54 protein-coding genes (2 of these 54 cut by a window edge) are annotated in these 57,671 nt (G+C 28.2%); 41 read left to right on the plus strand and 13 right to left on the minus strand.

Going from position 1 to position 57,671, the window contains the following annotated elements; all coding sequences use genetic code 11:
- Positions 1-1,626: the 3' portion of a bifunctional diguanylate cyclase/phosphodiesterase gene (locus ACYQ1U_RS08215; protein ID WP_459886640.1), read on the plus strand. It extends 729 nt beyond the left edge of the window; 1,626 of the gene's 2,355 nt are visible here — the last part of the coding sequence; its start codon lies off the left edge, out of view; it ends in the stop codon at positions 1,624-1,626.
- 28 nt (positions 1,627-1,654) lie between these two features.
- Here the strand turns inward: ACYQ1U_RS08215 and ACYQ1U_RS08220 are convergent, their stop codons facing one another.
- The 5 genes from ACYQ1U_RS08220 to ACYQ1U_RS08240 all read right to left on the minus strand — a co-directional run bounded on the left by ACYQ1U_RS08220 (position 1,655) and on the right by ACYQ1U_RS08240 (position 10,536).
- Positions 1,655-3,442 carry a motility associated factor glycosyltransferase family protein gene (locus ACYQ1U_RS08220; RefSeq protein WP_459886643.1) on the minus strand — a complete coding sequence of 596 codons (1,788 nt, stop codon included), beginning with the start codon at positions 3,440-3,442 and terminating at the stop codon, positions 1,655-1,657.
- A gap of 46 nt (positions 3,443-3,488) precedes the next feature.
- On the minus strand, positions 3,489-6,122 hold the full coding sequence (locus ACYQ1U_RS08225) for a flagellar hook-basal body complex protein (RefSeq protein ID WP_459886646.1): 2,634 nt from the start codon (positions 6,120-6,122) through the stop codon (positions 3,489-3,491).
- A gap of 198 nt (positions 6,123-6,320) precedes the next feature.
- Positions 6,321-8,228, minus strand: a complete 1,908-nt coding sequence (locus tag ACYQ1U_RS08230; protein ID WP_459886649.1) for a flagellar hook-basal body complex protein — start codon at positions 8,226-8,228, stop codon at positions 6,321-6,323.
- A 68-nt stretch (positions 8,229-8,296) separates the two neighbouring features.
- A complete protein-coding gene (locus ACYQ1U_RS08235; protein ID WP_459886652.1) occupies positions 8,297-8,968 on the minus strand; it encodes a flagellar hook capping FlgD N-terminal domain-containing protein in 672 nt (223 codons plus the stop codon).
- A gap of 224 nt (positions 8,969-9,192) precedes the next feature.
- Positions 9,193-10,536, minus strand: a complete 1,344-nt coding sequence (locus tag ACYQ1U_RS08240; protein WP_459886655.1) for a flagellar hook-length control protein FliK — start codon at positions 10,534-10,536, stop codon at positions 9,193-9,195.
- Between the two features lie 96 nt (positions 10,537-10,632).
- Here ACYQ1U_RS08240 and typA point away from each other — a divergent pair, with 96 nt between their 5' ends.
- From typA to ACYQ1U_RS08295, 11 genes are all read left to right on the plus strand, one after another.
- Positions 10,633-12,444, plus strand: coding sequence for a translational GTPase TypA (gene typA / locus ACYQ1U_RS08245; RefSeq protein WP_459886658.1), 1,812 nt, complete (start codon positions 10,633-10,635; stop codon positions 12,442-12,444).
- A gap of 677 nt (positions 12,445-13,121) precedes the next feature.
- On the plus strand, positions 13,122-14,504 hold the full coding sequence (locus tag ACYQ1U_RS08250) for a TolC family protein (protein ID WP_459886660.1): 1,383 nt from the start codon (positions 13,122-13,124) through the stop codon (positions 14,502-14,504).
- A complete protein-coding gene (locus ACYQ1U_RS08255; RefSeq protein WP_459886662.1) occupies positions 14,501-15,544 on the plus strand; it encodes an efflux RND transporter periplasmic adaptor subunit in 1,044 nt (347 codons plus the stop codon). Before ACYQ1U_RS08250 ends, ACYQ1U_RS08255 begins: the two co-directional genes overlap by 4 nt.
- 3 nt (positions 15,545-15,547) lie before the next feature.
- Entirely contained in the window at positions 15,548-19,039 is a 3,492-nt protein-coding gene (locus ACYQ1U_RS08260; RefSeq protein ID WP_459886665.1) for an efflux RND transporter permease subunit, read from the plus strand.
- A gap of 36 nt (positions 19,040-19,075) precedes the next feature.
- The gene (locus tag ACYQ1U_RS08265) at positions 19,076-20,986 is read left to right on the plus strand and encodes an EAL domain-containing protein (RefSeq protein ID WP_459886668.1); all 1,911 of its coding nucleotides are present in this window, start codon (positions 19,076-19,078) and stop codon (positions 20,984-20,986) included.
- Between the two features lie 9 nt (positions 20,987-20,995).
- Entirely contained in the window at positions 20,996-21,595 is a 600-nt protein-coding gene (gene rdgB, locus ACYQ1U_RS08270) for an RdgB/HAM1 family non-canonical purine NTP pyrophosphatase (protein WP_459886671.1), read from the plus strand.
- A gap of 437 nt (positions 21,596-22,032) precedes the next feature.
- A complete protein-coding gene (locus ACYQ1U_RS08275) occupies positions 22,033-22,428 on the plus strand; it encodes a c-type cytochrome (protein WP_459886674.1) in 396 nt (131 codons plus the stop codon).
- Between the two features lie 313 nt (positions 22,429-22,741).
- On the plus strand, positions 22,742-23,974 hold the full coding sequence (locus ACYQ1U_RS08280; protein ID WP_459886678.1) for an FAD-dependent oxidoreductase: 1,233 nt from the start codon (positions 22,742-22,744) through the stop codon (positions 23,972-23,974).
- A gap of 8 nt (positions 23,975-23,982) precedes the next feature.
- Positions 23,983-24,357, plus strand: coding sequence for a Spy/CpxP family protein refolding chaperone (locus tag ACYQ1U_RS08285; RefSeq protein ID WP_459886681.1), 375 nt, complete (start codon positions 23,983-23,985; stop codon positions 24,355-24,357).
- On the plus strand, positions 24,350-25,003 hold the full coding sequence (locus tag ACYQ1U_RS08290) for a response regulator transcription factor (RefSeq protein ID WP_459886684.1): 654 nt from the start codon (positions 24,350-24,352) through the stop codon (positions 25,001-25,003). Before ACYQ1U_RS08285 ends, ACYQ1U_RS08290 begins: the two co-directional genes overlap by 8 nt.
- Complete coding sequence (locus ACYQ1U_RS08295) at positions 25,000-26,154, plus strand: HAMP domain-containing protein (protein ID WP_459886687.1); 1,155 nt, start codon at positions 25,000-25,002, stop codon at positions 26,152-26,154. The genes ACYQ1U_RS08290 and ACYQ1U_RS08295 overlap by 4 nt, the downstream gene beginning before the upstream one ends.
- Before the next feature lie 19 nt (positions 26,155-26,173).
- Here ACYQ1U_RS08295 and ACYQ1U_RS08300 read toward each other — a convergent pair whose 3' ends face one another.
- Positions 26,174-26,839 carry a 16S rRNA (uracil(1498)-N(3))-methyltransferase gene (locus ACYQ1U_RS08300; RefSeq protein WP_459886690.1) on the minus strand — a complete coding sequence of 222 codons (666 nt, stop codon included), beginning with the start codon at positions 26,837-26,839 and terminating at the stop codon, positions 26,174-26,176.
- 56 nt (positions 26,840-26,895) lie between these two features.
- On the opposite strand from ACYQ1U_RS08300, the gene ACYQ1U_RS08305 reads away from it, so the two are divergent.
- From ACYQ1U_RS08305 to ACYQ1U_RS08360, 12 genes are all read left to right on the plus strand, one after another.
- Positions 26,896-28,614, plus strand: a complete 1,719-nt coding sequence (locus ACYQ1U_RS08305; protein WP_459886692.1) for an ATP-binding protein — start codon at positions 26,896-26,898, stop codon at positions 28,612-28,614.
- A 168-nt stretch (positions 28,615-28,782) separates the two neighbouring features.
- Positions 28,783-29,121, plus strand: coding sequence for an NADH-quinone oxidoreductase subunit A (locus ACYQ1U_RS08310; protein ID WP_459886695.1), 339 nt, complete (start codon positions 28,783-28,785; stop codon positions 29,119-29,121).
- Positions 29,105-29,578, plus strand: coding sequence for an NADH-quinone oxidoreductase subunit B (locus ACYQ1U_RS08315; RefSeq protein WP_459886698.1), 474 nt, complete (start codon positions 29,105-29,107; stop codon positions 29,576-29,578). The genes ACYQ1U_RS08310 and ACYQ1U_RS08315 overlap by 17 nt, the downstream gene beginning before the upstream one ends.
- 91 nt (positions 29,579-29,669) lie before the next feature.
- Complete coding sequence (locus tag ACYQ1U_RS08320; protein WP_459886700.1) at positions 29,670-31,319, plus strand: NADH-quinone oxidoreductase subunit D-related protein; 1,650 nt, start codon at positions 29,670-29,672, stop codon at positions 31,317-31,319.
- Between the two features lie 9 nt (positions 31,320-31,328).
- Positions 31,329-32,300 (plus strand): complex I subunit 1/NuoH family protein, encoded by a 972-nt coding sequence (locus tag ACYQ1U_RS08325; protein ID WP_459886703.1) that lies wholly within the window; start codon positions 31,329-31,331, stop codon positions 32,298-32,300.
- Position 32,301: 1 nt separating this feature from the next.
- The gene (locus tag ACYQ1U_RS08330; RefSeq protein WP_459886706.1) at positions 32,302-32,835 is read left to right on the plus strand and encodes a 4Fe-4S binding protein; all 534 of its coding nucleotides are present in this window, start codon (positions 32,302-32,304) and stop codon (positions 32,833-32,835) included.
- Positions 32,832-33,299 (plus strand): NADH-quinone oxidoreductase subunit J family protein, encoded by a 468-nt coding sequence (locus tag ACYQ1U_RS08335; protein ID WP_459886709.1) that lies wholly within the window; start codon positions 32,832-32,834, stop codon positions 33,297-33,299. Before ACYQ1U_RS08330 ends, ACYQ1U_RS08335 begins: the two co-directional genes overlap by 4 nt.
- 2 nt (positions 33,300-33,301) lie before the next feature.
- A complete protein-coding gene (locus ACYQ1U_RS08340; RefSeq protein WP_459886712.1) occupies positions 33,302-33,610 on the plus strand; it encodes an NADH-quinone oxidoreductase subunit NuoK in 309 nt (102 codons plus the stop codon).
- Positions 33,603-35,453 (plus strand): NADH-quinone oxidoreductase subunit 5 family protein, encoded by a 1,851-nt coding sequence (locus ACYQ1U_RS08345; protein WP_459886715.1) that lies wholly within the window; start codon positions 33,603-33,605, stop codon positions 35,451-35,453. The genes ACYQ1U_RS08340 and ACYQ1U_RS08345 overlap by 8 nt, the downstream gene beginning before the upstream one ends.
- A gap of 1 nt (position 35,454) precedes the next feature.
- A complete protein-coding gene (locus ACYQ1U_RS08350; RefSeq protein ID WP_459886718.1) occupies positions 35,455-36,885 on the plus strand; it encodes a complex I subunit 4 family protein in 1,431 nt (476 codons plus the stop codon).
- Positions 36,885-38,216 (plus strand): NADH-quinone oxidoreductase subunit N, encoded by a 1,332-nt coding sequence (locus ACYQ1U_RS08355; RefSeq protein WP_459886721.1) that lies wholly within the window; start codon positions 36,885-36,887, stop codon positions 38,214-38,216. Before ACYQ1U_RS08350 ends, ACYQ1U_RS08355 begins: the two co-directional genes overlap by 1 nt.
- Positions 38,217-38,248: 32 nt before the next feature.
- Positions 38,249-40,495 (plus strand): tetratricopeptide repeat protein, encoded by a 2,247-nt coding sequence (locus ACYQ1U_RS08360; RefSeq protein WP_459886723.1) that lies wholly within the window; start codon positions 38,249-38,251, stop codon positions 40,493-40,495.
- Between the two features lie 133 nt (positions 40,496-40,628).
- On the opposite strand, the gene miaA is transcribed toward ACYQ1U_RS08360, so the two are convergent.
- Positions 40,629-41,486 (minus strand): tRNA (adenosine(37)-N6)-dimethylallyltransferase MiaA, encoded by an 858-nt coding sequence (gene miaA, locus ACYQ1U_RS08365; protein ID WP_459886726.1) that lies wholly within the window; start codon positions 41,484-41,486, stop codon positions 40,629-40,631.
- 55 nt (positions 41,487-41,541) lie between these two features.
- Between miaA and mqnP the strand changes: the two genes are divergently transcribed.
- From mqnP to ACYQ1U_RS08410, 9 genes are all read left to right on the plus strand, one after another.
- Positions 41,542-42,381 (plus strand): menaquinone biosynthesis prenyltransferase MqnP, encoded by an 840-nt coding sequence (mqnP, locus tag ACYQ1U_RS08370; RefSeq protein ID WP_459886729.1) that lies wholly within the window; start codon positions 41,542-41,544, stop codon positions 42,379-42,381.
- Positions 42,378-42,884, plus strand: a complete 507-nt coding sequence (locus tag ACYQ1U_RS08375; protein ID WP_459886732.1) for a hypothetical protein — start codon at positions 42,378-42,380, stop codon at positions 42,882-42,884. Before mqnP ends, ACYQ1U_RS08375 begins: the two co-directional genes overlap by 4 nt.
- A complete protein-coding gene (locus ACYQ1U_RS08380; RefSeq protein WP_459886735.1) occupies positions 42,877-43,344 on the plus strand; it encodes a DUF6115 domain-containing protein in 468 nt (155 codons plus the stop codon). The genes ACYQ1U_RS08375 and ACYQ1U_RS08380 overlap by 8 nt, the downstream gene beginning before the upstream one ends.
- Positions 43,345-43,427: 83 nt before the next feature.
- Complete coding sequence (rplM, locus tag ACYQ1U_RS08385) at positions 43,428-43,850, plus strand: 50S ribosomal protein L13 (protein WP_459886738.1); 423 nt, start codon at positions 43,428-43,430, stop codon at positions 43,848-43,850.
- 5 nt (positions 43,851-43,855) lie between these two features.
- Entirely contained in the window at positions 43,856-44,248 is a 393-nt protein-coding gene (gene rpsI / locus ACYQ1U_RS08390) for a 30S ribosomal protein S9 (protein ID WP_459887184.1), read from the plus strand.
- Positions 44,249-45,193: 945 nt separating this feature from the next.
- The gene (locus ACYQ1U_RS08395; protein ID WP_459886741.1) at positions 45,194-45,679 is read left to right on the plus strand and encodes a hypothetical protein; all 486 of its coding nucleotides are present in this window, start codon (positions 45,194-45,196) and stop codon (positions 45,677-45,679) included.
- Entirely contained in the window at positions 45,666-46,811 is a 1,146-nt protein-coding gene (locus ACYQ1U_RS08400; protein ID WP_459886744.1) for an NAD(P)/FAD-dependent oxidoreductase, read from the plus strand. Before ACYQ1U_RS08395 ends, ACYQ1U_RS08400 begins: the two co-directional genes overlap by 14 nt.
- Positions 46,812-46,912: 101 nt before the next feature.
- Complete coding sequence (locus ACYQ1U_RS08405) at positions 46,913-47,680, plus strand: ABC transporter ATP-binding protein (RefSeq protein ID WP_459886747.1); 768 nt, start codon at positions 46,913-46,915, stop codon at positions 47,678-47,680.
- Positions 47,667-48,365, plus strand: coding sequence for an ABC transporter ATP-binding protein (locus ACYQ1U_RS08410; RefSeq protein WP_459886750.1), 699 nt, complete (start codon positions 47,667-47,669; stop codon positions 48,363-48,365). The genes ACYQ1U_RS08405 and ACYQ1U_RS08410 overlap by 14 nt, the downstream gene beginning before the upstream one ends.
- Here ACYQ1U_RS08410 and ACYQ1U_RS08415 read toward each other — a convergent pair.
- The 6 genes from ACYQ1U_RS08415 to ACYQ1U_RS08440 all read right to left on the minus strand — a co-directional run bounded on the left by ACYQ1U_RS08415 (position 48,362) and on the right by ACYQ1U_RS08440 (position 53,079).
- Positions 48,362-49,243, minus strand: coding sequence for an exonuclease domain-containing protein (locus ACYQ1U_RS08415; protein ID WP_459886753.1), 882 nt, complete (start codon positions 49,241-49,243; stop codon positions 48,362-48,364). The two genes, ACYQ1U_RS08410 and ACYQ1U_RS08415, sit on opposite strands and share 4 nt — an antisense overlap.
- Positions 49,224-49,886, minus strand: a complete 663-nt coding sequence (locus ACYQ1U_RS08420; RefSeq protein ID WP_459886756.1) for a hypothetical protein — start codon at positions 49,884-49,886, stop codon at positions 49,224-49,226. The genes ACYQ1U_RS08415 and ACYQ1U_RS08420 overlap by 20 nt, the downstream gene beginning before the upstream one ends.
- Positions 49,879-50,547 (minus strand): P-loop NTPase family protein, encoded by a 669-nt coding sequence (locus tag ACYQ1U_RS08425; protein WP_459886759.1) that lies wholly within the window; start codon positions 50,545-50,547, stop codon positions 49,879-49,881. Before ACYQ1U_RS08425 ends, ACYQ1U_RS08420 begins: the two co-directional genes overlap by 8 nt.
- A gap of 68 nt (positions 50,548-50,615) precedes the next feature.
- Positions 50,616-51,437 carry a PDC sensor domain-containing protein gene (locus ACYQ1U_RS08430; RefSeq protein ID WP_459886762.1) on the minus strand — a complete coding sequence of 274 codons (822 nt, stop codon included), beginning with the start codon at positions 51,435-51,437 and terminating at the stop codon, positions 50,616-50,618.
- 30 nt (positions 51,438-51,467) lie between these two features.
- The gene (locus ACYQ1U_RS08435; RefSeq protein ID WP_459886764.1) at positions 51,468-52,751 is read right to left on the minus strand and encodes an ammonium transporter; all 1,284 of its coding nucleotides are present in this window, start codon (positions 52,749-52,751) and stop codon (positions 51,468-51,470) included.
- Positions 52,741-53,079: a P-II family nitrogen regulator gene (locus ACYQ1U_RS08440; protein ID WP_459886767.1), complete on the minus strand. Its 339-nt coding sequence runs from the start codon at positions 53,077-53,079 to the stop codon at positions 52,741-52,743. The genes ACYQ1U_RS08435 and ACYQ1U_RS08440 overlap by 11 nt, the downstream gene beginning before the upstream one ends.
- Before the next feature lie 173 nt (positions 53,080-53,252).
- Here ACYQ1U_RS08440 and ACYQ1U_RS08445 point away from each other — a divergent pair, with 173 nt between their 5' ends.
- The 8 genes from ACYQ1U_RS08445 to ACYQ1U_RS08480 form a co-directional block, all read left to right on the plus strand.
- Positions 53,253-53,600, plus strand: a complete 348-nt coding sequence (locus ACYQ1U_RS08445) for a ferredoxin-thioredoxin reductase catalytic domain-containing protein (protein ID WP_459886770.1) — start codon at positions 53,253-53,255, stop codon at positions 53,598-53,600.
- Positions 53,587-54,315 carry a ferredoxin-thioredoxin reductase catalytic domain-containing protein gene (locus ACYQ1U_RS08450; RefSeq protein ID WP_459886773.1) on the plus strand — a complete coding sequence of 243 codons (729 nt, stop codon included), beginning with the start codon at positions 53,587-53,589 and terminating at the stop codon, positions 54,313-54,315. Before ACYQ1U_RS08445 ends, ACYQ1U_RS08450 begins: the two co-directional genes overlap by 14 nt.
- 55 nt (positions 54,316-54,370) lie before the next feature.
- A complete protein-coding gene (locus ACYQ1U_RS08455; protein ID WP_459886776.1) occupies positions 54,371-54,664 on the plus strand; it encodes a hypothetical protein in 294 nt (97 codons plus the stop codon).
- Positions 54,665-54,888: 224 nt separating this feature from the next.
- Positions 54,889-55,221: a hypothetical protein gene (locus ACYQ1U_RS08460; protein ID WP_459886779.1), complete on the plus strand. Its 333-nt coding sequence runs from the start codon at positions 54,889-54,891 to the stop codon at positions 55,219-55,221.
- Between the two features lie 31 nt (positions 55,222-55,252).
- Positions 55,253-57,013 (plus strand): invasion protein CiaB, encoded by a 1,761-nt coding sequence (gene ciaB / locus ACYQ1U_RS08465; protein WP_459886781.1) that lies wholly within the window; start codon positions 55,253-55,255, stop codon positions 57,011-57,013.
- Positions 57,014-57,015: 2 nt separating this feature from the next.
- Complete coding sequence (locus tag ACYQ1U_RS08470) at positions 57,016-57,417, plus strand: TdeIII family type II restriction endonuclease (protein WP_459886784.1); 402 nt, start codon at positions 57,016-57,018, stop codon at positions 57,415-57,417.
- Complete coding sequence (locus ACYQ1U_RS08475; RefSeq protein ID WP_459886787.1) at positions 57,386-57,535, plus strand: hypothetical protein; 150 nt, start codon at positions 57,386-57,388, stop codon at positions 57,533-57,535. The genes ACYQ1U_RS08470 and ACYQ1U_RS08475 overlap by 32 nt, the downstream gene beginning before the upstream one ends.
- A gap of 21 nt (positions 57,536-57,556) precedes the next feature.
- Positions 57,557-57,671, plus strand: the 5' end (the start) of a protein-coding gene (locus ACYQ1U_RS08480; protein ID WP_488193088.1) for a TdeIII family type II restriction endonuclease. 131 nt of this gene lie beyond the right edge of the window; only the first 115 of its 246 coding nucleotides appear in the window; it begins with the start codon at positions 57,557-57,559; its stop codon lies off the right edge, out of view.

Consider the following 57,671-nt stretch of genomic DNA (forward strand, 5'->3'; position numbering starts at 1 on the left):
TATGGCGTAAAATTAGCTAGAGCTGTTATAGATGTTCAATCTAATGCTTTAGTATTTGGAGGATGTTTTAAAGAGGGTGATAAAGTTCAATTTGGAATAATAGATAATGAGTTAGTTTTTAATGAAGCAAAATCTACATTTGAGAAGTTTTTGAAAAATAAAGTTGAAGTAATAATTGCTTTTTATTGTGTTGCTAGAAAATATTCAATTTTTAATATTGCAGAGAATGAAATAAAAATATTAAAAAATGTTCCAAATATAGGTTTTTTTGGATATGGAGAGATTTATAATGAGTATTTTTTTCATCATACGGGGTGTTATGTAGGGCTTAGTGAAGGTGGAGATGTTGAGAATAAAAATTTATATCTAAGGCATAAGAAATTTGATGATATTCATGGACTTATTCATTTAATAAACATGGCATTTAAAGAACTTGATAAAAAATTATATTTTGATAAGGTAACAGGTCTTGGAAGTAAGTTTTTGTTTGAGAGAGATTTGTCTCGAAAACCTTTTGGTGGAGTACTTTTTGATATAAGAAAATTTTCTTCAATAAATGATAGATATGGTGAAAAAATTGGAGATGAAATATTGGAATCATTTAGCAAAATCTTGTGTGAAAAAACGCCTAACAAAGCAAAAGTATATAGAATTAGTGGAGATAATTTTTTTATTTTATTTTTTGAGGAAGAAAATTTGGTTCAGTTTGCAAGTTCAATTATAAACTATTTTTATAGATATCCGTTGACAGTAAGAGTAGAAAACGAAGAAATAAAGATTGATATAGATATAGTAGCTGCAGTTGTTGAGAGAGAAAAAGATATAAAAATAAAAGCAGACTTAGCTCTTCATTACGCAAAACATCATAATATTCAATTAATTAAATATTCTAAAAGCTTAGAAATTGAAAAAAATATAGAAAATGAGCTAAAAACTATAAGTTTTGTTAAAGTGGCTTTAAAAGAGAAAAATATTGTACCAGTTTTTCAAAAGATAGAAAAGAAAATACCAACTTATGAGGCATTGGTTAGAATACAGGATAAAGATAGGTTAGTTTCTCCTTTTGAGTTTTTAGATTCAATTAGAGGTACTAGATATTATCATACTTTAACAAAACTTATGATAAATAAGACATTTGAGTATATGAAAGATAAATCATTTAATTTTTCAATAAATTTTTCTTATAAAGATATTAAAAACATATCAACAGTTGATTATTTGTTAAAAAATATAAAAGAGTATAATCTGAATGACAGGCTTATAATTGAGTTAATTGAAACTGATGCTATTTTAGATTTTGATAGTGTAAAAGAGTTTATTGATAAAATGAGAGAGAATGGAGTAAAAATTGCTATTGATGATTTTGGGAGTGGATATAGTAATTTTGTTTATCTTAGTGAACTTAGACCAGATATTATAAAAATTGATGGGTCTTTAATTAAAGATTTAGATGTAAATGAAAATTTAATAAATATAGTATTAGCAATTGTAAACTTTGCAAAATCTCTTGGGATAGAGACAGTAGCAGAATATGTAAAAAATAAAAAAGTTTATGATATTTGTAAAAGCTTAGGAATAGATGGATTTCAAGGTTTTTATATTCATAAGCCTTCAAAAGATATTTAAAATTAATTTTAAAAAATAGCGAAAGCTATTATAAAAATTTATTGAAAATTTTTTCAAAGTCTTTATGAAAATTGAATAATTCTTTTTGAATAATTTGTGTTAGGCTTGGTATATCAGATATATTAATCTTATGCGAAATAATATATAAATTATTTAAAATATGAGATAAAGAACCTCTTAAAATAGTGTATTCTTGAGGGTATTTACTCTCTAGAGTATCTATTGCATTATCTATAAAGTCTATAAGTCCTGTTAATTCTTTATAGTTTGAAACTTTTTTATTTAAAATAGATTTTATTGGTTTTAATATTTTTAGTAAGTTAAGTTTTTGCTGAGTTACTTTTGAATTACTAAAGTAATTTCTTATTTCGTGAATATATTTTTGTTTATCAATTTTTGGAAGAATTTTATTTTTTAACGGAATACTTCCTTCTATGAAAGCACCATCGCTTAGATTGTATACCTTTAGATTAAAGTTTTTAATCATTTTTTCTAGATTTTGTTTTGATGTTAAAAGCAAAGAGTCGGTATAAATATCGTCACTAAAATTTCCTTTAATTTTTATACCATTTGTTGCAATATCATCTTCTTTATCATAAAAGCTATTTTTTGAATGTTTTTTATCTCCAAGTCTAAATCCCAAATCCATTCCGCATAAATAAATTTCATTTGAAATTAAGCTTCCAAATGCAAATCCTGCATTACCTACAATTGGAGATGAGCCTTTTAGTACAAACTTATTTGACAAACAAAAAGCTTCTCTTAAGTACATTAAAGGCTTTTTAGCCATTTTAAAAACAGCTGGGTGTACTACATTTGCTCCAATAAAATATCCATTGAAATTTGGCAATATGTCTTTTAGAGCTTCTACTAGTACATCTATTCTTTCTTGTTCGATATGAAAATCACTTTCAATACCAGCATTTATTAATGGTTTTAGTGCAGTTCCAACTGAAACTATAATCATTGAATCTTTATTTTTTTTGATAAAGTCAATGTTTTTTTCTAAGCTTTTACCATTTGCTACTATACATACTGGAATATTTAATTTTTTTTGTTTTGTTAGGATAGGATATTTGTTTATATTTTGTAAGTGATTTTTAATACCTTTAATCTCATCTTCATATGTTCCCCAGCCCCTTAATTTTGTAACTCTTATTTCTTCAAATTTTGATTTAGCATCTTCAATAAATGGATGATTATAGGTTGTAAGAGTTAGTGTTAAGAAACTTGATGTTACTTTTCTCTCAAAAAAGAATTTTTCTATTGCAAAGTAATCTACCTTTCCATTTACCCATAAAAAGAACCTATCTTTTAGTTTATTGTAAATTTTTTCATAATCTACAAAATATAAACTTATTGCAAAAAACTCTGGATTTGGTTCATAAACAAATAGAGATTGAAACTCAAAATTATCTACTAGTTTTTCAAGATGTTTTCCTGATATTAGTCCAAAAATAGCAGTTGTGGGTAAAAAGTCGTTATCAAAATAAAAACCATTTGTATAACTATTTAAAGATTTTGCTTTTTTTTGTATTTTATTAATAATTTTTCCTGTTAAAAGAAATTTTTTTTCCCATTTTATTGGTGTGATATAAAAAAACTTTTTTTCCCATAATGGATTGTGGGTAGGATAAAAAGCAAAGGAGTTTGAATCTTCTTCGATTGAATTTGGATATAGTTTGTTTCCATTTCTGTCATAAATATTATCATTTTTAATTAAATAATTTCTAGTTTTTATATTTTTAATAAGTTCATAATAATGAGGTAAATTTTCATAAAAATATTTTATATTCTTTTCAAACAGTTTTTGCATATTCTTCTCCGCTAAAAATCAAAAAAGATTTTTAGCGTATTATAAATTATTGTTTTAGTTGAAGCAAGGTATTTAGCATTTGGTCTGATGTTGTAATTGTTTTTGAGTTTGCTTGGAAACCTCTTTGGATTACTATAAGTTCTGTTAAGCTTCTACTAAGATCAACATTACTCATTTCAAGTGAGCTAGGTTGAATAGTCCCTCTACCGCCAGTTCCAGCTGTTCCTATGATTGGTTCACCTGAGTTTGGAGAAGCTGCATAAAGTGTACCACCTTCACTCATAAGACCTTCATTGTTTACAAATTTAGCAAGTGCTACTTGAGCTAGAGAATAACTTCTTCCATTTGTAAATACCCCAATAATTGTACCAGTTTGATCTACTACTAGTTGTTCTAGATCTCCTCCAGGGTATCCATCTTGAGTTTGTCCACTTGTAGTACTTGGTGCTTCAAAAGAAGTTATCCCATCAAATCCACCCATAGAACCAAAATCTAACTGAATTGCTTGACCTGTATTTGCTCCATTATTTGGATTAAATATAATGCTTGGAGGATTATATGAATTTATACTTCCATCGCTATTGAATTTTACATATCCTGATGCTGGCTGGTCTAGTGTTGCTGGTTTTGGTACTTCTGCATACCAGTTCCAAACTGTTGGATCACTAGGACCAGAAGAAGTATGAGATTTTCTAAAATGTAGTGTAAGTGTATGTTTAGCTCCAAGAGAATCAAAAACATCTATACTAGTTACGTGTACTGCAGCATTAATTTCTTGTGTTGTTGCAACACCTCCTGCTGCAATAGTCCCATTAATAGGAGAAAAAGCATCAGTAAATAGTTTATTATCTTGTCCATTTGGATATCCGTTTACTGAAATATTAAATGATGAGTCAGATGTATTAGTAATTGTAAGTTTTCCATCACTATTTATAGTTACAGTTCCTTTTGAATTATTAATTGCTCTTTCATTATTCAATGGGTCGTTACTATCATCAATAGCTAATTGCCATAAATATACTAAATCTTCAATATCGTGAAAATAATATGTATCAGCTTTTTTTAATACTTTACTCTCAGTACCGCTATCGTCTAAACCATCTAAAATTTGTTTCATATAATCAAGAGGTGTTCCAGCATTAGGAAGAGTAGAGTTTGTATCTATGACTGCATCTGCATTTTTTATAAAAGCACCATTTTGGTCGTTTTCTACAATTTTTCCATCTTTAAAAGACACAGTAATTGTAATTGAATCATTTGTCAATTTATTATTCAGAATACATATTAAATCATCAATTGTATGGAAATCTTTTCCATATTTGAAATAATAAGTATGAGTATCATTATTTTGGTCTACTACAACAAATTTTGCTACTTCTCCAGTTATTTGACCATTTGAATCTCTGCGTATACTAAAAGCTGCTTTGTCTCCTGTTTCATTATAAGTCCAATGTAGCCCTTGTTTTGAATCAGCTACTACTTTTTCTCCTAGATAATTTCCACCAGTAATACTACAACCCTCTTCTCCATTTATTGGATTAGGAGTGTACAAAAATTTTCTAGTTTCATATAATCCATCTATGTTAACACTAATACCTTGCCCGTCTGTTAAATTAAAAGCATCTCCATTTGCATTAAAAAGCTCTCCTACATCATCGGCTCCTATAAAGCTATTTTGAATAGCTTTTATGTTACCTGTAGTTTTAGAAGTGCCGTTTATTGAAGCTAAAATATTTTTGAGATTTGAATCAGCATTAGATGTTGTATCAAATGTTACTCTAGTAACTCCTGGATCCACTATTTGACCATATCCATTTAGATATATCTTATACTCAGTTGAGTTTAGTGTTGTAGTTTTGTCTAAATAATTTCCATTTGTATCATGGGTTATAGCATAGTTTAATTCATCTATTAAATCTTTAATGGTAGTAAATTTGTTATCGTGGTCTGAAGTGCTAGTTCCATATGTAAGTTTTACACTTATTGTATCTCCTGCTAAATTTACTACTTTAAATTGTAATACATCTTTATCTGGTTGCAATGCAATCCTATTTCCTCCAGCATCAAATAATCCATTCATATCAGCAGTTTGCTCAACAGTTCCTCTTGTGCCTGATTTTTCTATAATATGATCCCCACTATTTAAATTAGCTTTTATTTGAATTTTACTAGTTTCTTTTGCTGGAGTAGTCAGACCTGGAGGAATAGAAATTGGTTGAAGGCCTTTTGCTGTATCTATGTTATGAGTTTCAGGATCTGCAATCCAACCTTGTACTATAAATCCATTTGGATCTACAAAATTACCATTTGCATCAAAAGTAAAATCACCAGCTCTTGTATATCTATATGTTTTTCCTCCATCACCACTTACAACAAAAAATCCATCACCATTAATCGCCATATCTGTATTTTTATCAGTGTTTTGAATACTTCCTTGTTTAAACATAGTTTCAACTGCACTAACACTTGTTCCAAGTCCTATTTGAAGCGAATTTTTACCTCCAAGAGTACCTTGTGGAGCAGTTGCACTTTTTACTGTTTGAGATAATAGATTTTGAAAATTTGTTCTACTATATTTAAACCCTACAGTATTTACATTTGCGATGTTATTAGCTTCTACATCCATTGCTACTTGATGAGCATTTAAACCACTAACACCGCTCCAAAGACTTCTCATCATAATTAAGTCCTTTTAGTTTTTTTAGTTATAAGCAAATATTGTTCCATTAAAGGAAGATGTTTTTAGAGGCATTAGAGGTTTTAGAGATTTTTAAAGGTATTAGAGGTTTTAGGAGTATTAGAAAATGACTTCTACCAACCTCTACTACTTCTACTACCTCTACTACTTCTACTACCTCTACTACTTCTACTACCTCTACTAGCGTTTCAGATTTATTGCTTTTTGAATCATTTCATCGCTTGTTGTAACTGTTTTAGCACTTGCTTGAAATGCTTTTTGAGTAACAATGAGTTCTGTCATTGCTTCACTAAAGTTTACATTCGAGCTTTCAAGCATAGAAGACTTTATTTTTGATGGAATATAATTTCCATTTTCATCTGTATAAAGAATTGCTTTTGACGAATTAGGAGTTTCCATAAACATTGAATCGCCAATACTTTCAAGTCCTTGGTCATTTTGAAAGTGAAAAACCGGAATTTGACCTAATATAATATCTTCAGCATTTGAAAAAATTCCTATAATTTTCCCATCATCTGTAATTTGATAATTATTTAGGAAACCTTCTTCTACCCCATCTTGAGTAAATGTATAATTGATTGCGTTATCAGTTTTTGAAAAATAAGTAAGTTTAAAATTGAATTTTATATTATTTAAATTTATTTCAGTTGGGTTAATTAACTTACCAAATGAATCAAATGTAAATTCTTGCGTATTAGTAATATTGCCACTTGGTGTGTTTATAGTAATTCTCCCTTGCCAAATAATAGTTTGATTATCTAGTACTTTTTGTTTTGTAAAATTAATTGATACAGGATTTTTATTCCCATTATTGTCTATTATATATCCTCCAAAGTCTTGAGAGTTTGCTAAAAATTCAAAGCTTTTACTAGCTGTGTTTGGATATATTTCGTTTCCTAGTCTTCCAAGGTTTTCTAAAAAATATTCATTTGAATTGTTTGCTGCTTCAATGTAAGAATTTAGTACTTTTTTAGAATTATTTTGTATAACTATTCTTCCATCATTATCTAGATATACATTTGTTATATCAGGGTAAACAATTGATGATAAGTTTTGAAGAATTGATGTAAAATCTTTCATATTTGCAAATTCAAATTCATTTTGTGGAGTGTCTGAATATGATAAAACAGCTGCAGCTGTGTTTGTTAGATAGTTATCGTTTGAAACTAAAATAAACTTATCTTGAGTATAAATTGTCAGATTTCCATTTGAAGCTATTGCATTAAAGCCATTTGCTTGCAATGCATTTGCAATAGAGTTTGCAATATCTTCTTTTGTGCTTCCATCAGGTATAGTTAATTTTATTTCTTTATCATTTAATGTAAAGTCTATATTAATATCATTTCCATCTTTTTCATCGTCATTGAAACAGTAAGTAGCGTTTAATGTTCCGTTATTGTAATTTACTTTTTCACCAAATCCAAATAATAAATTATCTCCATTTCTTATTTTTAAATCTTTTCCATCTTTATTATACATGGCACTAAAATCAATGTTTTCTGTAACAGGTTTTGTAGAGAATATTATTTCATCATCATTAAGATTTGTCTGAAGAGTTACATTTTGTGTGGCAACTGCTGGAAGTATAACATTATCAGGTAAAGAAATAGGTGATAAATTATCCGTTGGTAATAAATTGTCTGTAGCAATATTTTTATCAATAATGTATCCATTATTAGTTTTTATTAAATTATTTGCATTTGCTACTAAAAGATAAGCTCCACTATCGTTTGTTAAATAGCCTTGGGCATCTCTTGTAAAACTCCCATTTCTTGTATAAAAAGTACTATTGCCATATTTTACAGCTAGCCATCCTTTATCTGTTATAGCTAAATCAAATGGATTGTCAGTGTTTATTAAACTCCCAATTGACATATCTTTTGCACTTGAACTTAAATAACTGCCTAGTCCTATGTCAGATGTTGGAGAAGAGTTTGTATTAAGAGTAGATGCAAAAAGAGTTGAAAATTCTGGTAGTGACTCTTTATATCCAGGTGTATTTACATTAGCTATATTATCTCCCCATATATCAATTCCACTTTGAAAGCTCATAAGTCCAGATACACCATTATAAAAAGAAGTTGTCATTTTACCACCTTTGATTTTTCACTTTCTATTTGAACTTGGAACTAGGAACCTGGAACTTGGCTACTCCATCATCCCTGCCACTCATATATTTCTTGAATTTCGCTAAATGGTAAATAGTTGCTTCCAAGCTTTGCATAAGGTACTCCATTTTCAAATCTTATTGATTCAATAGGATAAGCACCAAGAGCAGTAGAATGAGAACTTCCATCTGGTGAAGTATACTCAGCTACTACTTCATAACTATCACTAGCAACTCTATTTCCATTATTATCTGTTAAATCCCAATCAAAACTTAGTACTCCTTTGTCGTGAGCTTCAAGAGGAAATTCTTTTACAACGTTTCCATTTTTATCTTTTATTATTACATTTCCACTTGTAATATTGTCTCCAAAATATAAATCAAAACTAACACTATTATCTTCATCTGTAACATTTACATATCTATATCCAGTATCACCTATTTTTCCAATTGCACTTATTGCTCCAAGTTCACTATTTGTATTTAAAGTTTTTGCTAAATTGTCAAGTGTAGTTTGCATATTTTGATTCATTTCCATTGTTGAAAGATATGCTGTTTGTTCAAGCATCTTATCAGTATCCATAGGGCTTGTTGGATCTTGCATTTGAAGCTCTGTTAAAAAGAGTTTCATAAAAGCATCTTTATCAAGTTCTGAGTTTGGATTATATGCGTAATCGCTTGAAGAAGTAGTAACATTATTGTTTACAGTGCTTATAGCCATTTTTTAGCCTTTTTTTATCATAAGCAAAAATTGTTCCATAAAAAATTTTTACTCGCCACTTTATTAAGAAGATGTAGATGTTGTAGAAGTTGTATAGGTATTATTAATATTACTAACCTATATAACCTCTACTAACCCTTACTAACCTCTATTAACCTTGGTATCATTTCTTCTACTAGAAACTAGGTTACTTGGTAACTTGGCTACTTTTTTATCGATTGGTATTATGCATAAGTATAAGGTATTTCTATAGTAAATCCTTCATCTTCGTCTTTTGTAAATTTATTTTGATTTTGTTTATATTGCTGTTTTTGTTGTTGATGATCGTTAGAATTAAAACTCATATTAACTTCATTGTATCCCATATTTACTAATATATTTTTGAGTTCGTTTTGGTTAGTATTAAAAAAACTTATAGTTGAAGTTTGATTAGAGTTTATTTGAATTTGAAGATTTTCTCCTCTATGAATCAAAGTAACTTCGACTTTTCCTAGTTCTTTTGGGTTAAGTTCTATTGAAAGTTTGTGTATAGGAGGCTTGTATTCTTTTATTGCTTCTTGTAAATTTGAGGCGAAATGTTTTAAAGTTTGTTTAGCTGATATTATATTATGTTTTATTTCTTTTGTTATTTGAGGTATATTTATGCTGATTTCAGGAGTTTTTGTATCTTTACTGTGTAAATCTAATTTTTCTTTAGAATTAGTTTCTAGAGTTAGATTTTCTTTTGTTTTTAGTTCTGTTTGAAAAATATTTTCTTTTTGAATAATATTTTGAATATTAATATTTTTTGTTTTATTAGGAGTATTATTAGATAGGTCTTTTTTTGGATGTTTTACTAATTTATTTATAATTGAAGGATTTTCTAATTTAAGTTGTTTAACATCAGTTTTTTTAGTTATTATTGTATTTGTAATTGTTATTTTAGGTTTAGGTAAATTATCTAAAGAGTTTTCTTCTTTTAGAACTTCATTAATTTTTGATACTACTTTTTGTGAATAAATAATTTTTTTTATATTTAGTTTTTTCTCATTTGCAAAGTTTATTAGTTCATTTAAAGTTTTTATTTTTTTAAATTTTTTATAATCATCTTGAGAGAGTGTTATTTTTTTTGTTTTTATTTTATATTCTATTTCTTCTTTTATAATGTTTAAAACTTTGCTGTTATCTTGGAAAAAGATTTGTGAAATATTGTTTGCAATTTTCTGAGTAAAATCTTTAGTTTCTTTTTCATCTGAATTTTTTTTATTTTTTGGAGTTAATTCTTTTGTATCTTCTATTAAATTTTTAGTTTCTTCTTTAATATTTTTTAAAGTTTTAATATTTTGTATAGTATTTTTTAAGTCAATACTCGTTTTTTTTTGAAATAGTTTGTTTAATACTTCTAAAAACTTTTTTTGTTTATCTTTTGGTAAGTTTTCTATAACTTTTAAAATATCTTTTTTATCAATATTTAATGTTTTTAAGACTTCTGGATTTTCTTGAAGTAGAGTTAAAATAAAATTTTCTTGTACTTTTGATGTTTTTAGTGTATTATTTAGGTTATTCTCAAATAATAGCTCTTTAATCATAAAAGGCCTTTTTAGATTTTAAGCAATTTTTATTCCATTTTTTATTTATTTTAAATTGGTATTATTTAGATATAATTGCGAAAAAAAAGGTAATTTATGAAAAATATTAGAAATATAGCAGTTATAGCTCACGTTGACCATGGTAAAACTACCTTAGTTGACGAGCTTCTAAAACAATCCGGTACACTTGATGAGAGAAAAGAAATTGGTGAGAGGGTAATGGATAGTAATGACCTTGAGAGAGAAAGAGGAATTACAATTTTAAGTAAAAATACAGCTATTAAATGGGGAGATTATAGAATTAATATTATTGATACTCCAGGACATAGCGACTTTGGTGGAGAAGTTGAGAGAGTTTTAAAAATGGTAGATGGTGTATTACTTTTAGTAGATGCACAAGAGGGGGTAATGCCTCAAACTAAGTTTGTTGTAAAAAAGGCATTATCACTTGGACTAAAACCAATTTTAGTAGTAAATAAGATAGACAAACCTGCAGCTGAGCCTGATAGAGTTGTAGATGAGGTATTTGACTTATTTGTTAGTATGGGAGCAAATGAAGACCAACTTGATTTTCCTATAATTTATGCAGCAGCAAAAAATGGACTTGCAAAATGGGAACTTGAAGATGATAATGCTGATATGACTCCTATTTTTGAAGCAATTACAAAATATATTCCAGCCCCAGCAGGAGAAGAAAGTAAGCCTCTTCAAATGCAAGTATTTACGCTTGATTATGATAATTATGTAGGAAGAATTGGAATTGCTAGGATTTTTAATGGTCGTGTTAAAAAAGGTGAAAATGTTACATTAGTTAAAGCTAATGGTGAAAAAATAAATGGAAGAGTAACTAAACTTCTAGGGTTTTTGGGGCTTGAGAGAATTGAAATAGAAGAAGCAAAGGCTGGTGATATTGTGGCAATTGCTGGATTTGATGCGCTTGATGTTGGGGATACTATTGCTGATAAAGACAATCCAGTAGGTCTTGATCCGCTTCATATAGAAGAGCCAACTATTAGCGTTATTATGAGTGTAAATGATTCACCTCTTGCAGGGACTGAAGGTAAAAACGTAACGGCTCCTAAACTTAGAGATAGACTATTTAAAGAGATGGAAACAAATATCGCTATGAAAATAGAAGAACTAGGAGAGGGGAAATTTAAAGTAAGTGGAAGAGGTGAACTTCAAATAGCAATTCTTGCTGAGAATTTAAGAAGAGAAGATTTTGAGTTTTCTTTATCAAGGCCTGAAGTTATTATTAAAGAAGAAAATGGCGTTAAATTAGAACCATATGAATATGTAGTAGTGGATGTGCCAGATGAGTATAGCGGTGCTGTAATTGAAAAGCTTGGAACTCGTGGCGGAGTTATGAAAAATATGATGCCTTTATCTGATGGTACTACAAGGATAGAATTTGAAATGCCAGCGCGAGGGCTTATTGGGTATAGAGGTGAATTTATGACTGATACTAAGGGAGAAGGGGTATTAAATAGTAGTTTCCTTGAATTTCGTCCAGCAACTACTAAACCTTATAAAAGAAAAAATGGTGCGCTTATTTCTATGGAAAATGGTACAGCCACAGGGTATGCTATTTTTAATCTTCAAGAGAGAGGTAAAATGTTTATAAAACCGGGTGATAAAGTTTATAACGGTATGATAGTAGGAGAACATTCTAGAAGCAATGACTTAGAAGTTAATCCAATTAGAGGTAAAAACTTAACAAATGTGAGAGCTGCTGGGAGCGATGAAGCTATTAAGCTTGTTCCACCAGTTGAAATGACGCTAGAACGTGCACTTGAATGGATAGAAGATGATGAACTTGTAGAAGTTACTCCAAATTCTATTCGTGTTAGAAAAAAATATCTAGACCCAACTGAGAGAAAAAGGATGAGCAGAAACAAAAATAGATAGTTTCTGCTTTTTATCTAATTATGTATGTTTGCCATAATTTTTTTGGGCAAGAAAGAAAACTTCAGCTACTTCACAAAATCTAAAAAGAGCAAATTGCTTGAGTATTAAGCGTATTTTTAATTATATACTGATTACGCAGTAAAAATTTTTAATAGGATAAAACCTAAATTCGTTCAACAAAACTAAGAATTTTTTAACGCTTTATAAAGACTAAAAAGCATTAACTCGCTTTCGCTCAAACAGAATGCTTTTTTTAACGTCTTTATTATGCTAAAATTCCTAATTGTTTCACTCATTTAGGTTTATCCTTTATAAATAATGCCTTCGTTTTGAAAGTGCGTAACATCAGTTATATGTTATACCAATTGACAATGGAAAATGGACAATGGAAAATGATGAAAAGTATTGAAATTAAGGAAATTTTAAACATTTATAAAGTAACTAACTAATTAAGAATTGGTATTATATATTGTATATATTGTTATATTAATATTAAAATACCAGTATAAGTAAATGTAGTAAAAAAGAGTCAAAGATCTATTGATTATTATTTTTAATAATGATATTGTTGGATATATCAATAAGAGAAATTTCGTCTTTTTTGTTATAAGTTTTTCTTATATCTTGCTTATAATAATTACTTATTTGATAAAATTATTTTTAAAAAAAGGGGCGGTATGAAAAAGATTTTGTTAATTTCAGCCGCTTTGTCGAGTATTGTTTTTTCAAAAACTATTGATTTTAATACAGCTTTGAGAGAAGCTTTACAAAATAATTTAGAATTAAAAGCAAAAAAATTAAATATCGACAAAGCAAAAGCACAACTTAAAGAAGCAAAAGGGTTTGACTGGGGTAAGCTTATTTTTTCTGAAGAAATAAGTAGGACAAATAACGCTTTATATGTATTTGGAATGAAGCTTGAAAGTAGAGAAGCTAGTTTTAGGGATTTTGGATTTAGTGATTTTTTAGCTAATATGAGTGGATTGCCAGGTAATGCAAATCAATTGTTAAATATACAGCCCGATGATTTGAATAATCCTGGAAGTAGAACAAACTTTAAAACAAAATTTGTATATGAAGTACCAATTTTTACAGGATTTAAATTAAAGTATGCAAAAGAAATGGCAAAATTACAAATTCTTGCTAATAAGTATAAATTTTCTGAGGATAGAAACGCTCTTGGTATAGAAGTGTTAAAAGCTTATAATGGAGCAGTAGCTGCAAAATATTTTATAAATGCTTTAAAAAAAGCAAAAGAGACTACAACTGCTTTTGTGAAAATGGTGGATGCTTTTTATAAAGAGGGTATGGCTACTCAGACAGACCTTTTAGAAGTTAAAAAAAGAGACCAAGAAGTAAACTCTATGCTAATTGAAGCTGAAAATAAATATGAATTAGCTTTAAGTTATCTTAGATTTTTAACAGATGATAATCAAATTACTGGAGTAGGTAATTTTAAAACATTAATTCCATCTAATATTTCTTTGAATGAACTTAAAAAAATTGCTCTTGCTAATAGAGGTGATTTAAAATGGATGCAAAAGAACAAAGAGACTATGCAAGCAAAAGTAAAATTTGAAGAGTCAGCTAAATATCCAATGGTTGGAGCTCATTTTGAATATGGATGGAGTGATAATACTTTGACACTTAGTAGCAAAAAAGATTATTATTTAGTAGCTGCAGGGATGAATTGGAATTTATTTGATAAAAGTATAGATGGGAAAATTCAAAGAAGCAAAATTGAAGTAATGCAGACAGGATATTACTATAGATATATGAAAAAAGGTATTTTACTTGAAATAGAGCAAAAATATCTTAATTACAAAGCAAAAAGAGCAATTGTAAAAGAAAAATTAACAAATAAAGAATTGGCTGAAGAAATTTTAAAGAAATATACATTTATGTATAAACAAGGAATGATCTCTATGCCAATTTTACTTATGAAAGAAGCGGAGGCTAGAAAAGCTAGAGCCGAACTTATAAAAGCAAAATTTGATGAAGCAATGGCAGCAGCTGAGCTAAAAAAAGCACTTGGAGACTTAGTAAAGGAGAGTAAATGAAAAAAATAATAGCGCTTGGACTTAGTATTGTCTCACTGTTTGCATTTGAGGTAGCAAAAGTGAAAAAAGAGGTTATTGATATAAAAAAATCTTATGTAGCAGAAATCTATTCATCAAAACAAATAATGGTAGCTACAAGACTTATGGGATATGTAAAATCTATTCCAGTAGAAGAGGGAGATGTTGTTAAAAAGGGAGATTTACTTTTTGAAGTAGACCCAGCAGATGTTTATTCAATGTTAAACCAGGCAAAAGGAGCACTGCTTCAAGCAAAAAGTGGTCTTTTAATGGCTGAAATGGCTTATGCTGATGCTAAAAAAGATTATATTAGGTTCAAAAATCTTTATGAAAATGGAGCAGTAAGTAAAAGAGATTTTGAAAAAATAAAACTTATGATGGATATTAGAAAAAAACAAGTTGATATGGCAAAAGGAATGTTAAAACAAGCTCAGGCAGGACTTGAGAGAGCTAGAGCTCAGCTTAAATATGCAAAAGTCACTTCTCCTATTGATGGTGTTGTAACAAACAAAATGAAAAAAGTAGCTGAAATGGCACTTCCAGGATATCCTGTAATAGTTTTGAGTGATATTAATTCTATAAAAGCTAAAAGTACAGTTAAAGAAAGCGATATTGAAAAATTTAAACTTGGTCAAGAAGTAACTATTTATGTACCATCTCTTAAAAAAGAATATAAAGCAAAAGTATCAACTATAATTCCAGCTGGAGATAATTTTACTCATTCATTTGTAGTAAAGTATACACTAAAAGAAAATAAAGGACTTCTTCCTGGTATGTATGCAAAAGCAGTAGTTAGTGTTGGAAAAGAAGAAGTTATTTTAGTTCCTTTTGCTGCTTTAACTACAAGAGCTGGAATTGTTGGAGTATTTACCGTTGATGATAAAAACATAGTTCATTTTGTACCTGTGAAACAGGTAGCTCAACTAAGAGATAATATTGCGGTAAAAGGTCTTAGAGACGATGCAAAAGTTATTCTTTATCCTCCTGCAAACTTAGCTGATGGACAAAGAGTAGAGGAGTAGTGAATGAGACTAGAAAATCTTAAAAAGCTTTTAGCTACAAAAAAAGCGGAGCTTGAATCAAAAAAAGCTTCTGCTTGTGATATTAATGAAATAAAAAAAGTTGAAGAAGAGATTGCTGCACTAGAAAAAGAGTTAAGTAAAATTGAAAAAGAGATTTCTGATAAAGTTGAAGAACTTGATAGAGTAGAAGAAGAATTAAAACTCAATATTGCAGGAAAGCTCGCTAGAATATTTTTAAAAAATCCATTAACTCCAGTTTTAGCTATTGTATTTTTCCTTATGGGTATTATTGCAGTATTTTTTACACCTCGTGAAGAAAACCCTCAAATTGATGTTCCAGCAGCAAATATAATGGTAGTATATCCAGGAGCTAGTAGTAAAGAGGTTCAAAATATTATTGTAGATCCGCTTGAGAGAACTCTTAAAGCTATGACCGGTGTAAAACATGTATACGGTATGGCAATGAATAGTGTAGGTATTGTAACAGTTAGATTTAAGATAGGAGAAGATAAAGTTAGAAGTATTTCAAAACTTTATGATCGTGTAATGCAAAATTTTGATAAAATGCCAAAAGGTGTAATGCCTCCTCTTTTTAAACCTATCGATATAGATGAAGTACCTATTGTAACACTTGCAATTTCAAGTAAAAAATATGATGATGCTGAGCTTTACAAAATTGCTAAGAGATTATTAAGTCCTCTTGCAGAAGTAGAAAATGTTAGTATTGTAGGAATCAAAGGAGGACATAAAAGACAATTTAATATAATAATTGATCCTCAAAAACTTGCAGCTTATCATATTTCACTCGGTCAAATCGCAATGGCGCTTAAAGGTGCTAATGTTAATTATCCATTAGGTGGGACGGAAAACAATAAGTACTCAATTCCTGTAGAGTTTGATGGATTTATAAAGACAATCAAAGATGTTGAAAATCTAGTAATAGCAAATTATATGGGAAGACCTATTTATATTAAAGATATTGCAAGAGTAGAAGATGGAGTTGATTTTCAAAACAAACATAAAACTTACTTTGAAGCAGCAAAAGCCTTTTATGAAGATTCTTTAATAAGTGAAAAAGAAGTAAAAAAATTTCCGGTAGGTGAGAGATTAAATCAAGTTACAATATTTATTGGTAAAAAAAGAGGTTCTAATGCAGTGTTTGTGGCAAATGATGTATTAAAAAAAGTAGAAGAGCTTAAAAAAGATTTACCAAAAGATGTTAATATATATGTAACTAGAAATGATGGTCAAAAAGCAAACCATGCTGTTAATACTTTGATTGAACACTTATTAATTTCTCTTGTAATTATTATAATTTTACTTATTGTTATGCTTGGTTGGAGAGAAGCATTAATAGTTGCATTTACGGTTCCATTAATTCTTTCAATTACATTATTTATTGGAATGATTGCAGGACAGACTATTAATAGAATTACACTGTTTGCACTTATTTTATCACTTGGGCTTCTTGTTGATAGTGCGATTATTGTTATTGAGAATATACATAGACATTTTGAGATTGGGGATAAGCCTCGTGAATATGCAGCAATTTATGCTACAAATGAAATAGGTAATCCTACAAATATAGCAACGCTTGCTATTATTTTGGCGTTTGTACCTATGTTTTTTGTTACTGGTATGATGGGACCTTATATGGGACCAATTCCGTTTAATGTTCCAGTGGCAATGATTGCATCACTTGTAGTAGCTTATATTTTTACTCCATGGGCGGCAGTTAAATTTTTACCTGAACATAAAAAAGAAAATCACGAAACATTTGATATTAAAAAAACAAAAACTTACAAAATTTTCTATAACATTTTAAACCCTCTATTAAATTCAACTTTTAAAAGAACAGTATTTTTTAGTGTACTAATATTGGCGTTAATTGGTTCAATGGCACTTCCTGTATTTAAAATAGTTCTATTTAAAATGCTTCCAAGTGCTAATAAAAATACTTTTAATATAACAATTGACCTTCCAAAAGGAAGTAGTATTGATGCTACTACTGAAGTTAGTAACTGTATTGCGAATATTTTAAGAAAAGAACCAGAAATAAAAGATTTTGAGCAATTTATTGGTATTAGTGGAGTAGTTGATTTTAATGGGCTACTTAGAGGTACTTCTATGAAGCAGGGTGAAAATTATGGTGAAATTAGAGTAAATCTTTTCCCTAAAGAAGAAGGAAGAAAAGAGTCTTCAATTGATATGGTAAGCAGACTTAGACCTGTTATTCAGAGTGAATGTAGTTTAAATAATGCAAATATTAAACTTGTAGAAGATCCTCCAGGACCACCTGTAATTGCAACACTTCTTATGCAAGTATTTGGTGGAAATGAAGAGGGGAGATTAAAGCTTGCAAACTATATTGAAGAAGTTTATAAGAAAACTCCAAAAGTTGTTGATATTGATATTATGAGAGATAGACAAATTATTAAGTATAAAATTGTTCCTGATAAAGAAAAAGCAGCACTTTTAGGAGTTAGTGTAGACCAAATTGCAAAAGTACTTGGTATGGGAATAAGAGGAGCGGTTGTAAGTGTTGCTCATATTCCAAGTGAAAAAGACCAAGTTGGTATTTTTGTAAGATTTGAAAAAAGTGCAAGGGATACTATTGAAGCTTTAGATAATATTAAACTAATGTCTATGACAACTCATAAGTTAGTACCTCTTAAAGAATTAGTAAAAGTTGAGGCAGTGCCGTTTGACGGAATGATTACAAGTAAAGATCTAGAGCCTATGGTAATGGTAACAGGCGAAATGGATAAAAGAGGAAGCCTTTATGCACTACTTGATGTGTTTAACTATTTAAGAGAAAATGGGATTCCGGGGTATAAAATTATTTATGATGGAAATCCTAGACTTAATTTAAAGGCTATTGATGAAAAAACCGGTGAAGAGTATAATTTAGTGTGGGGAGGTGAGTGGGAGCTTACTTTTGATGTATTTAGAGATCTTGGTAGTGCTTTTGGTGTAGCGGTGATACTCATTTATCTATTAATGGTTGCATATTATAAAAACTTTAGAGTTCCTAGAATTGTGCTTGCGGCAGTTCCTTTAACATTTATTGGGGTATTACCAGGTCATGCATTAATGAATTGGATAACATTAACATTTATGCATTCAAAAACATACTTTACTGCAACAAGTATGATAGGATTTATTGCGCTTGCTGGTATTGTTGTTAGAAACTCATTACTTTTAATTGATTTCACAAATGAGTTAATTAAACAAGGAAGAAGCATTAATGAAGCAGTAATAGAAGCTGCAGCTACAAGATTTAGACCGATTATTTTAACAGCTTTAGCAATTATTTTAGCGTCATTAGTTATCGTATTAGACCCTGTATGGCAAGGACTGGCAGTTGCATTGATTTTTGGAGTGTTAGCTTCAACGTTACTTTCTGTTATAGTTGTACCTATATTATATTGGAGATATTTGATTTCTAAACATAAAAAAGGAGAGCATATTAAATATGGATTAGAGGAGGTTTGATTCTCTTTTTTTATTTTTTTATAAAGGTAATTTAATATGCCAGATATTTATAATAGGTTTTTAAAAGTAACTATTGCCTCTTTATTAATTGCCAGTATTGCTCTTATATTTTTATTTATAAACTTTTATAATATTCTTATACAAAATCAAAAGTATACTGCAGAAATAATATATAAAGGCGCATTAGTTTCAAAAATTATGCAAATGAAACAAGAGTCAAATTTTCATAAATTAATTGATAATATAAAAGAAACTACAAATATAAATATAGAACTTTTTTCTTTTATTCACAATACAGATGATTTTTTTAAGTATTTAAAAAAAATCGATAATAAAGAAGATTTTTGGGAATTAAAAGATGATAAGTTTATATTGTATAAACCTATAAAGTTACAACAAAGTTGTATAAAATGCCATACTTCTTCATTTAAAAGCTCAATAGCTGGGAAAAGTGTAAATGAAACTTTGGGTATTATGAAAATAGAACTGCCTATTAAAGAAGTTAAAGAGAGATATTTTAAAAGTGTATTTATTGTTTTATTTGTTTTATTAATAGCATTAATTTTAACATTATATGGGTATTTAAAAAATATAAAATATGTTAGGGAGAATATTAAAACATTAATTAAATTTTTTGAAGAAAATATATCAAAAGGAAAATATAATATATTAGATTCTAAAATGTACTTTAAAGAATTTGAGAGCTTAAAAAATAAAATAAATTTTGCAGTAAATAAAATCCGGTTTTATAGACAAAAAATGTTAGATAGATTTTATAATAATCAATTAACGGATTTGCCAAATAGATTTAAACTTGAAGAAGATATTAAAAAAATTAAAAAACCACTAGTGATTATAAATATAAATGATTTTAAGATAATAAATGATACATTTGGATTTGAAATTGGAAATTTGCTTGTATATGAAATAGCAAAAGAGTTAGTAAAATATAAAAAAAATATTTATCATTTATTTGTAGATGAATTTGCGTTTTTTTTAGAGTCTTCTGATATAGAAGAAAATAAAATTTATATAAAAAATTTTTTAAATATGATAAAAAAAACTTACTCAATTAATAACCATGAAATAACAGTTTCTTTTAGATGTGGTATAAGCTGTATAGAAAATTATATTTTAACAGCTGATATGGCTGTAGATTTTGCAAAGCAAAAACGAAAAGAATTTATTTTTTATGAAGATATAAAAGAAGAGGTAATTAATATTAAACAAAATGCAAATATGCTTACTAAAATAGCAGAAGCTATAAAAAAAGATTTGTTTGTAGTTTTTTATCAACCTATTATTGATAATCAAACAGATGATATTTATAAGTATGAAGCTTTGATAAGAATGAAAGATGAAAAGGGAAATATTTATTCTCCTGATAAATTTTTAGATATTGCAAAAAAAGCTAATATTTATCCTAAAATAACAAAGATAGTTATTGATAAAGTTTTAGAAAAAATAACTCAAAAGCCTTTTAGTGTTTCTATTAATCTTGATGCTCTTGATTTTGAAAACGAGGAAATAAGAAAATATATTTTGGAAAAACTTGATAATCCATATTTTAAAAAATATATAAGTTTTGAATTGTTAGAAACAGAAGATTTAACTAAAAACAAAAAAGTAAAAGATTTTATTCTTTTATTGAAAGAAAAAGGAATAAAAATTTTAATAGATGATTTTGGAAGTGGATTTTCTAATTTTAGTTATATATTTAAGTTTAATATTGATGGAATTAAAATAGATGGAAGTCTAATAAAAAATATTTTAAATGACAAAGTTACACAAGATTTAGTTATTTCTATAGCTGAATTTGCAAAAAAAAGAAATATCATTATAATAGCTGAATATGTTTCCAATAAAGAAATTTATGAATTTGTTAAAAAAATCGGAATTCGCTACTCACAGGGATATTATTTTTCGCCACCAAAAGAAGATATATAAAGGAGCTTTATGAAAAGAATTATAATTGCTAGTGGTAATAAGGGAAAAATAAAAGAAATTAAAGAGTTTTTTAGAGATTATGAAGTTGTTGCATATACTGATTTGATTAGTCCCATTGAAATAGAAGAGAATGGGAGTACTTTTAAAGAAAATGCAATAATTAAAGCAAAAGCGATTTATGAAAAATTGCCAAACAATATTATTTTAGCTGATGACAGTGGAATAAGTGTTGAGGCTCTTAATGGAGAACCTGGTATATATTCTGCTAGATATGCAGGAATTAATGCAAGTGATAAAGACAATTTATATAAATTGATAAATGAATTAAAAAAAAGAAAACTAAAAATCTCTCCTGCTTTTTATACAGCAGCAATTGCTATAGCTACTCCTTTTGGAGTATTTACAACACATGGATTCTTAAGAGGTGATGTAATTGATGAAGCAAGGGGGAAAAAAGGTTTTGGGTATGATCCGATGTTTATTCCAAAAGGTTTTAACAAAACACTTGGCGAACTTGATGAAGAAATAAAGCAAAAAATTTCACATAGAAATAAAGCATTAAGCCTTGCTAAAATTATTATTGAAATTTTAAATACGAAAATTAATTAAAACTTTTTTTACCTTTTATAATACCATAATTATTTATACCATATCTACAATTAATTCTGGCACTGACTAAATAGGGACAAAAATTGCTTTTTTTTTAGAAAAAGGTTAATCTTATGAAAGTTGGATTTAATACCAATTCCAAGATGTCTAGACACTTCAGTATAATAAAATTTAGTTAATCAAATACAACCAATTAAAGCATATACTTCTATTTAAAAACTATGACTATATTAGAATTGGTATTATTAAATCGAACTCACGTTTTTTTAACACTTTTGCTTTATTCAATGCAATTGTTTCACTTTATTTAGTAAGTGCTTCAAATCTTACATTTTTATCTCTTACCACTTTTCCATTGTCAATAAATTGTCAATAAATTTTAATTTTTTTTGACACATATTAGATATTATAATAGTATCTCTAAAAAGGAGGAAAAAATGAAACGATTAATGTTAGCTTCTTTAATGATTTCATCACTTATAGCAAGTAGTTATAAATATACTCCTACTTTGCCAAAAAAATATACTCCTAATAATTCAAGAGTTTTAGCGGCTACTACTTGTTTTCAGTGTCATGGAAGTTTTGGTGTTTCAAAAACAAGATGGGATTCAATTATAGGTGAAGATGCTGAAGATTTTTATGAAAACAGACACCCTATAATGAAAGCACAAAGAGCAGGATTTGCTAAACAAGAAGTAAGAGGTATGTTTAATTATTTGCATAGTCTAAAATATAGTAAATATGAATATAAGAGCAAAAAATATTATTATAATGATTATTATAATGAGCATTACAAAAATAAGGAGTATGAACATGATGAAGACGACGATTAAAAAGACAATATTATTTTTATAGGTTGTGTTAATTCAGAAACAGATAATACTCAAACAGCAAAAACAATTATACCAGATAAATTTGTTCCTAATGACGGCAGATTATTAAGTGCTACAAATTGTTTTCAGTGTCATGGAACTAATGGGTATTCGGTAAATAGTTGGGATAGTATAGCAGGTGAAGATGTGGATGAATTTTATGAAAGCAACAACGCAATAATGCAGGCTCAAACAGATGGGTTTGATTCAACCGAGGTAAATGAGATGTTTAACTATCTAAAAATATTTCCAGAAAAAGATTAAGGAGAGAAAAATGAAAAGAAGAGATTTTTTAAAACTATCAGCTATTGCAACTGCAGCTATTACAGCACCTATAACTTTAAAAGCAGCAACAAATAAACAGGTTGTAATAATAGGAGGAGGATTTAGTGGTGCAACTTGTGCAAAATATTTAAAATTATGGGGTGGAAGTAGTATTGATGTTACATTAATAGATACAAATCCTATATACACTTCTCCAATTTTAAGTAATTTAGTATTAAATAACATAAAAAGCATTGATAATTTAAAATTTACATATGATAAATTAATAAGTTATGGGGTAAAAGTTATTAATAAAAAAGCTGTAAAATTTGATACAACTAATAAAGTTGTAACTTTAGAAGATGAGAGTTTAATAAATTATGATAAGCTTGTTTTAGCTCCAGGAATTGACTTTAAATATACAAATAACTATGATACAACAAAAGTTCCTCATGCTTGGATAGCAGGAGAGCAAACAACAATATTAAAAAATCAAATAGATACCTTAAAAAGTGGAGATACATTCATAATGAGTATTCCAAAATCGCCTTATAGATGTCCTCCAGGACCATATGAAAGAGCTTGTGTAGTTGCAGATTATTTAAAAGATAAAGGGCTTAATGTAAATGTAATATTACTTGATGAAAATCCTGATATTATAGTAGAAAAAGATTCATTTGGAGCAAAATTTAATGAATACGGTATTGATTATAGACCAAATTCTAAAGTAACTTATGTAGATGATACAAATATGAAAGTAACATATACTCAAAATAATAACTCTTATACAATAAGTGGAAATGTAATTAATATAATTCCAAATCAAAAAGCCGGTGAAGCAGCATTTTTAGCGGGTGTTGTGGATGAAGATTTTGCACCTGTTGATACTAAAAATTATGAATCTTTAATAAAAAAAGATGTTCATATTATAGGTGATTCACATAAATCAAGTCAACCAAAAGCAGGACATATAGGAAATGGAGAAGCAAAAATTTGTGCGGATGCAATTTTAAGAGAATTAAATGGATATGCTTTGTATCAAACACCAAAAACAAACTCAGCTTGTTATTCGCCTGTATCAAATACAGAAGCAACATGGCTTACTGCAATATATCAGTACGACCCTACAACAAAAGATATGAAAATTATGCCAGGTTATCCAAAGTCCGGGGCACCAAGTAGTAAAAATTTCTCAGATATGTTTAATTGGGCTGGAAATTTATTTAGTAATACTTTTGCTTAAGGAAAGATATGAAAAAACTAATTTTTTTATTTTTTCTTTTTCCTTTATTTGCTGAAAGTTATTATGAACATTCCCATATTCCTAAAGATCTTAGTTTTTTAAATTTGAATAAGTCTCAGCAATTACAAATAAAAGACCTTATAGAAAAATATAGAAAAAGACTTAAAAAAATTCATAATAAAGAGGAAATATGGGAAGAAAATTTAAAAATAGAGTTTTCAAAAAAAAATTTCAATTATAAAAAACTTTATCAGCAAAATTTAGAAATCAGAAAAAAAATTGCTAAAATAGAAATGGAGTTTTTTTATGAAGTTCATAAAATTTTAAATGCAAAACAGCGTAAAAAATTTGCTAAGTATATAGAGGAGTGGGAAGTTGAGTAAAGTTTTGTTAATTGAAGATGATATTGAAATGCAAAAAGAGATAAAAGAGTATTTAGAAAATTTTAATTTTGAGGTTGATTTTACAGATAATGGATTAGAAGCGGTAAAAAAAATTAAAAGTTACGATATTGTAATACTTGATTTGATGTTGCCAAAAATAGATGGTTTTGATGTTTTAAAAAAAATAAAAAAGATAACAGATATTCCTGTTATTATTTCAAGTGCAAGAGGAGATATAGGTAATAAAATTATGGGATTTGAGATAGGGGCTGATGATTATCTTGCAAAGCCTTATGAACCAAGAGAACTTGTTTTGAGATTAAATTCACTTTTAAAAAGATATAAAAAAGGCAACATATTAGAAATAGGAGATTTTTACATAAATGAAAACGATATGGTTGTTAAATTGGATGATTATGAAATAAATTTTACAAAAGTAGAATTTGAAATTTTTTTATATCTTGTTAAGAATGCAGGCAAAGTAATATCAAGAGAACAAATTTTAAATGCCACTTCTCTTCATCCAGATACAAGAAATAGGACCATAGATATGCATATAAGCAATATTAGAGCAAAAATTGGAGATGATTCTAAAAATCCGAAATATATCAAATCTGTATGGGGAATAGGGTATAAATTTGTATGATTAAAAAAATAAATATACTATTTTTAAGTGCTTTTATTTTTATTTTTTTGTTATTTTTTTGGATAGATTTTAAAATATCACAAAAAAACCAAAAACTTATATTTAATCAATATCTTTCGATTGCAAAGGAATTTTTACCTCTTATTGCTGATGAAAAAATAAGTATTTTGAAAAAAAAAGCAAAAGAATATAATATTCAGATTCTAAAAGAAATAAGTGCAAAACCTGTTTTTACAAAAAAAATAACTTTTGGAAAAATAGAAATACTAAAATCTAATTCATACTACTATTTAAAAATAAGATATTTAAATGATAAATTTATTCTATTTCTAAAAAACCAAAACATTCACGAAAAAACTGTACTTTATATGTTTTTATTAGGAGTTATATTTATTTTAATTTTAATTTATCTGTTAATATTAAAACTGCTAAAACCGTTAAAAGAACTTTCAAATAATTTTCAAGAAATTTCAAAAGGAAATTATCAAATTAATATGAAATTAAAAGGAGAAAAAGAGTTAAGGCAATTAGCCGAAAGTTTTAATCTTATGGCAAAAGAGGTAAATTTATCAATAAAAGAGAGAGAAGACTTTATTAAATATATAGGTCATGAGCTTAAAACTCCAATTGCAAAGTTAAAGTTTGCCATTGAAAAAAAAGATATCGAAAAAATAAAGATCTTAACATCAAATATAGAAGAGCTAATAAATGAACTTATTTTTATACATTTAATTACAAAAGAAAATATGAAAATTACTACTTTTAAAGTATCCACATTAATAACTGAAGCTATTTCAAAACTATTTATTGAAGAGGAACAAGTAGAAATAGAATTAATTGATTTCGATATAAGGGGAGATTTAAATTATCTTTCAATTGCTTTAAAAAATCTTATTGATAACGCAATTAAATTTACTAGAAAATATCCTATTAAAATAATTGCAAAAGAAAATTATATTGAAGTGTGTAGTTTTGGAGAAAAAATAGAACAGTCTTTAGATGAATTGACAAAACTATTTGTAAAGAAATCAAAAGGATTTGGAATAGGACTTAATATTGTAAAAAGGATTGTGGATTTGCATAAATTTGAGTTTAGATATTCTTATAAAGATTCTAAAAACTGTTTTAAAATAATTATTAAAAAACTTTAAATTTTTTAATATTGACAATTTAGCATAAGAATATAGAACTAATTGCACATGCAGCCGTTTTGCTTCTTAAAATAAAACTTTTTAATCTTATAATTTCTTTAAATTTTTCTTTTTCCCTTTCACTAAAACCACCCTCAGGTCCTATAAAAATTGGATTTTTGAATTGAAAATTTTGATTACACTCTAATAACTTTCCATTAAAATCTAAAGCAATAAAATCTGGATATTTTTTGAAAAACTCATCTGATGAATTTAATATTTCAATTTCCATTAAATCGCTTCTTCCACACTGTTGGCAGGAATTTATTAAGATTTTTTGTAATCTATCAAGTTTTAATTTAAAATTTTTTTGAGAGAAATCACAGTATACGAAGCTTATTTTGCTAACTCCCATCTCATTTAAGCTAGGCAGGGTTTTTTCTATATTTTTAGGTTCAATTATACACCAGGCAATATGAAAAAAAGTATGAGGTTTGTTTGGATTTAATACTTTTTCTTCTAAATTTAAAATAGCTTCTTTTTTATTTATATCTTGAATTGTATAAATATATAAATAATCATCTTTTAGATTTCTTATTTTTATTTTTTCGTTTTTTTTGATTCTTTTAATTTTAAATAAATATTTATGCTCTTCACCTGTTAAAGTTATTTGAGATGAAGGATTTGGGTAATATAGAAATTGCATTTTTTACCTTTGTCAAAATTTGATAAAATTATAATATATTTAAAAAAGGAGAGTTTTTGGTAAAAAATATAAAAGATTTTCTAAAAGATCCAAAAAAAAGTAAAATTTATAAAATTTTGAATGTAAAAGATGAAGAGCTTAAGTTACTTCATAAATTACTTGAATGTTATCTTGAAGGTAAAGAAGATATAAAAACAAGAATCTTACTTGAAGATATATATAAAGTAGATTATAAAGAAGCTTTTGAAAAAATTGGTCTTATAAAGAGTTTAATTGATGAGGGGTGGATAGTTTTAAGCGGGATTGGAGTAAGCAATGATATTACAAGTTTAGAACTTTTTAATTCAAATATTTCTTTATCGCTTTCATTTTTAAAACTTTTAGAAAAAGGAGAACTTGATTTAGTTATACCACAAAATACTTCATATCAAGACCATCTTGAATATTTACATGACCAATTTTTAAGAATTGAAATTTATGAGCAACTTGCTAGTCTTAAAAATAGTTATTCAACTCAGTCAGCTTCTATAAAAAGACTACAGAGTAAGCTAGTTCTTATTGAAAATACTATTAAAGAAAGAGTAAAGAAGACTGAAATTGATTTACCGGTACTAAATTTTATGATAGAAAATGAATTTAATGAAAAAGAAGAAATAATTTTTTTAGCTTTATTAAAAGAAGAGTATACAAGTTCAAATGAAAACATAAGAGAATTGAATTTTCTGTTAAATCTTATAAGTATTGATGAAATAGAGAGAATTAAAAATCGTTCACTTCTTGATGAAAACTCAAAGCTTGTGAGCGAAGGTATACTTGATTATGATGAAATTTTTGGAGGTTTTGGAGGTTATACAAGAATATATTTTATAAATGAAGATATTTTAAACGAACTTATTCATCCAAGAAAAAAACATAAAATTCAACATATTGTAAAGGATACTATTTTTGATTTAATTGAACCAAAAACAACTCTTGAAGAGGTAGTACTTCCTGAAAAAACAAAAGAGATGTTAAAAACGCTTCTTAAACAAATAGATAAGAGAGTTTTAAATCTTTTAAAGAAGTGGGGAATAAAATCAAGTGAAGAAATTGAGGCAAAAATTATTTTTTATGGGGCACCTGGTACTGGAAAGACACTTACTGCACACTCAATTGCAAAAGAGCTAGGAAGACCAATTTTATCTCTTGATGCTAGTAAAATTTTATCAATGTATGTAGGTGAGAGTGAAAAGAATGTAAGAAGATTATTTGATGAGTATTATGAAATTAGTGAAAAATTAAAATCAAAACCTGTATTATTATTAAATGAAGCAGATCAGTTTCTATCCACTAGAACTACTGCAAGTTTTAGTAGTGCAGATAAGATGCATAATCAAATGCAAAATATTTTCTTAGAACAACTAGAAAAGTTTAGTGGAGTTTTAATAGCTACTACAAATTTGCTTGAAACTATCGATAATGCTTTTTCTAGAAGATTTGATTATAAAATTGAGTTTACTAAACCAAGTTTTAAAGAAAGAGTAAAACTTTGGGAAATGAAACTACCAAAAAATGCTGATTTTGAAGAAGGTTTTGATATTAAGTTCCTTTCAAAATATGAGTTAACAGGTGCTCAAATAGAACTTGTAATAAAAAATACTGCATTGAAGGTTGCAACTAGAAAAAAACCTGTCTTTAAATTAAGTGATTTTGTTGATGTAATAGAAAAAGAGATAAAAAATGCATTTGATAGTGAAAAAGAAGTTGGTTTTAAAATATATAATGATAATTTATAATTATTAAATATAAATGAATAATCATTTATTACCTTCTGTAACTTCTTTTTTTTTGCTTCAAATATTACATTTGTCTCTTGCATTATTTTTTCTTATAATTTATTCAAAGGACAATTAAATTCTTTCGAGTATGATACTATTAGAAGAATAAATAAAAAAGGAGAGAAAATGGAGACTATTTTAATTTATAGCTCCGGAATATTAGCTGGTGTATTACTGTTATATTTCCTTGGAATTGTAGTTGCCCCCTATAATCCTGGTGAAATTAAAAATGACCATTTTGAATGTGGTCTTCCGCCAAGTAGTGAAGTACCTATGAAAGCAAACTTTGGGTATTTTATTTTTGCAATTGCTTTTATTGTGTTTGATATGGCTGGACTGTTTTTTAGTTTATTTGTGTTTGCAGACAATACTGAAGCTTTAACATGGGCTATAGTATTTGGAATGTTGTTATTTGTAGCAATAACAGTAAGTATGAAGGAGTATAGAAATGTTAAAAGTGCTTGATTTTTTTAATTATGCGAGAAGTAAGTCTCCTTGGATTGTTCATTTTTGTAGTGGATGTTGTTCTCTTGAGATGCTTGCAGCTATGGGACCAAGATATGACTGGGAGAGATATGGGTATATGATGACCCCAACTCCTAGACAAGCTGATATTATTTTTATTACAGGACTTGTAAGTAAAAAAATTTTACCGGCTCTTCTTAGGACATATGAACAGATGCCAGAACCGAGATATGTTGTAGCAATTGGTGCATGTGCTTATGATGGAGGTCCATATAATGACTCACCATCAGTTATTAAAAATATGACTGAAATACTGCCGGCTGATGTGTTTGTTGCAGGATGTCCTCCAAAGCCTGAAGCTATTATTGCAGGACTTGAGGAACTTAAAGAAAAAATCAAAAGAGGTGAGCCAAGTGCTTCAAGTCAGGGAGGACTTTGGAAACAAATGAAGTTTTAGGAAAATTTGTTATTTGTCATTGGTTATTGGATAGATTATGTTGTAAGTTTATGCCAATAACTTACAAATATACAAGCAAAAAAGGATAAGAATGGATAGAATAAAAGAAGTGTTAAATAAATTTGATATGGAGTATGTAGAAGACTATAAAAATTCTTGGGTTAAAGCAAAACTGAAAAATAAAGAAGACTTAATTCCTGTTATAAAAGCATTAAAAGAAGAAGGGATTAAGTCTTGTGCTACTGTGTCTCCTACTGATTTTATTGATGAGGGAAGAATTGAGGTTAATTACTTTTTAGAAGGATTAATTAATAAAAAAAATGTTTGGTTAAAAGTTGACTTGCCAAGGGAACTTGAAAAATGTGAAATAGACTCAATAACTCCTATTATGCCAAGTGCTAATTACCATGAACTTGAAGCATATTCTACATTTGGAGTTAAGTTTAAAGGCCACCCAAATCTTAGATTTTTCTTAATTAGTAGAGATTATTATGGAAAATTTCCATTTAGAAAAGATTTTGACTGGAAAGCTCATGAAGAGAAATTAATTGATAATATAAACGCTATTACAGAAGAGTATTTTGAAGAGTATGACGAATATGAAAAAGCCAATGGTCATGAAGGAAGTAGAACTATACTTAACTGGGGACCAACTCATCCTGCAAGTGGACCTATTAGATTAAAGGTTTATACAAATGGTGAGAATATAGAAAAAGTAGAACCTGACATTGGGTATGTTTGGAGGGCATTGGAGAGTTTGTCTGAGAGAAAGGATTTTATAGGAGCTATTGTAGCAGTTGAGAGAATCTGTTTTATGGATAATCCAAATCCTATGATTTGTTATTCTCAAGCAGTTGAAGAAATTGCTGGAAAAGAAATTACTCCTTTTGCAAAATATATGAGAGTAGTTTTAGGTGAAACAGGAAGAATAGCTTCTCATCTTATTTCAATGGGTGGTTTTTTTGGAACAATGGGTCTTCAAACATTTCTTATGTGGTGTTTGGACGTTAGAGAGTATTTTTTAGATGTGTTAGAGGATTATAGTGGTGCTAGAATAGCAACTGCATGTATAGAACCAGGAGGCGTTAGATTCCCACTAAATGATTATAAAACTTGGTTTGCAGGAGTTGACAAAGCAATTGAAAAGTGGGAAAAAGTAAAGCCTGATATAGAAGAAGTGTTTTTAAAAAATCCATTAATGACTGTTAGGGCTAAGGGTACAGGAGTTTTTAGTGCTGAAGATGTTGAAAAATATTTCTTATCAGGACCTGTTGCAAGGGCTAGTGGAGTTAAAATTGATGTAAGAATTGACGAACCATATGCTGGTTATGCAGATTTAGAAATGGATTATGTAACTTGTGAAAACGGTGATGCAAGAGATAGGCTTTATATAATTTTTAAAGAAATTAATCAAGCGATTGATTTAATAAAACAAGCAAAAAGAAAAATAGAAGCAGGAATAGAAGCTGGCGAAATGGATCCAAAAAAAGACCATTTAGTAAAAATGCCAAAAAAATTACCTGCAGGAGAAGCAGTTAGTAGAATTGAGTGGGCAAGAGGAGAAATTTTAATACATTTAGTAACAATGGATAAAGCAACAACTCCTTATAGACTAAAAATAAAAGCACCAAGTGTGAATCATACTATGATGTTAGAACATTTATTACCAGGACACACTCTTTCAGATATTCCTCTATTGTATGGTAGCATGCATATCTGTCAGGGTGATTTAGATAGATAGGAGGATAAAATGAGTATAGGAGAAATGCTATTTTATATTTTAGTTTTTCCAGGGCTTTTATTTTTACTTGCTTGGACATTTTTTGTATTTTATTTTTCAAGAAAAACTTTAGCTTATATTCACAAAAGGGTGGGACCGCACTATAATGGACCGGCTGGATCATTACAGACAGTTTGGGATGTATTTAAACTTTTAACAAAAGAATCAATTACACCAAAATCGGCTGATCCGTATTTGTTTAATATTATTCCTATTATTACTCCACTTGTTGCGGCACTTCCGGTTATTTTAATTCCTTGGACTCCATTAATTAATAATGGGCATGGAATTTTAGATACAGATTATGGGGTACTTGGACTTGTAGTTTTAATTGGAGTTGAGCCATTTTTATTATTTCTTACTGGTTTTGGAAGCCATAATAAATACTCATTTCTTGGAGGTATGAGAATACTTGCTCAAATGGTATCGATGGAAGCTCCATTTTTCTTAGCGGCACTATCTCCTGCTATTTTATTTGGTACAATGAATCTTTATGAAATTATGTATAGCAATACATGGCTTACAACTTTAATTTTACTTCCAGGTGCAATTATTTATATTATAGCAATGCTAGGGATATTAGAACAACCTCCATTTCATATTCCAGATGCAGAACAAGAAATAGTGTATGGTTTTTATACAGAGTATGCAGGGACTAATTATACACTACTTAAATTTGCTGAATTTACTGAGATTTTAGTAGTTTCAGCATCAGCAGTTGTACTGTTTTTTGGTGGATATAGAGGGCTGTTTTTTGATAGTTTTTGGTGGTTATTTTTGAAAATTGCACTTCTTGCGGTTTTAATGGTAGCAATTAGGGCAAGTAACCCAAGACTTAGACTTGATCAGATGCTTAAATTCTGTTGGAGTTGGCTAGCACCTATGGCAGTTTTAAACCTTGTATGGGTTACATTTGCAAGATTATATATTTTAGGAGCGTAAGATGATATTTGAAATTGGTGAAAAAATTATAAGGGTTATGAAATCTTTTAGAGAACCTAGGATAGCAATTAAGGATGTAGTAAAAGAGCCAGCTCATAAATCCATTATGTTTAGGGGAAAACACGTAATTAAATATGAATTATGTATTGGTTGTGATGCATGTAATAAAATATGTCCTGTTGATGCAATTAAAATGAAACCACTTCCAATTAAAAAACCAAAAATTATACCTGAAGTTAATTTAGCTGTATGTATTTTTTGTGGGCTATGTGAAGATGTTTGCCCTACAAAACCTGAAAAAGCAATTAAACTAAGTGGTGGTGATATTGAGATGGTAACAGATGGTGATCATCAAACTCTTACAGATTTTTGGGTTAGGGTTGATGTGCCTGAGGAATGGATTGAAATGAAAAAACGTGAAGAAGAGGAGAAAGCTAGAAAAAAAGCTGAAAGATTGAAGAAAAAAGATGAAGCTAAAAAGCAAGATGAAAAAGAAACTGAAAAAGCAAATGCAAGCAAAGGAGATGAAAAATGAGTGTATTAATCCTTGCATTAGCCATTATTTTGGCTGTAATGAGTTTGGCTCAAAAAAATACAGTCCCAGCTGTTATTGCATTTGTTATGATGATGTTTTTACTCGGTATTTATTATATTGTGATGGGTGAAAAATTATTAGGCCTTTTTCAAATTTTTGTATATACAGGGGGTATTGTTGTTTTAACTCTATTTGGAGTAACTGTAGTAGGCTCAAAGTTTCCGAAATTTACATTAAGACCATGGGCAGTTTCAATAGTTACTCTAGTGCTTATTGGACTTATGATAGTACCATTTTTATTACCAGAAATGCCATATCAAGGAAAAGCAATACCTTTAAAAGATCAGGTTAAAATTTTTACTGATTTTTATGCTGAAGTTGCAATTTTTATGAGTGTTGTGGCAGCAAGTATATTATATGGAAGTATTAGAATGCTACATACACTAAAACATGGAAAGGAATAAAAATGGTACATTTTTACATTGATGCCATTGCGGCTATTATCCTTTTTGGAGTAGGTCTTTATGGAGTTACAAGTAAAAGTGATTTTTTGAAAATTTTCTTTTCTCTTGAAATGCTTTTAAATGCAGTAATTTTATTACTTGCTAGTGCAGCATACAATTTTGGATTAACAAAAGGACTTGCAATTGCATATGTAATTATTGTAATTGCAACTTTAGAAGCAGCAGCAGGAGTACTAATATTTATTTTAGCTAATAGAATGACTGGTGAAATTATTCCAGATAATCTTGATAAGGCGGTGAGCGATGAATAATGCAGTATTAACACTATTAATCGCTCCTTATATTGGAGCCGTATTAGCGTATATTATTGGTAAAGCTAAAAAAGAATTAGCTTTTTGGGTAGCAGAGGTAGTAGGAGCAATTTTATTTATTGCAAGTTTAGTTTTATTTTTTAAATATTCGGGTAATGTAATTGATATTGATTATACTTGGATTGCTTTTGGAAATATACAAATTCCTTTTGGTATTTATATTGACCATTTGTCTATTATAATGCTTTTAGTGGCAACAGGGCTAGGGTTTTTAGATATTCATTTTGCTCATGACTATATGGGAGAAGATCCAGACCAGGCTAGATATTATGCAAAAGTACTATTTTTTATTGGTGGTATGATACTACTTGTTATTACAAAAGATTTAATTGGTGCGTTTATTGGTTGGGAGTTTATGGGACTTGCTAGTTACGCATTAATTAGCTTTTGGTATTATAAAAACTCTGCTGCTAATGCAGGAATGCAGGCATTTTTATATACAAGATTTGGGGATATATTTATTTTAGCAGCTATTGCACTACTTTTTTATTATGCAGGTAGTGTAAATTTAGTAGAGTTAAATGAGATGGCTAATAATGGTCAAATTGATAAAACTCTTGCTTTAGTAGTTGCGTTATTTATTTTTATGGGTGCTATTGGAAAATCAGGTCAATTTCCACTTTATCCTTGGCTTATGAATGCAATGGAAGGTCCAACTACAGTTTCAGCACTAATTCATGGTGCTACAATGGTTAATAGTGGTATTTATATTGTTGCAAGACTGTTTGACTTTTTTGCTTATACGGATGCACTTTTTATAGTAGCAAATGTTGCAGCACTATCTGCATTTATAGGAGCTACTTCAGCACTAGTTCAAAAAGAGATTAAAAAAATATTAGCATACTCAACTATGTCGCATCTTTCAATTGCTTTTGTAGGGCTTGGAGTAGGAAGCCTTGCTGCTGGTATGCTTCACTTAGTAAATCATGCAATTTTTAAAGCATTATTATTCTTAAGTGCTGGGGCTGTAATTTATATAGCTCATCATACAAAGGATGCATGGAAACTAGGAGGACTTATTAAGACAGCACCTTGGGTAGCTTTATTTATGGCAATGGGTTCTTTAAGTCTTGCAGGTGTTCCACCATTTAGTGGGTTCTTTTCAAAAGAATTTGTAGTTGCAGCTGCATGGGAATGGGGTAATGGTTTTACAAAAACGTTTGTAACTATTGCAGCACTTTTATCAATTGCTTATATTACTAGACTTTGGATTTTAATATTCCTTGGAGAACCAAGGAATGAGGAGCTGAAAGGTAGTGTTCATTCTCCTAGTAATCTATGGATAAGATTGCCGCTTGGAATTTTAGCATTTATTACATTATTTATTTCAATTTGGCAAATGGATATAGTTCACTTTATAGTAGGAAAAGAAGTAATAGAACCTCATGTAGCAGGACTTGGTGCATTTATGCTAACTAGCATGGTACTAATCTTTCTTATTGTAGTAGGATTATATGTAAAAGGACTAAATCTATTATACAAAATTGCTTCACATCATTTTGTGCAAACAATACATCAAGTGTTATTTAATGGATATTATGTAGAAGCTATGATTACATGGATCTCAAAAAATATTATTGTTAACGCTATTGCAGCATCAGCTAGATGGTTTGATACTTATGTAATAGATTTTGTTGTAAATAAAACAGTAGATATGACAAGACTTGTTTATGTAGGGTTTAGAGCAGGACATAGCGGTAAAATTGGTACATATATGGGACAATTTGTCCTTGGGGTAGCAATTATTGTTATTGCAATTTTAATTATTGTAAAGGGGCTATAAAATGGTAGCGTTAGATATAATTTTTGCACCAATTTTTTTCTCAGCCCTCGTGTACTTTTTAACAAGAGGGGCAGAGCATTTTGCTAAGTATATAGCACTAGGTTGGTTTATAGTATTATTTATAATTACGCTTAACTGGTATAATATGTTACCAGAAGATGGTGGCTTTTTATTTTTGGGTAATTTTTTAAGTGTAGAGCAATTTGGATTTGAACTTACTTTACAAATTGATTCATTAAGTGTTGCTATGCTTTTATTAACTGCTGCACTTTTAATTTTAGTTGTACTTACATCATGGAATGAAAAAAAACAATCAGCATACTTTAGCTTGCTTATAATGTTTAGTGGGCCTATTTTTGGTGTATTTATGACTACTAATGTTTTATGGTTTTTTATGTTTTGGGAACTAACACTTGTACCAATGCTTTTTTTAGTAGGTATTTGGGGAGCAGAAAATAGAATTTATGCAGCAATAAAATTCTTTATTTATACTCATGTATTTGCAATGTTTATGTTTGTTGGATTTTATTTACTTTATAAACAGACTGGATATTGGGATTTAACGCTAATTAAAGAAACAGCTCTTGTAACACCTGCTCTTATTTGGTGGTTAATGTTTTTAGGATTTGCAGCAAAACTTCCTGTATTTCCATTTCATACATGGCTCCCAGATGCACACGTTCAAGCTCCTGGTAGTATTTCTGTGCTATTAGCTGGAGTTCTTTTAAAAATGGGAGCTTATGGGTTAATTAGATTTACAGTAGAACTTATGCCAATTACTACTTTACAGTTTGCTAAATGGATGTTAATGTTTGGTTTAATTACAACTTTTTATGCAGGTTTCTTAGCTATATATGAAAGACACATTAAAAAGATGGTTGCATATAGTTCTATTTCTCATATGGGATTAGTAGTAGTAGCAATTTCAACAATGACTTATGATGGTCTTAGTGCTGCGCTTTTCGAAATGATAGGGCATGCACTAGTAATTTCGCCACTATTTTTGATTGCTGGATGGTTACATCATAAAACACATACTTGGTATATGGATGAAATGGGTGGTGTGATGAGGAAAGCTTCATATGTAAGTGCTATATTTATATTAGCTGGTATGGCTGCTCTGGGACTTCCAGGTACTATGGGGTTTGTTGGTGAACTTACTATTATAGTATCAGCTGTAAAAGCTTATGGATGGTGGATTGCTGTAATTGCGTTAGCAGGTCTTATTAGTGCTGGATATATCATCTGGGCTGTTAGACGTGCAATTCATGGTTCTATGGGAGAGAGAGTAATTAATGCTAATTTTAGTATGAGTTTACCGTTTAGACTAGCTCTTTTTATTTATGCAATTTTAATTGTTTATTTTGGTATCAATCCTCAACCTATTTTTGATTTGGCAAATAAAGCATTTAGCTTCTTTGGAGGGATGTGATGAGTTTTATAGTATTAATAGCAGCGGGATTATTAGTTCCGGTATTTTATAGAAACAATATTGTAATTGCTAAAATAATTGCGGTTTTAGCATTTGTAATGGCAAGTTATTTCATTTACAAGGGCCAAAGTTTAAACAGTTTATTCCCTTATTTTTTTGCAGATGATGCTACCATATTGATGGAGTTTGTATTATTAGCGACTCTAGCAGCAGTTTCTTTAGCTTTAACAGGATTTGAGAGGCCTTTAATTTCTCAAATGCTTTTCTTAGCTGGAGCATCTTTAGCATTTCTTGAGACTAACAATTTCTTTATGTATATTGTACTATTTGAAGTTATTGCTATGATTTCTTATATTTTGGTGGCAAACATTAGGAATTTTTATAATGCTGAAGGTGCTATAAAAGCGTTTATTGCAGGTGCAGTTGCAAGTGGTGTTATTTTACTTGGTTTTGCACTCTTTAGTTTTACTACTGATAGTTTCAATTATCAAGAGATGAATATAGCTGGTAAATATACATTAATTGCAGTTGCTATAATGTTAGCGGGTATCTTTTATAAATTAACAGTAGTTCCTATGCATGGATGGGCAGCAGACGCTTATTCTCAAGTAAATCATGCAGCTGCAGCAATTTTAAGTGGGGTAATTAAAAGTGTTATGCTTTTTGCTACTTTTAAAGCATTTTATAAATTTTTAATTGCTTATCCACTAGCTACTGTTTTAATTTTTAGTTTCTTTGCAATTTTAACGATGACATTAGCGAACTTTATGGCTCTTTGGCAAAAAAGAATTTCAAAAATTTTAGCTTATTCATCAATTGCACATAGTGGTTATGCATTAATACCATTTGCAGCAGCAGCGAGTGCTTACTCATATGCAGGTATTTTATATTATGCAGTAGCTTATATTTTTATGCAAACAAGTGTATTTTTAATTTTAAATGATTTAAGAAGAGAACTTGGAGTAAAATATCTAGAAGACATTAAGGGACTTTACAAAAAAGCACCTTTACATTCACTATTTTTTACAATTCAGTTATTTTCGCTTGCAGGTATTCCACTTCTTGCAGGATTTTTAAGTAAAGCAGTAGCATTTTATGCAGGTGTAGATGCTGGGCTTTGGTGGGTTGTATTAATAGCACTACTTAATTCTGCGCTTGCAGTTGGATATTATGTATGGGTTATTAAGCATATTTATTTTGATGAATCAAAAACTGACAGTTTTGCTTCTATGTCAACTGGTAGTTTAATTGGTCAACTTATATTACTTGCTGGTACTATTTATTTTGGTATAGTTGCAGCAGATATAATCAATGCTACTATAAGTTTTTAACCTTTTTGATATAATAATCAAAAAGGTTTGAGTTGATTTTTTTTCTTCTTTTTCCTATTTTATTATTTTCTTTGGAGATAAATGTTGATTATGGAAAAGATAATAAGTCATATGAGATATTAACCTTATATAATGACTTTCCTTTTGAGTGTAAGGCACAAGAAAATAATATAACTTGTATTTTTGATAAAGTTCCAACTACTCCTGTATTTAAAGATAAAACATATTTCTTTTCTATACTACCTAAGTTTGATAAAAAGTTTATTGTAAATATTCAGGTAAAAGGAAATTATAAGATTTATGCTTTTAAAGACAATTTATATAACTCTCCTCTAATTACTCCTTTTAAATTAACAAAAGCTAAAAAGTGGGTAATAATTGCAAATGAACACTTTTTAAATAATAAATTAAATGGACTTAACTTTTATTATAAGCATACATTTTTGCCTTTTATAGGAGCTATTGATGAAAACTTAAATCCAGTAGATACTGGCAAAAGTCAAGATTTAATGAAATATTTTGAGATTTTAAAAGCATATAAAAAGGGGTTAGATGTAACTAATGAAATAGATGATTTTATAAAAAAATACCCAAACTCTATCTTTATTTCAGATGTATTATATATGAAATTAAAAATTTTTGATAAAAATGGAAATTTTGAAGATGTGATAAAACTCGGGAAGGAATGGATAAAAAGATTTAGCTTTAGTGAAAAACTTCCAGAAGTATTACTTCTTATTGGTGAGAGCTATTCAAAAATAGGATTTGTTAGTGATGCAAGTTATTATTTCAATCGTATAATTAGTGACTATCCTGATTCAAAATATGCATATCTTGCTATGATTTATTTAGCAGACCAACTTTTTATGATGGGAGATGAAAAAAAAGCATTTAAACTTTATAAAAAAGCATTATACTCCACAACTGATTTAGATATTGCATCACTTGCAGCTGCAAGACTTGCAAGTAGATATGTTGATAAGGGAGACATTAAAAAAGCAATTATTTATTATGAAAAAATTTATAAAGCTAATAAGAAGTTTTTGCTAAAAGACAAAAAAAAGGCTTATGAGCTAGCAAATATGTTGGCTGAGCATAAAGTATATTCTCTTGCAATAAATATAGGTGAAGATTTACTAAAAAAGTTAAAAAAATTAGATGACTTATACGAACCTCTTCTTTATAAACTGGCTGTATGGTCGTATGAAAATAAAGATTATAAAAAGGCATTGCAGTTTATAGAAGAATATTTAAAACAATTTTCATATGGAGATTATTCTGATGCTGCAAAAGCACTTAGAGATAAGATATTATTTAATTTGCCAGAAAACAATTTAACAAAAAAATTAAATTATATTGAAAATATTCTTAAAAATTATCAAGGAGAAATTGCTAAAAAAGCTATTGTAGAAAAAGCAAAAATACTTTTTAAATTGAAAAAATATGATGAAATTTTAAAATTAGAGGATAAATTAAAAAATATTCCAGAAAAGATCTTTCCTGATAAAAAAGAGTTTTTAAAGAAAGTTAAAAAAGAATATATAAAAATGCTTTTAAAAGAAAATAAATGTATTAAGGCAATTGAATTAATTAAAAAATATAAAATTATCCTTGATAAGAAATTTGATGAAAAAGTATATGAATGTGCAATGTTAGCAAAAACATATGATTTAGCTTCAGTTATATGTAATAAATATTTAAACTTAGCAGATGATGAAATATTTAAAAAATGGATGAAAAGAAAAATTGAGGCACTTTGGGCCCTTAAAGATTATAAAAATGTAGTAACTGCAGTTGATGATTTATGTAATGTTTTAAAAAAAGGATGTTATAAATATCTTAGATATAAATTTTTTGCTCTTTGGAATTTAAATGAGAAAAAAGAATCTTTAAAAGTAGCAAAAAAATTAGAAGCTTTTGATAAGATACAAAATGCTGATGTGTTTAATAAAATAATAAACTGGGCACTTAAAAATAACGATAACTTAATGGCCGCTAGTTTTGCTAAAAAGACAATTGATTTACAAAATAAATTTAAAGCATTTCCATATTCACCATTTGTTGAATTTGTTTATGCACAATATACAAAAGATAAAAAAGAAGCAATAAAAGTACTAAAGTCTCTATTAAGTAGAGTAAAAGGAGAAGATAAAGCAAGGGCTTTATTTATGCTGGCAAATTTAACAAAAGAGAAAAAGTATTTAGAGGAGTGTTTAAATATAAAAGATTCTAAGCTTTGGAAAGGATTATGTAAAGATGCAATGGAACTATTAAAATAATGGAAAATGCAAAAGAAGTTAGTATAGGTTAGTAGAAGTTGTATGGGTTATAAATATTATAAACCTCTAATACCTCTAATACCCTTATTAGTGACAATGGACAATGATTAAATATTGCAAAATTAGGATATTTTTAATTTTTCATTGATAGTAATATTAGTTTTTCAAGTTCTTCAAGGGGAGCTGAAATTTTATCAGGGAATTGGGTTTTGTTGAAAATCTGTTGTCTTTTAGCAAGTCTTGCTGTATTTGTTACTATTTTTTCAAAAAGTGTTTTTTTATCATAAATTCCATTAAAATAATCCAAGACTTCTTTTACTCCAATAGCCTTTAAACTAGATAGTCTCCTATCTCTGTATTTTGATTCAAGGTATGCTACTTCATCAATTAATCCATTTTCAAACATTTTTTGAGTGCGAATTTTTATTCTATCTCTTAGAGTATTTCTATCTATTGCTATTTCAAATATAGGGATTTTTGGGAGAACTGGTACTTTAGGATTATTTTTAAAATACTCACTTGGAGGCATATTTGTTGCTAAGAAAATTTCTATACCTTTTTGGGTTCTATATGTATCGTTTTGGTTTATTTTAGAAGCAAAAATAGGGTCTATTTTCTTTAAGAAATTAAACCCAAGTCTTTTTGCTTCTTTTTTAATTTCTTCTGATATTTTAGGCATTTTAGATATACCGTCAATCATTGCTTTTAGATAAAACCCCGTTCCTCCTACTATTATAATATTTTTGTGAGGAATGTTTTTGTAAATCTCTATAAATTTATTTACATCAAATTTTTCATTTGGATATATCTCATTAATGCCGTAATGTTTAACTTCTGTTAACTCAACTTTACTTGGTTTAGCTGATGCTATATCTATTTCTTTGTAGATACTTAGACTATCAAGTGATAATATCTCAAATCCAAGTTTTTTTGCTAAGTTTATTGCTAGATTGCTTTTACCACTTGCAGTAGGACCTATAAGTGCAAACAATTTAATCCTTTTTTGTTACAATTATACAAATTTTAATATTGTTTTAAGGTGGGAAATGAAAAAATATTTAGAATTAGTTAAATTTTCTCATACAATTTTTAGTATACCTTTTATTCTTATAGCAATGATTGTTGGAGCAAATGGTTGGTTTGGCTGGAATCTTTTAATACTTGGGATCTTAGCAGCCACTAGTGCTAGAAATTTTGCAATGGCAGTAAATAGATTAGTTGATAAAGATATAGATATAAAAAATCCAAGAACTTCTAATAGACCATCTGTTACGGGAGAAGTCAGTTTGAGAGAAATGAAAATATTTATAGCTGCTAATGCATTGATTTTTATAGGTACTGCATATATGATAAATGATTTAGCTTTTAAATTATCAATTCCAATTTTAATTATCCTTGGAGGATATAGTTATTTTAAAAGATTTAGTGAACTTGCTCATTTAGTGCTAGGGGTATCTCTTGGACTAGCCCCTATTGCAGGTGCTATTGCTGTTAGTAATTCAATTCCAGAATGGAGTGTGTTTTTAGCATTTGGAGTAATGTTTTGGGTGGCGGGATTTGATATTTTATATTCATTGCAAGATATGGAGTTTGATAGGAAAGAAGGGTTATATTCAATTCCAGCTATTATAGGCGATAAGGGGGCTATTTTTATTTCAAAATTATTTCATATTTTAGCTGTTGTTTTTTGGATGTTTTTTGTTGTGTATGCACATTTAGGGTTTTGGGCTTTTGTTGCAGTAATTGTTTCAGCTTTGATGCTTTATTATGAACATAAACTAATAGCTAAAGATTATCAAAATATTCCAAAAGCATTTTTTGATGTTAATGGATTTTTAGGTATACTTTTTTTAGTCTTAATTTCTCTTGACAAGGTTTTTAAATGAGATTTATTCCAGCTTTTATATCTATTGAATTTGAAGAATATAAAGATAAATTTAAAGAAGAATTTGATAAACTATCAGCTGAAATTGATGATCCAATAGGTCAATATATAAAGCTTGCAAAAGCAAGGGGTGAGACAAAAGATACAGATCCATTATTACTTGAATTATTAATAGCACTTCATAGAAAAGTTGATGAACTGACTTCAATTGTAAAAAATGAAAAAAAAGAACTTATATTACTAGAATATAAAAATGAAATAGAAGCAGTTGGGTTTGAGCATTTTAGAATAAAAGATAAACTATTTAAAATTAATCAAAAATATTATGCAAGGTTAGACTTACCAGTTTTTCCAAAAAGAGTAGTGCCAGTGATTTTTAAAGCTCTTGATGAGAAAACTGCTGAAATAATTCATATGCATGATAGAGATATTAGGGATTATAATGCATTTATTGTAGCGAGAGAGAGAGCAATTATTAGGGAGTTAAAATCAAAAAATGGATAAGTTAATCTTAATAATTTTTATAGGTTTAAGTGGATTTATGTTATTTTTATTTTTTTATATTTTAAAAAGAGAAAAAATAATAGAACAAAAATTTGCAGCAATAGAAGTAAGTTTAGAAGAACTAAATAAAGAAGTGTTTTTATTAAAAAAAGATCTTAAGAAAGATAATACAATAAAAACAGTTGAAAAAATAGAAGAAATAGTTGAAACTATTGTAGATGATATTAGGTTTATGGAAGAGAAGAATAAAAAGTTTTATGAAAAAATAGAAAATGAAGTTTCAAAAATATATTCTCAAATTAAAAAAAATAGTTTAAGTTTTAGTAACCTTAATAAACACGAAGAAGATAAAATATTAAGTCTTTATAAAAATGGATATAGTGTAGAGGAAATTTCACGTGAACTCAGGATCCCGGCAGGTGAAATTGAATTAATATTAAAATTTTCAAACATATTATAATCTTAAAGTTTGCTTAAATTAAGTTTTTTTTAAGTTTTCTTGTCTACAATTCCATACCTAAAAAATTCACAAAAGGTGTGATAATGAAATTTACAAAATCTATAAGACCTGAAGATGTTAAAAGAGATTGGATTTTAATAGATGCAAAAGATAAAATATTTGGTAGATTAATTACTGAGATTGCTACAATTTTAAGAGGTAAACACAAACCTTACTATACTCCGCATGTAGATTGTGGTGATTATGTAGTTGTTATTAATGCTGATAAAGTAAAATTCTCAACTGCTAAAAAATTAGAAGATAAGTATTATAGACATACTGGGTATTTTGGGCATGTAAAAGAAGAAACGGTAGAAAAGCTTCTTAAAAATAATCCGGAGAAATTATTTAAGCTTGCAACAAGAGGTATGCTTCCAAAAACAAAACTTGGAAGAAAAATGCTTAAAAAGCTAAAAGTTTATGCAGGTGAAAATCATCCTCATACAGCTCAAGTAAAGGGTAACTAATGAAAATGCATGGAAGAATTTACGCAACTGGTAAAAGAAAAGAAGCAGTAGCAAAAGTTTGGCTAAAAAATGGAAGTGGTAATATAACAGTTAATGGTAAGACATTAGATGAGTTTTTAGGAGGAAGAGAAGCTCTTAAACTTAGAGTTAGATGGCCATTAATGTTAGTAAAACAAGAAAACAGTTTTGATATTGAAGTAAAAGTTTTTGGTGGTGGTTTTGCAGCACAAGCAGATGCAATAAAACACGGAATTTCAAAAGCGCTTGTTGAATATGCACCAGAATTTAGAAGTATTCTAAAGCCAGCAGGGCTTTTAACAAGAGATGCAAGAGTAGTAGAGAGAAAAAAATACGGGAAAAAGAAAGCAAGAAAATCTCCTCAATTCTCAAAAAGATAATTTCTTTCTTCTTTTTTATTCTTTTATAGAAAAAATCTTAGAAATTAGTATTGTTAATATATATTCTAAAACTCACAAAAAATATATTAATTTTATTAAAACAATATAATAAAACAACTGTCCTAATCTTAAGAACGGCACTGACTAAATGGCAATTTTATGACCTTTAAGATTAAGTTCAGCAAAAAACATAGCGAGTCTTCTATTAAGCCATTCAAAAGATTTAGCATGTGCTTTTCTCTAAGAGAATGATTGCTTCGCAACCGCTTCGCTTCATTAGTTTTCCTAACAAGATAAGACACTTTATTCCTCTTTTGAGAATTCAAATTTTCTACTAAATTTGTATATTTTGATTTCTCTTGAATTACTTTATCTTCATAAACATTTGAATATGCAAAATGACCATCTGTGTAATATCTTTCTACCTTTGGCAAATCAAAATTAAACGATAATAAACTTTCAATATCTTTTTTTTGGATAAAAAATAAAAATAAAATTTTCTTCCTGTTTTAGTAACTCCCACTGTTGTCCATACATAAACTTTATTATCTTTTTTACCATAAAAAGTATAAAGTTCATCTAAACAAAGATATGAAAACACTAAATTAGCTTTTTTCAAAAGATTTACAAATAGTTTATACAACTCTTCATACTCCATAAGTTTTTTTTAAATGATATTGAACTGTTCCTAATTCTACTCCAATAACTCTTGCTATTTTTCTTAATTACATTTTTTCTGAGAATAATTTAAAAATCATTTCCTTTTGTTCTTGAGTTAATCTTTTATATTTTTTATATTTTTTCCCTTTATTAAATCCAACTTTCATAAGATTAACCTTTTTCTAAAAAAAAAGCAATTTTTGTCCCTATTTAGTCAGTGCCCTTAAGAACATTTATACACTTTTATTTTATATCTTGATATAATTTTTTTTAAAAAGGTGATGTATGAAACCTTATATATGGTTTATTGTGCCTCTAATTATCGGAGGATGTAGTATTAGCAACACTTCTACAAAAGTTAAGAGTTTTACTCAATGTTATATAAAAAAAATTCCTGCTCCATTTTGGGTTTGTTATCAGTCATCTTTTCAATCTGTTGGAAAAATCCACTCTGCACAAATAAATAGATTAAAACAAGAAGAAGCTTTTTCTATAGGAGTATCTGATTTGATTAGTAAGCTTCAAGCAAAAACAAAATTGTTTTTGAGAAGATTAGAGATAAATGACAAAAAGACTAATCAAATATTAAAATTAGTTAAAAATTTTGTAGTTATAAACTCAATTCAAGGGGATAGTTGGTATTCTAAAAAAGAAAATATGCTTTATGTTGAGGTAAAAGTAGATAAAAAAGATTTTAAAAGGTTTATATTTAATGAGTTAAAAGATATAGATAAAAAAACATTACAAATGGCATATGATGAAGTCTTTTGATTTTGTAATAATTGGCGGAGGAATAGCAGGTCTTTTAACAGCATGGTTTTTTAAAGATAAGAAAATATTATTAATTGATAAAAAAGAGGTTTTATCGGGAGCAAGTGGAGCTGCGGGAGCTTTTTTGTTTCCAAAAGTAGGATATAATACTGAATATACAAGATTTATAAATGATGGAATAGTTGAAGCTGTTAAATTTTATAATGATATAGGTGTATCTACTTATACTAAGGGAGTTTTAATTTTACCAAGAGATGAGAGAGATATTGCAAAATTTCAAAAATATGAAGAACATATTAAACTTCCTTTTGTAAAAAAAGATAAAGGTTTTTACTTTAATATAGGAAGTGTTGTAGACCCAGGGGAAGTTAAAGAAAAAATAAAAGTTCCTTTTGAAAAATTAGAAGTTAAAAAAATAGAAAAAAAAGATAACTTTTGGATTATAAATGATTTAATAAAAACAAAAAATATTATTTTAGCTACAGGATACGAAGAATTAATTGATATTCCATATATAAAAATTAGACCAATTTGGGGAGAAAAAATAGAGATAAATGGAAAATGGAAAATGAAAAATGAAAAATTAAAAAAAGGGGTCCCCGAAAAATCGACAGATTTTTTGGGGTGTTATTTTCATAAAAACTGTTCGGTTGGATTAATTGATGGTATATTAAAAATTGGGGCGACTCATAAAAGAGATTGTAAGAATTGTAAAGAAAATTTAGAAGAAGCGTATGAGCTTATAAAAAAAGCTAAAGAAATTATTGATATTAGTGAATATAAAATTTTAGATATAAAAGGTGGATTTAGAGCTTCAAGTGTTGATTATTTTCCTGTGGTTGGTAAAATTATAGATATTAGAAAAACTCTTTTAGAAGACAAGCATATAGTAAAAGGAGATGTTCCAAAAAAAATTTTTTATATTGATGGGCTTTATATCATTAATGGAATGGGTGCTAGAGGTTTTTCTAATGCTTATATTTGTGCTAAAAAATTAAGAGATTATATAGAAAAAAATGAAAAATTAGGTATCTTAGATACAAAAAGATTATTTATTAAATGGGCTAGAAAAGAAGGGGAAAAATATTTAAATGAAAAATGGAGAATGGAAAATGGAAAATATAATAATTAAATATAAAATAACCTCTACTACCTTTAAAACCTCTACAATTTCTAATATTCTAATATACAAATATATCAATACACAAATAACAAATATACTAAAGGAAAAATATGCTTAAAGTGGATAAAGTAACTAAGCAATTTGGTGGGGTAGTTGCAATAAAAGATGTTTCTTTTAATATAAAACCTCTTGAAATTTTTGGACTTATTGGTCCAAATGGTGCTGGAAAAACAACGCTTTTTAATATTATTACAGGAGTTCTTAACCCTACAAATGGAAAAGTTTTTTTTAAAGATGAAGAAATAACAAATCTAACTTCAGTAAATATTGTTCAAAGAGGAATAGCAAGAACATTTCAAAACATAAGATTATTTAAAAGTATGAGTGTTTTAGAGAATGTCCTAATTGGTTTTCATAATCACTATAATTATAATTTTTTTGAAGCTCTTTTTAGGTTTCCAAGGTTTTTTAAAGAAGAAAAACTTTATAAAGAAAAAGCTATGGAAATTTTAGAGTTTTTAAAAATAGCTGAATATGCTAATTTGAATGCTACAGCTTTAAGTTATGGAAATCAAAGAAAAGTTGAAATAGCTAGAGCTCTTGCAACAGAGCCTGATTTATTGCTTCTTGATGAACCAGCTGCTGGAATGAATCCAAAAGAGACAGATGAACTTGCTGATACTATATTTAGATTAAGAGAAGAAAAGGAAAAAACTATTCTTTTTATTGAACATGATATGAAGTTTGTTCAAAAAATAGCTGATAGAGTATTAGTACTTGATTATGGTAAGACAATTTTTGAAGGAAAACCGAGTCTCATGATGAAAGATGAAAAGGTTATAAAAGCATACTTAGGAGATATCGATGTTGAAGGTTAAAAATTTAAAAGTAAAATATGGAGTAATTGAAGCTGTAAGAGGCATCGATTTTGAAGTAAAGGCAGGGGAGATTGTAACTATTATTGGAGCAAATGGAGCTGGAAAAACTTCAACATTAAATGCAATTTTTAATTTAGTAAAAAAAGAAGGGAATATTCAGTTTGTAGATGGAGATATTTCAAAAATCCCAACTCATTTAATAGTAAAAAGAGGAATGGCACTTGTGCCTGAAGGGAGAAAAATATTTATAAATCTAACGGTAGAGGAAAATCTTAGAATCGGAGCTTTCCTAAACGATGAAAACTATGAAAGACTCAAAGAACAAATGTATACTCTTTTTCCAAGACTTAAAGAAAAAAGAGAAAATTATGGAGGAAGTCTTAGCGGTGGTGAGCAACAAATGCTTGCAATTGCAAGAGCTCTTATGAGTGAGCCTAAAATGTTAGTTTTAGATGAACCGTCTCTTGGACTTGCACCAAAGATTGTAAAAGAAGTATTTGAAATATTAATTAGATTAAATGAGGAAAATGACGTAACTATTCTTTTAGTTGAACAAAATGCAGGTGCTGCATTAAAAATAGCTAGTCGTGGATATGTAATGGAAAGTGGAAAAATAGTAATGGAAGATGATGCAAAAAGCTTACTTCAAAGTGAAGAAGTTAAGAAAAAATATCTAGGAGGTTAGATTTTACCTAAAATTTCTCCTATTTTTGCTCTCATACCTTTACTCATTTTCATATTGTGATAAGCCCAAGACAGATATTGTATATCAATTTCAGCTACATCTTGTATAAGCATACCCTTATATTTTCCAACACCAAATCTATATTCAGGCTCTACATCCAGATTTTCAAGATGATGTTCAATAGAATATTTTACATCTGGATCAAGGTCAGTTAAGCTTAACATATATTCAATATAGTCAGGGTCTTTTATTAAAATATCTCTTATTTTTTCAAATTTGTATTTACCTTGATAAAACTTATCATAAAGGACAGGTTTTTTAGTGAGCTCTACTAAATCTTCAACATTTTTTTTATAATTTTTTATTATATATTCAAATAAAAGGTTTAAAACTATCACATCTCCAAGAGCATCATGGGCATTTATTTTAATATTGTATTTTTCACAGATTTCTTTTTCTTTTTTATAAAGGCCTAGTGCATATCTATTATATTGAAGTGAAAATTTTCCTTCTGGTAATAGATGTTTTAATACTCTAAATGTATCTACAAGTTTAAAAAATGAGTTAAATCCTTCTTTTTGCAGCATATCTAAATCAAATTTAGCATTATGAATTACAAGAATATTATTGATACTATTTAATTCTTTTAATCTTTTATATGCTGTTGTATGTTGAATTTTAGGCTTATCTTCTATCATTTCATTAGTGATATGATGTACTGCCATAGCTTCGTAACTTATAGGAAGAGGCGGTTTTACTAATTCATTATGAATTTCTTCAATTTCTAGGTTCTCATTTAAAACTAAATAACTTAATTGACAAATTCTATCTTCTTCTTTATTTCCTGTTGTCTCTGTATCAAGAATTATTATTTTCATCTTTTTCCTTAATTAGAGGTATTTGTATTATGTAACCATTTTCATTATTTATTATTTCAAAATGAGGACTTTTTATATGTTTTAATGGATTTAATTTTGTTATTACTGAAATTATAGGGTATTTTTTATTATTTACTTTTATATATTCTCCAATGTTTATTTTTGTCTCTATATAGGCCTCTTTTTGATTTTCTAATATCTCAAAAAGTAAATTTAAAAAAGCTTTTTTATTTAGATAAATTTCTGGAATAGATGGATCAAAGTAGATTTTAAATTTTGTGTTTTGTTTTAGATTAATATATTCCATTGCAAAATTTAAAAGCATTGATAGGTCTACTTTTTCAAGTTTTTCAAAATGAATTGAGTGTACATTAGTATTTATAAAAAATCTTACTCCTATTTGCGTATCTTCTTGATATCCTATTGAATATCCATTAAATTTAAAGTCTTTAAATTGAATTTTTTTAAATTCAGTTTTTATACCTGCTTTTTTTGGAGCATTTTTAATAATGAAATCAAAAACTTCTTTTTTATTAATGTAAGATAAAAGTATTTCAGCCTCTTGGTTACAGTATACTATATTTCCTTTTTCGTTAAAGATAATTAATGGATTAATATCATATTCACACCAAAATTCAAACATTTAAAGCCTTCATTTTTTTTGTAAGTGTTACACGATTAATTTTTAGTTGTTCTGAAATCTTTAGTTTAGAACCATATTTTATTTTCATAGCTTCAAAAAGAGTTTTTTCAAAATCTTTAATTTCTTCTTCATAAGTTGAATGGGTATTAATGTAATATTCTTTTAAAAGTCTTAATATATCTTGCTTTTTAGTTGGGAGTAATAAGTTTTGATAGATTTGTCTTTTTAGAGAATTTAAATTTTCGCTAATATCCGGATATTTTATTGTAATGTCTTTGTCAATTTTTAGCTCTTCTTTTGCAACTTTTATAAAAAATTTAATAAACTCTTCTATATCTTCTGGATGGTCTTTTAATGGTTTTAATTCTATGTCCATAGTAAAATATCTTTTTAATAAGTCTTTACTTAAAGGCTTGCTTCCAGTAGCAATTAATACATTATTTTTAAACTCAAGTGTAGGATTTTTATCAAAATCTTCTATTATTATAGGGTTTATAGTAGGTGATAATGGATTTATTATTGCATTTGGAGCTATGTATTTTGCAAGAAATGTTTTCCCAACACCTCTCTCACCCCAAATATATATACTCAAACTTAATTCTTTTGCCATATCAGCTAATTTTTTTATTTTTTGAAGATAAGCAGACTTTGCTAAAAACATAATCACCTTTTTGATGAAATTATAACAAATAATTAAATTAAGTTAATTATAGAGAAGATAATTTTCAATTAACGATTTGTTTTTATAAAATATGTAAGTGTAAATATCATTAATGCAATTCCAGCAAATAACCAAAAAGCATTTGACATTAATGATATGTTGTTTAATGAAATTTTAAATACAAGCATTAAAGCTTCTATTGAAAGAGCTATTAATATAGAAATAATAAATTTTATAAAAGTCTTTTTTTCTATATTTTCATCTTTTTTATAACTTTTAAAAATAACTTCTTGTTCAATTAGTGTTTTAGATAAATCAAAAATAGCAATTGCTATTGTTATATAAATAATAGGTTTAAAAAATGACATAATCGATTTTTCACTCATAAAGATAATCTCATATCCAGAGTATACTAAAATCACAAATGAAATTAATATCATTGCAATTGAGCTTAATAAATAAAATAATTTTGTTACATTATCAAAAAGAGTGTGTGTTTCAAGCAATTTTAAACGTTCAAGTAGTTTTTTTAAATTAAAATCTAAAAAAATAGTTTTATCATTTTGTGAATATGCAAATGTTATGCATATATTTCCAGTTGCTGAACTTTTATATGGTGTTGTTAGACTTGTTTTTTTATCTACTTTTTCAAAAAGATATTCTCTTGATTTGTTTTCTTGAGTTTTGTCAATTTTATTTTTATAATAATTTGGAGATATTTGTTTTTTTGTTTTGTTATCTACAATATATACAAGTTCAAGTGATTTAAAGTTTTTAAATAAACTCTCTATATCAGGGTTTTCAATACTAATACTATTAAGTATTGTGTCTTTTACGAAGTTTCCTATTTTAGTTTTATTTTTTTCGAAAATTTCGACAAGTTCATTCATTTAAATCCTTTTTTAAAAAGAAAGAGGAGATTAAAGGTTGAAGCCTTTTTCTCCATGTTCTGTAGAATCAAGACCTTCAATTTCTGCTTCTTCACTAACTCTAGCTCCACCAGTAAGTAGACTTGCTACTTTTAAAACAACAGCTGTCATAATTGCTGTAAATACAATTGTAACTAGTACAGACTCAACTTGAACCCAAATTTGTCCTAGTCTATCTCCATTTTTTAATGGACCATCCCAAGCTAATTCTTGAAGTGCAAAAAATCCAGTTGCAACAGCACCCCATAAACCAGCAATAAAGTGAATTCCAAATGCATCAAGACTATCATCGTATTTAAAGATTTTTTTAAGAATTGTTACACCAAAAAATCCAGTTACACTTCCACCTATACCAATAATTAGCGCACCAACAATGTCTACAAATCCTGCTGCTGGAGTAATTGCAACAAGTCCAGCTACCGCACCAGAAGCTGCTCCTAAAAGAGTTGGTTTTCCAAATTTAATGTAATCTAAAATTATCCATGTAACTGTAGCAGCTGCAGCTGCAAAATTTGTCATTAAAAATGCACTCCCAGCTATTTCATCTGCTCCAAATTCACTTCCTGCGTTAAATCCAAACCATCCAAACCAAAGTAAAGCTGCACCAAGTGCTGTTAATACTACACTACTTGGCATCATTTGAGTTTTTGGATAACCTTTTCTTTTACCAATCATAAGTGCTGCAATAAGTCCTGCTAGACCACCATTCATATGAACTACTGTTCCACCTGCAAAATCAAGCGCACCATCGTTATATAAAAATCCTCCACCCCATACCATATGAGCTACAGGAGCATAAACAAAAGTAACCCAAAGAATTACAAAAACAAGCCAAGTTGAAAATTTTGTTCTTTCAATTATACTACCACTTGCAATTGCTACAGTAATTGCTGCAAATGTCCCTTGAAATGCAATAAATACATAACTTGGATATCCACTACTTTCTAAATCAGAATAACTAATTCCACTTAAAAAGATATGCTTTAAACTTCCAATAACTCCAGCTATATCATCTCCAAATGTTAATGAATAAGCCCAAAACACCCATACAACTGTTGCTATAGCATATGCACTAAATACCATCATATAAGTATTAAGCGTATTTTTAGCTCTTGTCATTCCCGCATAAAATAGAGCTAACCCTGCTGGTGTCATAAGCATAACAAAAGCAGTTGCTACCATCATCCATGTTGTGTTACCTGTATCAAGCTTTGGAGTATCACCTGCAAAAGCTAAACTAGCAAGTCCTAATATTGATAAAATTCTAAACAGCATCGCTTCCCCTTTCTCCTGTTCTTATTCTTATTGCATCTTCTACTGGTAAGATAAATATTTTACCATCACCAATTTTTCCTGTTTTTGCATGAGTTTGTATTATTTCAACAGTTTTTTCTACAAAATCATCATTTACAAAAATTTCTAGTTTAATTTTTGGTAAGAAATCTACAACATATTCAGCACCTCTGTATAGTTCAGTATGTCCGTGTTGTCTTCCATGTCCCTTAACTTCAGTTACAGTAATTCCTGTGATATCTGCTTCTACAAGAGCCTCTTTTACTTCATCTAGTTTAAAAGGTTTAATAATAGCTTCAATTTTTTTCATTTTAGCTCCTTTTTTGGTTTGCATAATTTTATATTAAAAAAAGACTTTTAAAGTTTTTTTCGTGATTAAATTTTATACATAAACTGTAAAATAAATTGTCAAATTAGAGCAATTTTATCTTTTTTTGACTTTTTTTTATATTTTGATAAAATCAAATAAAAAAAGGAGAAGTTATGCTTGCACCAAAAAGAACTGATATAGATATGAATAGTGAAGAATTTAAAATAGAAGAAGAAAAAACTAAAAAATTTGTTGAAAAAGTTGTTAAACAATTTGGATGGTGTTTAACACCAAATAAAGAAGTATATGATGGTATTGTAATGGGACTAACTCGCAATAAATTAATGTACGGAAAAAGATATTGTCCATGTTTTATTCCTATGGGGGATAAAGAAGATAGAATTTGTCCATGTAAACCGGCAATTGAGTATGAAGTAAAAGAGGGGTGCTGTCATTGTGGAATTTTTTGTAACACGCAAAAATGTGAAGATATAAAAAAGGAGCTTAATGAAAACAGTTGATATAAACTCGCCTGAATTTCAACAAGAGTTTTTGAAAACGGAAAAATTTGCGCATAAAGTAATAAAACAATTTGGATGGACTTTTCATCCAGATGAGGAAGTTGTAGATAGAGTGTTAAAGGGACTAACAAATAACAAGATCCTTTATTCAAAAAGATTTTGTCCTTGTTTTCCTGTTGAAGAAAAAGATGGTAAATATGTAAGTAGTGATAATAGAATTTGTCCATGTCCTCAGGCAATAGAAGATGAAATTCCAAATGATGGTGTTTGTCATTGTGGAATATTTTGTACACCTGAGTTTGCTAAAAATTACGAAAAAGAACATCCTAAAAAACATCAAGAAATAGATGGATTTAGTGTAGATGAAGTTGAAAATATTTTAAAAAAAGAACAGATTCTAGGACATGAACTTGAACTGCTTCTTAAAGCAAGAGAAAAAGGTGTTGCTAATTTTAAACTGATTGATATAAGAGAACCTTTTGAATACCAAATGATGAGAATTAAAGGTACTGATAAGCTTCTTCCAATTAGTAGAGTTCAATATGATTTAGATGAGTGGATGAAGCTAAAAGATGAGCGAATTATTATTTATTGTCATGTGGGAAGCAGAAGTGGATATTTACAACATGCACTTCAATCCCAGCTTGGGTTTGATAAAGTAGGAAATTTAACATATGGAATTGCTGATTATCCAGGAGAAATTGAAAGAGGATAAAATTTTAAGCTCCAAGTTCCAATAGGAGCTTGGATTTTTAATTTAAAGGAGTAAAATGTTTGTTTTAGGAATTCCTGTAAAAGACGATGTATGTGTTTCAAGTAAAGAAGCAGAAAAGTTTGCAAAAGTTTTTGTAGAAAATGGAGAAATAAAAAAAATTGAATATCTTGATAATAGAGACGATTTAGTAGGAGTTGTTCACTTTTTTATCACACCAAAAGAAGAATATGTATTTGACTTTTTAGAAGCAGGTGCAGAACCTCTTATGACCCCTACAAATAATATGAGTATAAATAATATAGTTGAAGCATTTTTATTTAGAGAACTTTATTCTTATGGTTCAATATAATTAAATTTATATCAATTCTCATTATATTGATCTAAGTTTACAATATCATAATACTTACTTGTAAGGGCAAGGTAAGAAAGTTTTCCTTGGCCATTATTTCATACATAAATGGTGTTGTTAAAACACACTTAATATTTGAGTCTGTTATGAAAAATTATAGAACTTAATTTAATGAGAATTGGTATAACTTTTAAAAAATAATAAGTAATTTTTAGGGAGTTATAATGAATGCAAAATTAATTGATGAAATTATAGGTAATGAGGCTAATATAAATATAGGTGTAACGAGTGAAGAGATTAAAAATTCTCTTAATAATGAAAAAAGAAATATAGAAGTTTTAGATGAAGAATTAAATGCTAAGAGATATTATCATTTTATAATTATAGATAAAAATATTAAAATTAAATCTTTTTTTAGGGCTCTTAGGAATGGAGGATATTTAATCTCTTTAGTAGAATTGGATGATAATGAATTATATGATATTGGTTTTAGTGCTTTAAATAGAATGGATGGGCTTTTAATTGCTAAGAAAGTTCATTCTTGGAACGATTGGTAAAATAGAAAGTAATAAAAAATAAAGGATAACAATGTTTTTAGAAGCGGCTTATGAAGTTGTTAGACTTAGAGATGAAAGAATAAATAGCTATTTTAAAAAATTACCTGATGATTTGCAAAAGTTATTTGAAGATATTTTAAATGCTCTTAAACTTGAAGTAAATGAAGAAAACTTGCTAGCATTAAAAAAAAGATTTTTTCATCTAAGAGAAGACAGTATCATAAATTTACTTAGAAAAGGGAATTTTTCAAAAGAGGAGATTCAAGAAATTCAACTTGATTTATATGAACTTACTAAAGACTTTTGGTTAAAAGAACATGAAAAACTTATAAATGAACTCTCACCATTTATAGGTCCTTTTTATGCTGAGATTTTAAGAGGTGTTCATAAAATAGGAATAGCTTTTTCTAAATGGCAGTCTTTGTGGACTAAACATATTATTCATACAATAAATGATGAATTAACTAAAGAGTTTAACGGTGATGAAGCAAAAGTTATGTCGTTTTTATTTGAAAATGATTTATTAGATAAAGACGATGATGAAGTAGCTGAGAGATGTTATTCAGTACTTGTAAAAAGCGAAAGTGGTAAATATTTAGTTAGATGTTATAGTGAAGTTTTTGAAGAAGAAGTTGAAGAAGCAGTTAGAGCTATTGATGAATTAATTGTAAATTTAGAATCACTTGAAGATGAATATAAGCTAGAGTGGGTTTTATATTTTAATGCTCTAAAAACTGCCTTGCTTGAGAAAAACAGACAAGAAATTATAAAAAAATGGGCTAGTGTAGATAAAATTTGGATGGATATAAAATCTCCTATTCAAGTAGGTCATCCACTTGAATATTATGAAGATAAATATAGAAAAGCAGTAGCACTTGAACTTGATGTAAGAATCAAAAATCCGAATTTGAAAAGTGAAGTAAAAGATAACATTGTAAAAATGTATAAAAAGTATTGTAATGATGAAAAACTTTTAAATATTGCATTAAAAAATATTGAAAAAACACAGCTTTTAATTTCTAGCCCAGCAACATTTTATGGGGCAGAATTTAATGGACTTTTTTCAGCTCAAGTTGTTCCAAATGATGAGAAGGTTAGTGCTGAGAATGGTAAAAAAATATTTGCTTTTGTAGATAAAGTATATGAGGATATTAAAGCAAGACCTAAAATGTTAATAAGCTATGAAATTTTAGGAAAAGAATTTATGGATAGGTTTTATGAAGAATTAAGAGACAAAGAGAAATTTATAAAAGTTTATGATATTACTACAATAGGACATGAATTTGGACATATTTTGTGGGTTGATGAGGCTACAGAGAGTGTTATGAATAAATCTGGTATGTTTAAAAATGTTGAAGAGTTTAAAGCTACAGCAGGTGGATTAATGGCGTTTTTTGAAAATGAGGATAGTGAATTGATAAATTCCGTTCTTGATGATGTTATAAAAAGGGCGGTGGGGCTTGTCGCATGGATGGAAGTTGATGAGGTGCTGCCTTATTATATGGAAGGTCTGATTCATTTAACCGGATTGTTTGAAAGCGGAGTTATAAGCTTTAACGGAAGTAGTTTGGAATATGATTACAGTAAATATGAAGCTTTAAAGAAATGGTACAAAAACACATATCTGGATTTAGCTGATTTGTATGTAAGAAAAGCAGATGCAAAAATTTTTTTGGATAAATTTATTTACAAAAGTAAAAATTATTTTCCTCTGAATAAAAAAGCAGATGAATTTGTTAGGTATTATTACAAAAGATACAGGGAAATTGGAGATAAGATTTATAAGGAATAAAAATGGAAAAATCTATAAGACAAATAGTTAAAAGTTCGGTTGAAAGTTTTGCAATTGGATTTGAAAATAGACATATTACTGAAAAAGATAATCCAAATGGTACAATAAATATGAAAATACACAATCCTTTTATTTCAATTTTAGGAGAAGAAATACAATATTATACAGCTTTAGTTAGGTCATTTGATAGTGCTTTAGGAAATATGATTGAAAAAATGGCTATTAATATAGCCGGTTTGTTTTTTAAAGTTTCACAGAGAGTTGAAGGAGAAATTTATGAAGAACAAATTATAAAAATTGCTGAATTATTAGAAATGTATAAAACATATCAAAAAAAGCCTATGTTTGATGATTATAAATTATTAAAGATAGATGGTAAAGGCAAAAAAAATAAAAAGACATGAAAGTGATTATTATTTATTTGATGAAGAAGAAAACTTTCATTATTTAATTGAATTAAAAATCGGAGGAGATTTAGATAATAAAAAAGCAAGAGCAGAAAAAGAAGCCTTGTTTGAATAATATTCTATTTTGTATAATAATTTGAAAAGTGATAATATAAGATGTTTTTTTGCTACAGCTTATAATAGATTTGGAGAAGACAAAGAATGGAAACAGGGAAGAGTTTTACAATTTTTTTCAAAAGAAGAATTGTTAA

The organism is Caminibacter profundus, from assembly GCF_054657155.1.

Coding starts and splice junctions, on each gene's coding strand:
- ACYQ1U_RS08395 (WP_459886741.1), top strand. CDS start 45,194: ATGAAACCTTATATATGGTTTATTGTGCCTCTAATTATCGGAGGATGT.
- ACYQ1U_RS08380 (WP_459886735.1), top strand. CDS start 42,877: ATGGATAAGTTAATCTTAATAATTTTTATAGGTTTAAGTGGATTTATG.
- rdgB (WP_459886671.1), top strand. CDS start 20,996: ATGAAAAGAATTATAATTGCTAGTGGTAATAAGGGAAAAATAAAAGAA.
- ACYQ1U_RS08415 (WP_459886753.1), bottom strand. CDS start 49,243: ATGAAAATAATAATTCTTGATACAGAGACAACAGGAAATAAAGAAGAA.
- ACYQ1U_RS08255 (WP_459886662.1), top strand. CDS start 14,501: ATGAAAAAAATAATAGCGCTTGGACTTAGTATTGTCTCACTGTTTGCA.
- ACYQ1U_RS08430 (WP_459886762.1), bottom strand. CDS start 51,437: ATGAATGAACTTGTCGAAATTTTCGAAAAAAATAAAACTAAAATAGGA.
- ACYQ1U_RS08445 (WP_459886770.1), top strand. CDS start 53,253: ATGCTTGCACCAAAAAGAACTGATATAGATATGAATAGTGAAGAATTT.
- ACYQ1U_RS08260 (WP_459886665.1), top strand. CDS start 15,548: ATGAGACTAGAAAATCTTAAAAAGCTTTTAGCTACAAAAAAAGCGGAG.
- ACYQ1U_RS08315 (WP_459886698.1), top strand. CDS start 29,105: ATGTTAAAAGTGCTTGATTTTTTTAATTATGCGAGAAGTAAGTCTCCT.
- ACYQ1U_RS08410 (WP_459886750.1), top strand. CDS start 47,667: ATGTTGAAGGTTAAAAATTTAAAAGTAAAATATGGAGTAATTGAAGCT.
- ACYQ1U_RS08225 (WP_459886646.1), bottom strand. CDS start 6,122: ATGATGAGAAGTCTTTGGAGCGGTGTTAGTGGTTTAAATGCTCATCAA.
- ACYQ1U_RS08325 (WP_459886703.1), top strand. CDS start 31,329: ATGAGTATAGGAGAAATGCTATTTTATATTTTAGTTTTTCCAGGGCTT.
- ciaB (WP_459886781.1), top strand. CDS start 55,253: ATGTTTTTAGAAGCGGCTTATGAAGTTGTTAGACTTAGAGATGAAAGA.
- ACYQ1U_RS08460 (WP_459886779.1), top strand. CDS start 54,889: ATGAATGCAAAATTAATTGATGAAATTATAGGTAATGAGGCTAATATA.
- ACYQ1U_RS08295 (WP_459886687.1), top strand. CDS start 25,000: ATGATTAAAAAAATAAATATACTATTTTTAAGTGCTTTTATTTTTATT.
- ACYQ1U_RS08345 (WP_459886715.1), top strand. CDS start 33,603: ATGAATAATGCAGTATTAACACTATTAATCGCTCCTTATATTGGAGCC.
- ACYQ1U_RS08455 (WP_459886776.1), top strand. CDS start 54,371: ATGTTTGTTTTAGGAATTCCTGTAAAAGACGATGTATGTGTTTCAAGT.
- ACYQ1U_RS08330 (WP_459886706.1), top strand. CDS start 32,302: ATGATATTTGAAATTGGTGAAAAAATTATAAGGGTTATGAAATCTTTT.
- ACYQ1U_RS08240 (WP_459886655.1), bottom strand. CDS start 10,536: ATGATTAAAGAGCTATTATTTGAGAATAACCTAAATAATACACTAAAA.
- ACYQ1U_RS08350 (WP_459886718.1), top strand. CDS start 35,455: ATGGTAGCGTTAGATATAATTTTTGCACCAATTTTTTTCTCAGCCCTC.
- ACYQ1U_RS08320 (WP_459886700.1), top strand. CDS start 29,670: ATGGATAGAATAAAAGAAGTGTTAAATAAATTTGATATGGAGTATGTA.
- ACYQ1U_RS08280 (WP_459886678.1), top strand. CDS start 22,742: ATGAAAAGAAGAGATTTTTTAAAACTATCAGCTATTGCAACTGCAGCT.
- ACYQ1U_RS08310 (WP_459886695.1), top strand. CDS start 28,783: ATGGAGACTATTTTAATTTATAGCTCCGGAATATTAGCTGGTGTATTA.
- ACYQ1U_RS08470 (WP_459886784.1), top strand. CDS start 57,016: ATGGAAAAATCTATAAGACAAATAGTTAAAAGTTCGGTTGAAAGTTTT.
- ACYQ1U_RS08420 (WP_459886756.1), bottom strand. CDS start 49,886: ATGTTTGAATTTTGGTGTGAATATGATATTAATCCATTAATTATCTTT.
- mqnP (WP_459886729.1), top strand. CDS start 41,542: ATGAAAAAATATTTAGAATTAGTTAAATTTTCTCATACAATTTTTAGT.
- ACYQ1U_RS08435 (WP_459886764.1), bottom strand. CDS start 52,751: ATGCTGTTTAGAATTTTATCAATATTAGGACTTGCTAGTTTAGCTTTT.
- ACYQ1U_RS08285 (WP_459886681.1), top strand. CDS start 23,983: ATGAAAAAACTAATTTTTTTATTTTTTCTTTTTCCTTTATTTGCTGAA.
- ACYQ1U_RS08375 (WP_459886732.1), top strand. CDS start 42,378: ATGAGATTTATTCCAGCTTTTATATCTATTGAATTTGAAGAATATAAA.
- ACYQ1U_RS08425 (WP_459886759.1), bottom strand. CDS start 50,547: ATGTTTTTAGCAAAGTCTGCTTATCTTCAAAAAATAAAAAAATTAGCT.
- ACYQ1U_RS08450 (WP_459886773.1), top strand. CDS start 53,587: ATGAAAACAGTTGATATAAACTCGCCTGAATTTCAACAAGAGTTTTTG.
- ACYQ1U_RS08355 (WP_459886721.1), top strand. CDS start 36,885: ATGAGTTTTATAGTATTAATAGCAGCGGGATTATTAGTTCCGGTATTT.
- ACYQ1U_RS08405 (WP_459886747.1), top strand. CDS start 46,913: ATGCTTAAAGTGGATAAAGTAACTAAGCAATTTGGTGGGGTAGTTGCA.
- ACYQ1U_RS08235 (WP_459886652.1), bottom strand. CDS start 8,968: ATGGCTATAAGCACTGTAAACAATAATGTTACTACTTCTTCAAGCGAT.
- rpsI (WP_459887184.1), top strand. CDS start 43,856: ATGCATGGAAGAATTTACGCAACTGGTAAAAGAAAAGAAGCAGTAGCA.
- ACYQ1U_RS08230 (WP_459886649.1), bottom strand. CDS start 8,228: ATGACAACTTCTTTTTATAATGGTGTATCTGGACTTATGAGCTTTCAA.
- ACYQ1U_RS08335 (WP_459886709.1), top strand. CDS start 32,832: ATGAGTGTATTAATCCTTGCATTAGCCATTATTTTGGCTGTAATGAGT.
- ACYQ1U_RS08275 (WP_459886674.1), top strand. CDS start 22,033: ATGAAACGATTAATGTTAGCTTCTTTAATGATTTCATCACTTATAGCA.
- ACYQ1U_RS08300 (WP_459886690.1), bottom strand. CDS start 26,839: ATGCAATTTCTATATTACCCAAATCCTTCATCTCAAATAACTTTAACA.
- ACYQ1U_RS08475 (WP_459886787.1), top strand. CDS start 57,386: ATGGTAAAGGCAAAAAAAATAAAAAGACATGAAAGTGATTATTATTTA.
- ACYQ1U_RS08220 (WP_459886643.1), bottom strand. CDS start 3,442: ATGCAAAAACTGTTTGAAAAGAATATAAAATATTTTTATGAAAATTTA.
- ACYQ1U_RS08440 (WP_459886767.1), bottom strand. CDS start 53,079: ATGAAAAAAATTGAAGCTATTATTAAACCTTTTAAACTAGATGAAGTA.
- ACYQ1U_RS08400 (WP_459886744.1), top strand. CDS start 45,666: ATGAAGTCTTTTGATTTTGTAATAATTGGCGGAGGAATAGCAGGTCTT.
- typA (WP_459886658.1), top strand. CDS start 10,633: ATGAAAAATATTAGAAATATAGCAGTTATAGCTCACGTTGACCATGGT.
- rplM (WP_459886738.1), top strand. CDS start 43,428: ATGAAATTTACAAAATCTATAAGACCTGAAGATGTTAAAAGAGATTGG.
- ACYQ1U_RS08265 (WP_459886668.1), top strand. CDS start 19,076: ATGCCAGATATTTATAATAGGTTTTTAAAAGTAACTATTGCCTCTTTA.
- ACYQ1U_RS08250 (WP_459886660.1), top strand. CDS start 13,122: ATGAAAAAGATTTTGTTAATTTCAGCCGCTTTGTCGAGTATTGTTTTT.
- ACYQ1U_RS08340 (WP_459886712.1), top strand. CDS start 33,302: ATGGTACATTTTTACATTGATGCCATTGCGGCTATTATCCTTTTTGGA.